Below are 47,777 nucleotides of genomic sequence, written 5' to 3' on the forward strand. Positions count from 1 at the left end.
GGACCTGGCGCGGGGGTCGGCGAGTTTGTCCTGGGCCGGGAAGTACGCCGCGAAGCTCGCGGTGTTCGCGGTGCTGGGGGTGCGGACCATCGGTCCGCGAACCCGCCCGATCCGGCTCGGTCGGCGGTCGGGGGTCGGCAATCCGCGCCGGCCTCCTACCGCCTACCGCCTTCCGTCGTCCCCGGAGCTACCGCTGCCGGGCTTCGCGCCTACGGAACAGCACCAGTCCCCCGCCACCGAGAGCGATCAACGCCGCGGAAACGGCGAAGGTCAACGGCAGGTTCCCCGCCAGGCCGGTGCGTGCCAGTGGCGACGACGAACCGCCGTGGTTGCCACCCGAGGTACCCGGTGTGGCGGACGCCGTCGGCGTGCTCGTCGTGGTCGGCGGCGGTGTGGTCGGCAGCCGTCGGTTGACCGCCGTGACGGAGACCCCGGCGTCGAGGTTCTCCGCGTTCAGCACCAACGGGCCGAGCACCGGTTTCTCCGGAGGGGCGTAGCCCTCGGGAGGGCTGACCTCCCGCCAGTAGTACGTCCCCGGCAGCACGTCGCGTTTGCAACCGCCGTCGGTACCGGTCGTGCAGGGTTCGCCGACCTTGGTGTCGGGGGTCGCCCCCTCGACCTGCAAGCCTTCGGTCCCGTTCGAATCCCTCCACAATTCGAACTTCGCTCCGGCCAGCGGTTTTTCGTCCTGATCGTGCTTGACCAGGCGTACCGCACCTTCCTGTTGACGGAATCCGAAGTCGAACGTGTGATCGTTCTCGCCCGGTCCGCCGGTCGTCAACGCCCGTTCCGGATAACGTCCACCGGTCGGGACCTTGCCCTTGGAGTCCACGAAGCGGTTGTCGCCGACACCCTCGTCGGTCGGCACCCACTGGTACAGCGGCCCGTTCGGGGCGTAGTCGGCCGGGTTGTCGATCCGGATCGTGTACTTGGTCTTCGGCTTCAGACCACCGGTGACGTTCGAGTCGTCGAAGTAGTACTCACCGCGCGGTGACGTCTTCGTCGTCCCGACCACCTTGCCCGACTCGTCGTAGAGGTTGACGGTGGCGCCCGGAACCGGACGCTGACCCGGGCGCTGAATGCCCTTGCGCTCGGGGTCGTACCAGACCCGGTTGCCGATCTGGAGCGGCGCCTGGTCGCAGAGCACCTCCAGGTCGCCCATCGAGGCGCCCTTGCCGAAGGAGGCGTTCCCCTCGGTGTTCAAACGCAGACCCGCGGCGGGCTGCCGCGTTCCGTCCCGCTTGGTGAACATGGTGCCGGCGCCCCACGCCGTGTCGATGGGGTCGACACCGGCGGTCGCGACGAACTCCTCCACCTTCGACAGCGCGAGGCCGGCGTAGGCCGCGTTCGGGTGGCCGTTGTTCATGGTGTTGACGTTGAAGAACCTGGTTCCGCGCACCGTCTTCCCACAGCCGGTGTTCGTGTCCATGACGTACACGCCGTCGGCCGGGCACGCCTTGTTCAGGTCGCCGCCGGCCACCATCGCGATGGCGGTCGTCGGGTCCCCGGCCCGCGCGTAGGCCGTCGTCCGGTCGGTGAACCGGTCGCGGAACGCCAGCAACATCGAGCCGTCGGTCTCGAAGGCGAGGTCGGCCAACTCCGGTTCGGGGTTGGCCATGGCGCCTGCGCACGTCTGCCCGTTCTGCTGGGTCGGGAACGTGTCCGTCCACGGGAACCAACTCGCCCCGCCGCAGGGCCCGCCGAGCGTGGCCTGACGCGGGTAGTCCAAGGGCTGGTTCAGCACGGCCTTGGTGAAGGCACCCGTCGCCGGGTCGAACGGCAGGACCACGGCACGCAGGTCCGAGACCTTCCCGGTCGATTCGCCCGAGCAGACGCCGCCGACGTATCCGACGCCGTCCTGCAGACCCAGGCCGAACGGACGCCAGTCGCCCGGCGCGGGGCAGCCCGGGTCCGGGATCGCGTACGAGGCCACCGGCGCCGTCGCGGTCGCCGAAGTGGCGTCGTAGCGGTACAGCTTGCGGTTCTGGAGGTTGACGACGAACAGGTCGCGGCCGTCGTCGGAGACCTCCAGGTCGCCCAGACTCTCCTTGCCGGGAGCGGCAAGGAAGGCGTTGTCACTGGCACCCGCGCCGTGCGCCGAGGTGCCGGCGTCCGGGACGGTGGTGAACAGTGACGTCTTCTTCGTGGTGACGTCGGTGACGTAGATCCCGCCGGCGCCGCCGGGGCCGTACGTCGTGTCGCGCTTGGCCAGTGCCGAGCTGAACAGTCGCTTTCCGGGCTTGTTCCAGCCGATGCCGTAGAGGTTGCCGGTCTCGGCGTTCGTGGACAGGTCCGTCACGTTCGTGTTGACGCCGCGTGCATTGTACGGGAATGTCACCAAAGTCCGCTTGGACGTCGGTTCGTTCGTCGCGGGCTGGCATGCGGTCGCCAGCGGCGCGTTCTTCTGGCAGTAGTCGCCTGGGCTCCACAGGCCCGTCGTGTACGCGACCTTCTTGCCACCGGTGAGGTCGACGAACTCCTCGTTGCTGCTGAGCTGGTTCGGCGCACCGTCCAGGCCCTGTCGCGACGCGAACGCCGGGAAGAGCACACCCGGCTTCGGGTTCACGACCTGGACCCGGTACTTGCCGGCGGTCGACCCGGCCGTGCCGGGCGCCAGCGTGACGGTGCCGTCGGCGGCCGTCACGCCGGTGACCTTGACGCCGTCGTCATTGGTGAGTGTCACCGTGACGCCGCCCATGCCCGGCTCCAGGGCAGGACTCCACACACCGGTGGTGTCGACGGCCCGTACCACCCGGACCGTTACGGAGCCGTCGTCGGTCTGCGAATACGCCGGCGACGCCGCCAGCGCGAAACCGCCGAACCCCACGGCGAGCGCCGCGAGACTGCCCATGGTACGACGCGCGCGTAAGGCCGACCGCAGTCGGCCCGGCAAGTACGCCGCGCCGTCCGTCTGTTCACTTGAAGGTGTCATACCCACTCTCATCATCTGAAAGGGCCCGATGCGCGACCCTGCGGGGAACGCCACGGATCCGCCGTGACCCGCCTCGTTGGCCGAAGCCTAGAGGGGATTTTGGCAAGTGCGGTACGACAAAGCCAAGTTGACGTTGGAGCGATTTCCCCCTCGACCTCCGTGGGCACGTCACGCTCGTTGCGAAGCCGATAAGACGATGATTACGAACGCGCATTCGCATGGCGGTCCGCGCGAGCGACGCCCAGACGCCGACCGCGCGCCGCCGCACCGAGGGAACGAGGCCACGGCACGAACCGCCCGGGGTGCCCTCGGCCCGTTCGGCGAAGGCACCCCGGCGGTCGTCCCTGGCGAAGCCGAGCGCACCACGGCCCGTTTCGGCGACCCGGGTTCAGGACCGCGCCCGGGTCCAGGGCGGTGCGGCTTCGCCCGGTCGATCGGGTCACGCCGCGTCGAGAAGGATTTTCAGCAGGTCGTCCGGGGCGTCCCGCATGACGTTGTGGCCGGACGAGACGGGGTGCACGTGCCAGGTGGGGTCTTCCGCCAGTCGCCGCCGAACCTCGTCGAACGGCGACGCTCCGTCCCAGCCCGTCGCGTACACGAAGTCCCGGCGCTCGAACCGATCGAGGCCGCCTTCGAGTCGTACCACCTGCATCAGCGAGGCCAGCGGGTGCGGCGTGGCCCGCGCGTCGAAGAAGGGCAGGGGCTCGCAGGAGTAGCCGTCGCGGCCGACACCACGCAGGTACCACTCGCGCTCCCGGTCGTTGACCAGGGACCAGCAGGATTCCCCGTCGCCCGGCACCAGGGCGTCGACGTAGACGAGCCCGCGCACCCGGTCCGGGGCCCGGTCGGCGGCACCGGTGATCACCATGCCGCCGTAGCTGTGGCCGACGAGCACGGCATCTGTGATCTGCTCGTCCGCCAGGAGGTTCAGCACGTCGCGGATGTGCGTGTCGAGGTTGACCGAGGCGGCAAGCAGATGCTTTCGGTCGCCGACACCGGTCAGGGTCAACGGATAGGCGTCGTGGCCGTGCTCGCGGAGCCGCCGGGCCAGGGGTTGGAACGTCCAGGCGCCGTGCCAGGCGCCGGGAACGAGGACGAAGGTGGTCATCGGTTGCCTCCTCGTGCGGAATGGATGCGGTGATCGCACATGGTGCGGGTGGTGCTTTCGGTGGTCGGGCCGCCCGAAGACGGGTCAGCCGGGACGGTAATGCAGGTGGAGCACGCCGAGGGGCGATCGCGTCGAGCCCACCAGGGTGAGCGGGATCCGGTTGTCCTCGGCGGCGAACAGCCGCTGTCCCGAACCCAGGACGACGGGGAGAACCAACAGATGGAGATCGTCGACGAGTCCGGCCCGCAACAGCGAACGGGTGAGCGTGACGCTGCCGGAGACGTCGATGTCCTTGCCCGGCCGACGCTTGAACTCGCCGAGCGCGACCGCAAGATCCTCGTCCAGGACGACGGAGCCGTCCCAGCCGGTCGTGCCCCGGGGGACCGCGTACGAACGACCGTCGACGGACGGAGGCGGCGCCGGATCCGGCGCCTGCACGACGACGCCGTCCAAGGACACGTGATGTGTCGCCAGGATTCGGCGAGCCGACGACCGGGTCTCCTCGGGATTTCCGGTGGACCCCGTGGACATGCGTTCACTCCGAGCGGTCACAGCGGTGCGAGCGCGCAGGGAACCGGTCCGGTCGGGACCATCCTCGCGCTTCGATGACGTGATCGACCCAACCGCGCCGCACCGTCCGCCATCAAGGCACAATGGGCGCACGGTTGTTTAGCGGAATTCAAAAACGGGGCCGACGTGTTGGAGCGGGTGGAGGTCGAGTCGTTTCTGGTGTTGGCCGAGGAGTTGCATTTCGGACGTGCGGCGCAGCGCCTGGGACTGACCACCGGACGCGTCAGCCAGACCATCAAGAAGCTCGAACGCCGCGTCGGTGCACCGCTGTTCGAACGCACCACCCGTCAGGTGGCACTGACCCCGTTGGGGCGGACGCTCGCCGACGAGCTCACGCCCCTCGTGGCCGGCATGGACGCCGCGCTGCACCGCGCCGTCGACGCCGCCCGAGGCGTCACGGGTGTACTCCGGGCCGGTTTTCTCGGGGCGGCGGCCGGGCAACTCCTGTTGAAGGCCATCACGGTGTTCGGCGCTCGCCATCCCGACTGCGAGGTACGCATCCACGAGACCCAGGTCCACGACGCCATGCCCAGGCTGCACGGCGGCGAGATCGACGTGCTCATCACGGCCCTGCCGGTATCCGGGGTGGCCGCGGGGCCCGTCCTCCTGGAGGAGACCCGGGTATTGGCGACACCCGCCGATCCCACCTGGACGGCCCGCACGTCCGTGTCCGTGGAGATCCTTGCCGAGCAACCCGTGATCCAGATGTCCGCCACGATGCCCCGGGAACTGCGCAGCGACCGCTCCCCTCTGCACACCCCCGCGGGTCGGCCCATCCCGAAGGGCCCGACGGCCGACACCTTCCCCGAAGCCCTGGCCCTGGTGGCCTCGGGCCGCGGAGTCTTCCCCGTCGGTGCACACGCCGCACGTTTCTACCCGCGCCCCGACATCGCCTACGTACCCTTCCACGACGCCCCGCCCGTCCGCTGGGGGCCGGTCCGGCTGCATACCAACGACACGGCCCGCGTCCGGGCCTTCATCCGGGCCGCCGAAGACGCATCCTGACGCCCGCCCGACCACACACCACGCACACCTCGTCGAACCGGCCGGCCCCACCGTCGGGAACACCGCCGGCTCACCCGACGTCCCCGTCGACGGCGTCCGCAGCCTCGGCGGCTCGCGCACACCACCGCCGACCCCGACGTGCGTTCGTCGACCCGCCGACGGTTTCACCGTCGCCACCTCACCCGAGGTCGGATCCCCGAAACGGCCCACCCATCGTCAACGGATGGATCGAGGCATCGCGCTCACATCAGGACGCCGATCAGCACGGCCGTCAGCGTGGTGATCGCCAGGACGAACAGGCCGCCGCAGCCGCTCCCGGAGTTCTTCTTCGACCGCCTCGATCCTCCGGGTCGTCTGCCGCCGCCGTGTTTGGCGCAGTAGCGCTCCCCCGGCCGGGCGTTGTTGCCGCAGGTCTTCCCGCCCCTGCTGCCCTTCGTCGACCTCTGGCAGCTACCCATGAATCGTCCCCCTTCGACCGTCGGTCACCCCATGTTGTCGAACCATCGCGCGGCGTGTGGGGTTTCCCGGGAATGGACGATCGCAATGGGCCGAGGGAGCGCGGGACCGCGTGGCGGGGCGGTGGGAGCACCTCGCCGATGGACCCGGGCCCCGTCCGCACCACCCGGGCCCTCGACACCTCCGACCACCACGGTCCGGAGCCCGTTGCGGCCGCGCCGAATCCGCAGAGCGCGGCCGGACCATCCGTGGCACCCGACGGGATCACCGACGGCATCCGAAATCCGCGGCGCGGCCGATCTCGCTAGGACGCCGGGCGAAGGTGGGCGACGATGCCGTCGAGGTCCTCGGCGAGCAGGTGCCAGCGGAGGGTGTGGCCGCCCGGGACCTCGTGGGCCGTGTACGCAATGCCCGCCTGGTCGAGGAGGCCGCGGAACTCGCGCTGCCCGTCGAGTACGTGGGACTCCTGGAAGGCGCTGAACCACGGGATGTTCTCCGCGCCCGTGCCGGCCACCATGAAGATCCGCTTGTTCTGGTAGCTGGGGATGCGCTCGACGGCGTTGTCGGCGCTGACGCGCGCCTCGTTCCACAGCGGGACGCCGTAGATGGTGCCGCCGCCCAGCTCGATGGCGGCCGAGGAGGCGTTGGCCCAGTGGCCGACGGCACCGCCGTTGAGGCGGAGGCTGGGCGGACCCGAGTGGGCGCTGACCGAGGCGAAGTGGCCGTAGTACTTGGCCGCGTACTTGAGCGCGCCGAAGCCGCCCATCGAGTAGCCGGCCACCGCCCGCCCGGCGTACTCCGCGTGGGTCCGGAAGTTCGCCTCGATCCACGGCAGGAGCTGCGTCATGTGGAAGGTCTCCCAGTTGCGGGGACCGACGAACGAGGTGACCGGGTTGGAGTACCAGCCCGCGCCGCCGCCGTCCGGCATCACGACGATGATCGGTTTGCCGGCGGTGAGATCCCGGATGCCGCCGGGAACGTCGAAGTTGCGGAAGTCCGCGCCGGTGCCGCCGCCGTGGAACAGGTACACGACGGGGTAGCTCAGACCACTGGTGGCATAGCCGTCCGGCAGCAGCACGTTGACGCCGGGGCCGGTGGTCCAGCCGATCTGGCTCGTCTTGAAGCGGTAGTACTTCAGGCGGGGGTCGCTTTCGTTGCTGTCGATGATGTGCAGCCCGAAACCGTCGCCGGCCGCGTGGGCCGCCGAGGCGCCCGCGAGGATGCCCGCGCCGCCGAGTGCTGCTGCTGCGGACAGGCCGCCGGCGGCCTTCAGAATGCTGCGCCGGGTGGGCTGAGACTCGGTCATGGCGTCCCCCGTGTTCGATGTGGGTTGCGAATGCGGCCTGTGGGCGTGCGACTCTCGCCGTACCGCGCGGGTCGGCGTGGGTGAGCGAGAGGGCGGCGCGGGACGACCGACCACCCCTTGCGTGGCGGTTGGTTACATCCTGTGCGCGTCGATCACACACCAGTCATCTTCAATCGTCAATGCCGAATCGAGTTAAGTTTTAGAGGCGTTCGCCGCCCGAACTCCCGTACGCACAAGGGCTACACGTGTCACCGCCGACCGACCTCGACCACGACGCGCCGGGCCCGCCACACCGGCCGAAACATCCGGAATCAGCCGTGATATGGCGAATTGGTCGGCGAACAGGGTCGGTGGCCGAAAGCCGCAACCACGCGGCCCAAGCTCCCCCCTCGCCTGTATCCGTCCTCCCGCGACCCACCCCGGTGCGCCGGAACGCGCCCGATCCCACCGCCCCCGCAGGTCGGGTGAGCCGGTGGATACGGGTGGCGGGAACTCGGGACGGTCGGCCCGGCGTTGCGACTGTGAACCGGGTCGTGCCCCACATCGGCGTGGGAACGACGCAGACCGAGGAGGGCGCGATGATCCGGCGACACGCCGTCGCTCGTCGTCCCCTCGCCGGCTCCCCCGCCTCGCGCCGCCGCAGCGCCAATCCCCCCGCTCGCCGGGGCTACCGGCGCGGCAGTTGGCTCGGGGCGTTGCTCGCGATCGCCCTCGCGCTGCTCGGCGCGGTGGCTTCGCCCGCGTCCGCGCGCGCGATCACCGCACCCGATCCGGACCGCGTCTCGGTCGCCGCGCACACCACCGCCGATCCGGGGCATCTGCGCGACGTCGCCGACGAGGCGACCCGCGATGTGCGACGTGGCCCGCCGGCACCGCTCGCCGCCCGCGAGTTGCCGCACGAGCGGCACCACCTCCACCACCACTCGCACGACGCGGGGCTCGCGGGACACGCCTTCGCCCTCGTGCCACCCGCAGGGCACCGAACCTGCGCCCCCACCGCCCACGCCAACCCCGCGCTGCCCCGGTTCGTGCTCCCGCCGGGTCGCGCTCCACCGTCTCCCCGGGCTCCAGACCGTCCCTGAGTCCGATCGCCGCGCGCCGACTTTCGGCCGCGGCGCATCCGTGGAGACCACCCTTGTCACGTGCCACCAAGGTGCGGGCGTTGTTCGCCCTCGCCATCCTCGTCATGTCCACCTACATCGCCGCCACCGTGCCGCCACGCCTGGGCCTCGACCTGCGCGGCGGCACCCAGATCGTCCTGGAGACCCGGGACTCGCCCACCGCGAAAGCCGACCGCGACGCCACCGATCGAGCCCTGGAGGTGCTGCGTCGCCGAGTCGACGCGCTCGGCGTCTCCGAACCCGGCCTGGTCCGCTCCGGTGACCGACGGATCATCGTCGAACTGCCCGGCGTGCAGGATCCGCGCCGCGCCGCCGAGGTGCTCGGCCGTACCGCACAACTCACCTTCCATCCCGTTCTCGGACTCGCCGACGCGAGCGATGCCACCACCACACCCGACGCCGAGGGACGGCAGGTACTGCCGGACGAGTCCGGCCAAATGCTGAGGCTGGACACGACGCGGATGACCGGAGCCGACGTCGACCGGGCCGAGGCCCTCCTGGATCCGGCCGGCGGCGGCTGGCACGTCACCCTCGACCTGCGCGGCCGGGGCGAACGGGCCTGGGCCGAACTCACCGGGGACGCCGCGTGCGCGCCCGCCGGAACGCCCGCGCGGCGCGTGGCGATCGCCCTGGACGGCAAGGTCGTCTCGTCGCCCCAGGTCGACGCCTCGGTGGGCTGCGGCACCGGAATCCTCGGCGGATCCACCCGCATCACCGGCGACTTCGACAAGCGCGAGGCCCGCGAATTGGCGCTGCTGATCAACGGCGGCGCGCTGCCGGTGCCGGTCGAGACGGTGGAACACCGCACCGTGGGGCCCACGCTGGGCAAGCAGGCCGTCGAGGCGGGCACCTGGGCCGCGATCATCGGCGCCGCGGCGACCGCGTTGTTCATCGCGGGCGTGTACCGCCTGCTCGGCGTGCTGGCAGCCGTGGCCCTGGCCGGCTACGGGCTGATCGCGTACGCCGCCCTGGTCGGCGTGGGCGCCACCCTCACACTGCCCGGAATCGCCGGATTCGTACTGGCCGTCGGCATGGCGGTCGACGCCAACGTGCTGGTGTTCGAACGAGCCCGCGAGGAATACCTCGCCCGTACCAAACCGGCCCTGCGCCCGTCGCTGACCCGAGGCTTCCGCAACGCGTTCGGGGCCGTCGCCGACTCCAACATCACCACGCTGATCGCCGCCGGCCTGCTGTTCTTCCTGGCCACCGGCCCGGTACGCGGATTCGGGGTGACGCTGGGCATCGGCGTGCTCGCGTCGATGGTCAGCGCGCTGGTGGTCACCCGGGTCCTGGCCGAGTTCGCCGTGGGCCGGGCGGCGGTCCGACGCCGGCCCCGGATCAGCGGCATCGCGCACGCGGGCCCGGTGCGCGAGTGGCTGGCCCGACGCGATCCGCACCCGATGCGGCATCGCGGGCGCCTGCTCGCCGTCTCCGGCGTGCTGGCGCTGGGCCTGGCGGTGTCCGGTGTGGCGGTGCGCGGCGTCGACTTCGGCGTGGAGTTCACCGGCGGTCGGCTCGTGGAGTACTCGACCACGCAGTCGGTCGATCCGGACCGGGCCCGGTCGGCACTGGCCGACGCCGGGTTCCCCAAGGCCGTCGTACAGACCTCGGGCGATCACGAACTGACCGTACGCACGGCAAAGCCGACCGAGGCCGAGGAGGCGCGGATCACCGCCACGATCGGCGAACTCGGCCGCGGCGCGGAGAAGGTGCGCGACGAGTTCATCGGACCGAGCCTGGGGGCGGAAGTGCGGCTCAAGGCCATGATCGCCCTCGGGATCGCGCTCGCCGCCCAGATGGCCTACCTCGCGGTGCGGTTCCGCTGGACCTTCGGGGTGGCCGCGGTCGTTTCGCTGGCGCACGACGTACTGATCCTGGTGGGCGTCTTCGCGTGGCTGGGGCGCACCGTCGACGCGGTGTTCCTGGCCGCGCTGCTCACCGTGATCGGCTACTCGGTCAACGACTCCGTCGTCGTCTTCGACCGCATCCGCGAACTGCGCCGCACACCCGCGCCCGGCAAGCGCTCGCTCGCCCGGATCACGGACACGGCGGTGGTGCAGACCCTGCCGCGTACGGTCAACACCGGTTCCGGCGCGTTGTTCGTCCTGATCGCACTGGCGGTGTTGGGCGGCGACTCGCTGGCCGACTTCGCGCTGGCGTTGCTGATCGGCGTCGTGGCAGGCACCGTCTCCACGGTGAGCGTCGCCGCCCCGCTGGCCGTCGCGTTGGAGTCCCGCTCGACATCCGTGCCGCCCCGCGCGTCCCGACCACGAAGCTCCACCGCCCGCGCCGGTCGCCGTCCCGACCACACATCCCACGACAACGGCGCACGCGTCTGATCCCACCCACCCGGCCACCGTGCCCACCCACCGACTCGCCGACGCAGCCCGTCCGGAGGCGCCGATGTGCCCGCCGGGCCGTCTCGCCTCCTACGGGCACGTCAAGCGCTTCGTCATGGTTGCCCCTTTCGCCCGCGCCTGCCGGCACCAGGCCCCGCGCCACCGCCCACCCTGATCCGGCAAGCCACGCCCGACCATCCGTGAACGATGTCGGGTCCGGCTGGAGCACGGGCCCGAGGGCCCGGTCGCAAGGCGAGCCCGCTGTCACCCGCACTCGGGCGCCGGCGGCAACGCCGATTGCGACCGGGCCCGCCGGCCCCTACCCGGCGCCCCACCCGGTCGCCCTCGAACCACAACAGATCTTCGACAAGCACGCGACGCCCGACCCCTCCCGACTCCGCCGCGCCGGAGCCCGACCCCGGCCGCCCCTATCAGGATCGGGCCCCGCCCCGGTGGAATCGGTAAGGTGAATCGCCTCGCCCCTCGCACGCCGCGCCGACCCGACAACTCCGCGTTCCGGACCGCCTACACCATCGGCATGTTGCGCCGACTCCCACAGGCGACGGGCGTCGCACTCCGCGATCAGGGTCGGAACGTACACGATCACAGCCGGACGTTCCGCCGTCGCGTCACGCTGCCGGGCGGCCGGCTGGAACCGTGGTTCCTCGGCAGTGTCCGTCCCGACGTCGTCCCGCTCCTGGTCAGGGCGAACGCACGCGTCATCGGATGGCGTGCACGGCCATGGGTGAGCTGATAGTGGTCCGACACGGCCAGACCGAGTGGAGCTTGTCGGGCCGACACGCAGGCCGAACCGACGTCCCACTGCCCGAAGCGGGTGAGGCTGCGGCCAAGGCGCTCGCTCCCAGGCCGGCCCGGCGGTCCCTGGTCGCCGTGTTCAGCAGTCCGCTGGGTCGGCGATGCGGACCGCCGAGCCGGCGGAACTGGCCGGCGCCGAGCCCGAACCCGACCTGGTGGAGTGGGACCACGGCGGCTACGAGGGCCTGACCTCGGAGCAGATCCAGGCGACGAGGCCGGGTTGGGACCTGTGGCGGGACGGTGTCCCGCCCGGCGACGCCGACCATCCCGGTGAGCAGCTCCGGCAGGTGGCCCTGCGCGTGGACGCGGTGCTGAACCGGATCCGCCCGCTGTTGGCCGACGGTGACGTCGCCGTCGTCGCCCACGGTCATCTGGCCCGCGTGCTCACCGTACGCCGGCTCGGCCTCGACGCCTCCGCCGGCCGGATGCTCGGCCATCCACATCCGGGCACACTCGGCTTCTTGACCACCGAGCACGGCCGTCCCGTCATCGCCGCATGGAACGTCCCTTAGCGGCAAGCCGGTTGCCACACCCCACCACCGGCGGGCCGCGCCACGAACAGGCCGGCCCGTCCGCGCCCGGCCCTTCGGGATGCGCGCCCGCCGGGTTCAAGGACGTGTGTCGGGGCGCTTGTCGGTGGTGGGCAGCGTGTTCGCGGGATCGTCCAGCCATGGGGTCTGGGTGCCGGGGGTGGCGGTGACGCCGAAGCGGGTGCGTTCGGGGCGGCCGTGCTCGATCCACCAGGCGAGGGCGGCCTCGATCTCGTCGAGGATCGGGCGGGGCCCGTGGGTCGCCGTTTCGAACACGTCGGCGCCCGGAGTGTGGTCCACACAGGCCCAGGAATGGGTGTCCGCGTCGACCAGCCACAGGGTGAACTCGCCGTCGTCGCCTCGCGCCGCACCTGCGGGGCGGCCGATCGAGCGCCGAACGCCGGGGACGAGGAGGCCCGTACAGAACGCGGCGTCGCGGTCGTCGACCAGGGGCCGGGGATCGAGGGTGGTGGTGCCGGCCGTGCCGAGGTCGTGTTCGCGGACGGTGTCCATCACGCCGCCACGCACGCCCTGGCCGCGTTCCCACATGAACGCGGCGTCGCCCACCACCGGCCCCGATGCCCGTGGGCTACCGTCGGGATCCGTCGCGACATCCAGGGCGATCAGGACTCCGTTGTACAGGGCGCTCCCCCACGGGGTGACGATCCGGCCGCCGGGGCGCGTCTGGGCGATCCACGCGGGCGGGATCGTATGGACCGAGAACGTCGACAACACCCGGTCGTAGGGCGCGTGTTCGGCACTGCCCCGGGTGCCGTCCCCGACGATCAGCCGGGGGCGGAGTCCCGCGCGATGCAGCGCGGCGCGGGCGTCGGCGGCGACGGCGGGGTCGAGTTCGACGGACACGACCGCCGCGTCGCCGAGTCGGGTGGCCAGCAGCGCGGCGGTGATGCCGACGCCGGTGCCGATCTCCAGGACGCGGTGTTCCTCGCGCACGTCCAGGTGGGCGAGCATGGAGGCGACCATCCGCGGCATGCTCGCGCTGCTGGTGGGGTGCAGCGAGAACTGCGGTGCGGCGGTGCCGTTCTCGACCTGGGTGATCAACGCGGTGTCGGTGTGCACAAGGCCGCGCCAGCGCATCGGGTCGTCGTGGCGATCCAGGCGGTGGTAGCCATCGGGAGCCGGCACCCAGACCCGGTCGGGCACGAATGCGGCGCGGTCCACACGCTTCCACGCATCGGCCCAGTCCGGAGTAAGCCACCCACCGGCCGTGAGCCCGGTTGCCGGCGCAACGGCATCGGGCACCATCGCCGCGTCGCCCGGCGCCGGGATGTCGGGGGCGTCAACGCCGGGAGGTGTACTCATTTCCCCGGCGGAGCGGGCGGATTCGGCTCCGCCGGCGGGATCGGCCGCCCAGGCTGCTGACCGTCACCCTCGATCGGATCATCCCCACCACGATGACGCCCGGGCATCGCCGCCTCCTACTCCTACCGACCAACAAGACCACCCATAGTAGCCGAACGCATACGCCGAAGCGGGAGGACACCACCGGCCCGGCGCCGATGGCCCCCACCAGGGCCACCCCCGGTGACGGATCTCGTCCAGGTCGATGCCTGGTACCGGACACGGTGCGACCTCCCTCAGGACGGGGTCGCCGACGCGTTGTGGATCTGCGTAAGGGTGCTCTTGAAGGCGACCCGGTCGGCGAGCGCGCGCAGTTCGGTGCGGGCCGCGTGGTCCCCGATGCGAGACAGGGCCGTCACGCCCGCGTTGGCCACCTTGGGGTTGCGCGGGCCGGTCCCCTGGACGTGGACCAGCGAGACGTCGACCAGCGCGGCGAGCGCGGCTGCGGTGTCGGCACGCGCGGGCAGGAACGACAACAGCCAGGCCAGGCCGCGCAACGCGTTGGCGTTGTGTGGGTCGAAGCGTTCGTTGACGTCGCGCCATCGATAATGGCCCTGCGCGAACGGCGTCGGCCGGGGCCTGCCGAGCAGTTCCCACAGGCGTGGACGTGTCGGCGTACCGACCCTCCAGTCGTCCGTGGGGGCCAGGCGAATGGTCTCGATGTCGGTGTGCCCGTCCCTCGCCAGGGTCTGCGGCAGGTGGTGCGTCACGTCGCTCGACTGCCCGAATACCCTGGCCCGCCCGGCAGTTGTGCAGCCCTGCCAGGATGTGCATACCCGACAACCCGAAGAAAGGCCCCGAAACCCATGGTTCGCGCCGTCACCCTCATCCGCTCCGCCTCCCTGTCCGACGTTGCCGAGTACGCCTACGCAGCCACCGCCCCCGCCGACGCTCGCCTGATCTTCCTCGCCGGGGCGTGTCCCCTGAACGAGGACGGTTCGACGGCAGCGATCGGCGACTACGCAGGTCAGGCGCTCAAAGCCGTCGAGAACATGCGGGTTGCTCTCGCAACCGCCGGCGCGTCGCTCCAGGACGTCATCAATACAAGAGTTCTCGTCGCATCGGCCCGGCAAGAGGATCTGGTGGCTGCCTGGAAGGTGGTCCGAGACGCGTTCGCCGACCACGACGTCCCCAGCACCTTGATGGGTGTCACCGTGCTCGGTTACGCCGATCAACTCGTCGAGATCGAGGCCGTCGCCGCCGTACTCGACTCCTGACCACGTGACGCGTGTCGGGTGTCAGAGGCAGATGTCTGGCTCCGACCAGGTCTGCGTCGCCCCTCCGCCATGGTCCTTGAAGTGAATCACCGTGCACTGGAAGTTCCGGCGGGTCTCATTGCCCACCGTGTACTGATAAGCCGGTGGGGTAGCGCGCCCATCCCGCCTCGCACCCAAGGGTGTTGCACCAGTAGTCGCCGATTGCTCCCCACACCGGCCAGGCGCCAGTAGATCGTTCCGTGCTCGAACCGCGTTCGTCGGCCGATCCCGTCGGGACCGACCAACTCGTCCGAGCGGGGGCACCCAAGTGCCCCGCCGATACCGCCCATCCGGATGTATCGCTGGTCGATCCCCACGACTTGCCGGTTGCGGGGGGAAATCGTGGTCGGTTGGGGGAGTTTCCGGCGCTTGGTCGCGGTGTGCGCCTAGCCTGGGAGAGCGGTCGGGGTGCGGGGAGTGTGCCTCGGCGACGGCGTTTCGGCGTGGGCTCGGGGGCGGGCCACGCGGGGGGCGGGGTCATGATCGTACTCGTCATGCGGACGATGGTCCGCTCGCAAATCCAGCATTGGCTCGTCTCCGCGACGCTGCTGGCCTGTGCGTGGGCTGCCCGGGAGGCGGCCGACGGTTCGGGACAGCCGCGCGGATACGAGCTGTTCGTGCTCGCCGCCGTCGCCGTCTACGCGGCGCTCGCCATCGCGCTCGGTGCGTGGAGCAAGAAGGCGAAACCGAGCGGCACACCCGGCGATCACGTCAAGCGCACGGCGGCCGAGGACGGGGCGAAGATCGCCAAGGGCGTCGCGCGGAAACTGGCGTGGACGGTCCTGGAGTCCAAGCTCCAGGCCGTCGCGCAAATCGCTTACGCGCTCGCGATGTTCCAGTTGCTCGTGCTCACGCTGCGCACCGAGGCACATGACAACGCGTCCGCCCTGGTCGGCGGGTTGTCGGCCGCGCTCGCGCTCCTGGCCGCCGCCGGCGCGTCGGTTCTGGCCCGGGGACTGCGCGAGGACGACGCGGACATGGTCGGCGCGGGGCTGATCGCCGTGGCCCTGGCCATGCTCGCGCTGATCGCGGCGGGTGCGGCCGTGCTGGTCCGGGTCGGCAACGTTTCCTTCGACGTCGCGCTGCCGGGCGGCCCGTCCGCGCAGGCGTACGGCATTGCCGCAGGCGTCCTGCTCGCGGGCGTCGTAGTCGCCGTCCTCATACGACTCGACGCGCCGGTTCGACGTGCGGCGGCCCTCGCCGGGCTGCTCGTCGCGGTGCCGGTGCTCGTCGTCGTGCTGGGCATCGAAGTCGTCGTACCGGCCTACACCGCAGCGACCGCCACGGTCTGGACCACATGGACCACCATCGGGGGACTCTTGCTGGTCGCGGCCGCCGGCTGCGCGTTCGCCGACGAGGAGGCGGCTCGATACCTCGGCGTGGCGGGCGGTGCCGTCATCGCGGCCGAGGTCGTCACCTGGGTTGCCGTCCGCCTCTACGCCGTCGCGATCACGAACGGCTGGACGATCGCCATCGCCGTCGCGGCCCTGCTCGCGGTCGGCGGCGTCGCCTGTGCGGCGCGTGAAGTCGGGCAGGCCGCCAGGGTGCTCTTCACCGTGGCCGGCGCGATCATGGCGGCCCTGCTCGTGGCGTGGGTCGCGATGGCCGTGTTCGCGTTCGTCGGCGGGCTGGTCGAGAGCATCACCGGCCATCTGGGCCTGGTCGGCACGATACTCACGTCCCTGCTGCTGATCGGCGGGCTCGGCGTGCTGATCGCGCAGTACGCCACGCACCGCTCCCTGGTCAGGTACGTCGAGGGCAACTACCTGATGCCCCCCACGATCACGTTCCACGAGCAGTGGCACTGGGGCCTCTACGCCGTGATCGCCGGCAGCGGCGCAGGGCTCGTCGTTGCGATCGTGGTCGCGTGGTGAGAGACGGGTGCCGACCGGCCGTTGCGCGGTAAGTCCGTTGCCTGGGAAGGGGTTTCGGCGTCGACCGGACATCGGGACCACACCGATGGTGGCGAACGTCGGGACGATGACGAGGAGCGCCCGGCCCGTCGATCCGGTGATCAGGTCGAGTACTCGCCGTTCCAGGGGTCGCAGAAGCCGAGGCCGTCGGGGTGGAGCTCGGCCCAGTCGTCTTCGTCCTCGTGCCCGCCGTGTTGCGAGATGACCAACCCGAACAGCACGTCGTCGACGATCAGTTGAAAGGGCCGGATGCCGATGCTCCGGAACTCTCGACGAGGCAGGGTGTCCAACAGCTCCGCCATCCGGGCTTCGGCGCGGGCCAGGACCGAGTCCGGATCGCCGTGCTGTCGCTGCTGTTCGCGCCAGGTTCCCGCGCACCGGATATCGGAGTCGACGTGGTGACCCTCGACGTCGAACCGGTGCAGGACGACGTAAAGGCGTTTGGCGTCCTCCCAGCCTTCGCCGTGGCGATATCCCTCGGGGAAGGCGTAGGTGATCGAGGCGAGGAATTGGCCGTCCGCGAATCGGCCGATCGTGTCGGTCCGGTAGTCCGGCTCATATGCGATGGGGATGATCTCGGGAACGGCCATGGCGGGACCATAGCCGGAGTTCGGCGAACCGGCCGCCCCGGGTCGACGACACCCGGCCGAGCCGACGCGGGCCGGCCGGACGACCCTCGCCCCCGGCGTGGCCGAATCGCTCCACCGCGAAGCGCACCGAACGGCCCGGCCGGCCCCTCACCCACGGACGGCCGGACCGTTCGGGAGTTCACCTCGAACGAACCGAACGAACCGAACGCATCGGACGAACCGAACGCATCGAACGAACCGTCAATCCCGGTGCTCGTGCACCGTGTTGGTCTCCTGGATCTTCTTCCAGGACTTCGGCTCCGGCAGCACGTCCGCCGCGGCGCTCCTCGCCGGGCTCGGCGCCACCACACCGGCCGACCCCGCTGCCGGCTTCGCCGCCGTGAACAGCCAGGTGTTCAGCAGCTCGCCCAGCGGCTTGCCGGAGATCCGTTCCGCGTACGCCTGGAAGTCCTGGATGGTGGCGTTGCCGTACTTGCGCTCGGTCGGCCACCCCTTCAGGATCCGGAAGAACGTCTCGTCCCCGACGGCGTTGCGCAGCGCCTGCACCGCCACCGCGCCCCGGTCGTAGACCGCGCCGGCGAACTGGTGGTCCGCGCCCGGGTCGCCCGGCTTGACGGTCCAGAACGCGTCCTCGGCCGGGTAGAGGTTGTAGACGTAGTCGGCCAACTCCTGGGCCGTGCCCTCGTTCTCGTGCTCGGACCACAACCACTGCGAGTACCGGGCGAAGCCCTCGTTAAGCCAGATGTCGCTCCAGCGCTGCACGGACACGCTGTCCCCGTACCACTGGTGCGCCAACTCGTGTACCACGACGGAGGTGTTGGCGCCCCGGGCGAACTGCGCGGGGCTGTAGAAGATCTGCCCCTGGGTCTCCAACGCGTACCCGGTGGGCACGTTGGGCACATAGCCCCCGACCGTGCCGAACGGGTACGCGCCGAAGTAGCCGCTCAGCCAGTCGACCAGTTCGCCGGTCCGCTCGACACTGGCCTGCGCCGCACCGGCGTTGGCACCGAGGTCCTTGCTGTACGCGGTGAGGATGGGCAGGCCGCCCGGGGTGGTGTCGGTGCGGATGTCGAACCGGCCGATCGCCAGCGTGGCCAGGTAGGTGGCCTGCGGCTTGGCCTGCCGGTAGTTGTAGCGCGTCCAGCCGGCGCGCGAACTCTGGGTCGAGGTGCCGTTGCTGATCACCTGCGTGCCGTCGGGCACCAGGACCGAGACGTCGAAGGTGGCCTTGTCGGTCGGGTGGTCGTTGCTCGGATACCACCAGGCCGCGCCCTCCGGCTCGTTGGCGGCGACACCGCCGTCGGGGGTACGCAGCCAGGCCGACTGGCCGCCGCGCTCGACCTCCCCGGGCTTGTCGGCGTAGCGCACGACGACGGTGATCGGGCTGCCCTTGGCGATCACCCGGGCGGGGGTGATCTCCAGCTCGTGCTCACCGGTGCCGGCGAACTTGGCGGTACGGCCGTTGACCAGCACCTCCTTCACCTTGAGCACGAAGTCGAGGTTGAAGCGGGTGAGGTCCTGGGTCGCGGTGGCCAGGATGGTGGTGGTGCCCTCTAACTCGTCGGTGGCAGGCTGGTACTTGAGCCGGATGTCGTAGTGCGAGACGTCATAGCCGCCGTTGCCGGCGGTCGGGTAGTAGGGGTCGCCGATACCCGCCGCTCCCGGGCCCACCTGGGCGGCGGAGGCGGAGGCGGGGACGGACACGAGCAGGGCGAGCGCGCCGGCGGCGGCAGAGACGATCAGCCTCTTGCGCACAGTGGTCCTCCACAGGGTCACTGGGAAAACGGGTCGGATCGATCCTTGTCCCGACGGGCCCCGTCCTACGCTCGGACGATCGGATGTTCACCGGAAGAAAGCAAGCCGAAATAACGGCGCAGCGACCCGGACCACCCTGCGGCCCCATCGCAGCAACATGGTGGGCCGAGAAGGCGCGGCGGGAAGCGCTCGGGAAACCGAGCGCACGACGCCGCCGCAGGCGTGATCGGGCTGATCGCCGCGACACTCGCGGTCGAGCACGGCGCCGTCCCGCCGACGCTGCACTTCACCGAGCTCAACCGGGAGGCACCGGCGGCGACCGAGGCTTTCGCCGTCAACTCATCCCGCTCGGCGCACTCCTGGGCGGCACGCTCGGCAGCCTGATCGGCGTCCGCCCCACCTTGTGGATCGTCGGCGTCGCCGGCCTGTTCTCCTGCGTCCCGCTCCTCTTCGCACCCGTGCGCACCCTACGACTCATGCCCACCGCCCCAACCCCGGCCCCGGCCCCCGAAACCCCGACCGCCCCCCTGCCCGCACAGTAGTCACGCACCACCCCGCCCCCGGCAGCGGACCGCAGCCGTCCGCTGCCACCGGGCCGGACGTGCCAGGGTGGCGGGTCAGGAGATGGCGCGGAGGCGGTTGTCGGGGCGGTGGCGGAGCTGGTCGACGGCCTGGGCCGTGCTTTCGTCCGCCGGGAGGAAGACGACCAACTGTTGGGCGTCCGAGGGGAGTTCGAGTGTCTCGCGGATCAGCCGGAGTTCGCTTCCCGAGGGGTGGTTGAGCCTGAGGGCGCCGCGTCGTGGCACGACTTGGCGGTTCATCCGCCGGGTGAACTCGGGGCCGGCCGCAGGCGCGAGTTCCGCGCTGAGCCACTGGAAGTTCTCGGCGGACGGGCCGAGCCACAGGTCGAACGCCTGCTCGTCGGCGACGTCTTCCCAATCGGCGAAGAACGTCCGGGCGCGGGAATCGGTGAAAACGTAGCTCGTGAGGTTCGCGGCGTCGCCGTCGAGCAGTCCCGTTTCGGCCATGATCGATGCGTAGGCACCGGTGTAGGCCAGGAGGTCGCCCACTCGGTTGGTCACCAGGGCGATGCCGGGTTCGAGGAGGCGGAGGGTCGCCAGGACCGTAGGACGCACATCGCGGGGCGGTGGCGCCGGACGGGTGTGGGTGGGGCACTCCCCCGAGACGATCTTCGCGAGGTAGCGCAGGTGGTTGCGTTCCGCCGGGTCGAGGCTCAGGGCGTCGGCCACCGCGTTCAGCACCGCGGCCGAGGGGTTGCGGTCGCGGCCCTGCTCGATGCGGGTCAGGTATTCGACGCTGATACCCGCGCGCGCGGCGACGTCCGAGCGGCGCAGCCCGGGCGCGCGGCGGCGGCCGTGATCCGTGATCCCCAGCGAGGCCCGCTGCACGCTGTCGCGCTTGGCGCGGATGAAGTCCCCCAACGGCGTACCCATGCCTCCGAGCATAGGGCGATTGCCGCGCGCGGTCGGCAGGGTGGCCCTGTCGGGGCCGGCCCGAGCACGGTCTGGTTGTGCTCCCGGCGCGGCCCGACGATGGTGGGCATGGAGAACAAGCACAAGCTCGCGATCATCATCGGAAGCGTCCGGGAAGGACGGTTCGGCCCGGTCGTCGCCTCGTGGGTCGCCGCCCAGGCCGACGCGCACGGCGGTTTCGACGTCGACATCGTCGACCTGGCCGACATCGACATCCCGCTGTCCCTGCCCGCCGCGTCGCCGAAGCTCACCGGCGACGACTACCCCCGCCCGGCCGGAATGGCGGCCCTGACCTCGGCGTTGGCGGACGCCGACGCGTTCGTCCTGGTCACCCCGGAGTACAACCACAGTTACCCGGCATCGTTGAAGGCGGCCATCGACTGGCACTTCACCCAGTGGACGGCCAAGCCCGTCGCGTTCGTCAGCTACGGCGGCGCGGCCGGTGGCCGGCACGCCGTACTGCACCTGGAGAACGTGCTCTCCGAGCTGCACGCGGTGACGATTCGCGACGGCCTCGCGTTCCCCAACTACTTCACCGCATGGCAGGACGGCAGCCCCACCGACCCCGAGGCGGCCGGGTACGCCAAAGCCCTCTTCGAGCAGTTGGCGTGGTGGGCCGGGGCCCTGCGCTCGGCTCGCCGGGCCGCTCCGTATCCGGCGTGAGGACGGCGACGCTCGTGAGTGGGTCGACGAGCGTTGGTGCGTCAGTGGGTCGGCGAGCGTGAGTGCGTCGACGACGGCGTGAACACAGCGCCGGGGAAGGCCGATTCCGCAGGTCGGTTCGGATCGCGTTCGGGTGCATGGCATGCGCCGATCCGACCTGCGGGCGGACGCCCCTGTCGGTTCCGGCATCGGTGCACCCGGAGGGGCGGCCTTCGGTGCACCGGATCCGGTGGTGGACGTCGGACGGTACTGGGACCATGTCGCGCATGGACAAGCCGCTTCCGCCGCCCGCAGACCTGGCCCGGATCATCCGGGCCGCCACCTCCGACGCCACGTCCCTGGCCGACGACGCCGCGCTGCTCGTCGAGCCCGGCCGCACCGCCCGCGAGCAGGCCCTCGAACGGCTCCGCGCCGCCCGCGGGAACGGCGAGTTCGCGGCGACCACCGACGAGGCCGGATCCGGGGCGGCCACCGAGCCGGATCGCCCGTGACGCCGCCTTCGGGGTGACCCGCGTGCCCGCTCCTCGCTCGGACCGCGGCCCGCCCACCCCCGCGGAGCCGGGCGGGCCGGTTCACCTCACCCGCGCGCCCGGGAGCCCGTGACGAGGGTGTGGAGGACGGCTTGGCTGGTGGGGAGTCGGTTCGCGGCTTGGCGCCAGGCGAGGCATCGGGGGCCGTCGAGAACGTCGGAGGTGATCTCCTCGCCGCGTACCGCCGGCAGGCAGTGCAGGACGGTGGCCTCGGCGTCGGCGTGGGCAAGGAGTTCGCGGTCGACCCGGTAGGACGCGAACACCCGGGCGCGTAGCGCGCTTTCGTTCTTCCTGTCCATCGGGACCCACACCTCGGCGTAGACCGCGCGGGCGCCGCGGACCGCCTCCGCGGGCTCGATGACCACGTTGACGGAGCCGCCGGTCGTCCGCATCGTCGCGCGGGCCCGGGCCAGGACGTCCGGGTCGGGGTCGTACCCGGGCGGGTGGGCGATGTTCAGGTGCATTCCGGTGGCGGCGCACGCCTCCGTGAACGAGTTGCAGGTGTTGCCTCGGGCGTCGCCGACGAATGCCGCGGTCAGTCCGCGGAGGCTGCCGAAGTGCTCGGTGAGGGCCAGGAGATCGGCGAGCGACTGGCACGGGTGGTGCGTGTTCGACAGGGCGTTGACGACCGGGATCGAGGCGTGGTCGGCGAGTTCCTCGACCACGTCGTGCCCGTGGGTGCGCACGGTGACGGCGTCGAGGTAGGAGGAGAGCACCCGGGCGGTGTCCGCGACGGACTCACCGTGTCCGAGTTGCATCTCTTCTCGGCTCAGCAGCACGGCGGTCATGCCCAGCCGGTGGGCGGCGACGGCGAGCGAGACACGGGTACGGGTCGAGGGCTTCTCGAAGACGCAGCCCACGGCGCCGCCGCGCAGGGTGTCCTGCCAGCCGAGGGGGTCCTGTTTCATTCTCCGTGCCAGTTCCAGGATGTCGACCAGCGCGGTCGGCTCCAGGTCCGCGACCCGCAGCAGGTCCTTCGGCGTGGCGTCGCGGCCGGCGGGCTCGGACGGGCTCGTCGACGTGTGCACGTTCGTCATCGCACGCCTTCGGGTCGGGAAAGGGGTCGTCGCTCCGACCAGCATGCGATGCGGCCGTCGTCGGGGCATGCCGGCGGACGCGGTCGGGTGAACATGGGCCGGATCGGTGGTCTTCGTGTCGACCACGACGCCAGGGGGCACCGTCTCGCCGAACACGGGTCCGCGGCGCATGGCGCAGCGCGGGCGTCCGGGCGAAGGGACGGCACACGAGATGGCGGCAACCACGGACGGTCCCACTATGGGTGTCGAGGAGGAGTACTTCCTCGTCGACCCCGCCGACGGCACCGTCGCGACCGGCGGCTCGCGCGTCCTGGCCCGGGCCCGGGGCACGCTCGGCGACCTGGTCTCGGGCGAATTGACCGAGTACCAGATCGAGGCCAAGACCCCACCGTGCGCCGGTCTGGGCGAACTGGCGTTCCATCTGGCCCGGATGCGCGCCGCCGTGGTGCACGCGGCGGGCGCCGAGGGCTTGGCGGTGGCCGCGTCGGGCACCCCGATCCTGGGGGCGCGCGAGCCGGTACCCATTCGCCCCGATCCGCGCTACCGCGACGGTCTGGAGGAGTTTCGCGCGCTGAACGACACCTACGCGCTGTGCGCCCTGCACGTCCACGTCCACGTGCCCGACCGCGAGCACGCGGTGCTGGTCTCCAACCACCTGCGACCCTGGCTGCCGACCCTGGTGGCGATGGCGGCGAACTCGCCGTTCTGGGCGGGCCGGGACAGCGGATACGCGAGTTGGCGCACGATCGCGGGAGCGCGGTGGCCGGTGTCCGGGCCGCCGCCGTACTTCTTCTCGCTCGAACACCACGATCAGCTCGCCGACACACTGCGCGAGAGCGGGGCGGCCCTGGGCGAGCGCACGCTGTTCTGGGACGTGCGTCCGTGTGCGCACCTGCCGACCGTCGAGATCCGCGCGATGGACGTCACCGCCGATGTCGACGAGACCGCCGCACTGGCCGTGCTGGTCCGGGCCCTGGTCCTTCGCGCCCTGGAACGTGTACGGCGCGGGGACCCGGGCCCGCCGTTGGCGGAGCCGGTGCTGCGGGCCGCTTACTGGCGTTCCGCCCGGGACGGATGGTCCGGCCACGGCCTGGACCCGTGCAGCGGGCGACTGCTGCCCGCCGCGACCCTGGTCCGGCGACTGCGCGACCACGCCCTGCCGGTGATCGAGGCGCTCGGCGAACTCCCGACGGTGACTGCGGTCCTCGACCGTCAGGCGAGCGCGGGCGGCGGTGCCGAACGCCAACGCGCGGCCTTCGCCCACCGCCGCGACCTGCGCCACGTGGCGGACCACCTCGTCGCCCACACCGCACGCCCCGGCGAGGCCCCCACGGCCCTGCCGCATCCCGACCTCGTGCCACGATCGGGGTGAGCGTCACCACGGACGCCGGGGGCGCGGTGCCGGTCGAGGCCCCGGGCATCCGGGCCGGGCGCTCAGTCGAGACAGAACTCGTTGCCCTCGATGTCCTGCATCACGAGGCACGACTCGTTGTGCTCATCGGCAACCAGTAGCTGCACCCGGACCGCGCCGAGCGGGACCAGTCGTGCGCACTCGGCCTCGAGTGCGGCCAGGCGCTCCGCACCCACGAGTCCGGTGCCGACCCGCACGTCGAGATGCACCCGATTCTTGACGACCTTGCCTTCGGGAACGCGCTGGAAGTACAACCGCGCACCCACACCCGAGGGATCGGCACAGGAGAATGACGAATCCCGCTGCTCGGGGGGCAGCGAGCGATTGAAATCGTCCCAAGTGGCAAACCCCTGCGGCGGCGACGGTACGACGTACCCCAACACCTCGCACCAGAAACGAGCGAGGCGCTCGGGTTCCGCGCAGTCGAAGGTGACCTGAAACTGCCTGATCGACGTCATCCGCCCACCGTATGGGCGCGGGCCGTGCACCGAACCCCCGGGGGGTGCCGTCGGGGTGTGGTCCCGTTCCATTCGGCCTGGTGCTGGTGGCCGCCGGTTTGTCCGAGGCGTCCGACCGACCCCGACAACGCATACTCCCAGGCGATCGACGGCCGCGAGGAGGACCACCCCGAACGCGCGCTGTGCCGCGCCGCGTTCACCTCCTCCGATGCAACATGGGTCCGACGACTCCGCGACGACGAAGCCCTCTTGATCGAAACCGGGCTATACCCCGAAGTGTCGAGCCGCGTACCGCCCGGGGCCGCGTCGCGGCTTCCGGGCGGTACGCGTGCAGGGGGTTGTGTCACTTTCGCCAGAACAGGTGGTGGGAGACGCCGCTCGGGCTGGGCACGACCTCCAGATGGAACCGGTCGAGCAACTCGTCGGGGGATCCCCACAGGCGTAGTCCGGAGCCGAGTTTCACCGGCGAGACCACCACGTGCATGGTGTCGACGAGGTCGGCGTCGAGGAACTCCCGGATGACGGTGACCCCGCCGCCGAGTCGCACGTCCTTGCCCTGCGCCGCCTCCCGCGCCTGTTCGAGGACGGTGGCCGGGTCGGCGTCGACGAAGTGGAACGTGGTGTCGGAGAGCGAGAAGGACGGACGCGTGTGGTGGGTCATGACGAACACCGGGGTGCGGAAAGGGGGTTCGTCGCCCCACCAGCCACGCCACTCGTAGTCCTGCCAGGGCCCGCGCTGCGGCCCGAACTTGTTGCGGCCCATGATCTCGGCACCGATGTTGTGGTTGTAGTCCCGCGTGAGGTAGTCGTCCAGACCTCGACTGCCTCCCGGGTCGGTACGCATGGGCCAGCTCGCCGTGGCACCGGCCCAGGCGAACAGCCGTGCGGGATCGACGTGACCGAACGGATGCTCGAGGCTCTGATCCTCACCGGCACCGATGCCGTCCTGCGAGATGTTGAAATTCTGGACTTTCAGTAGCTGAGTCACGTGTTCCTCCTGTGCTGACGACAACGGTGGCGGGTCCCCGTCCGGAAGCGGTCGGCGCCCCGACGGATGCCCTTCCCGCTGCGGATCCGCGCGGCTCGGCTCGGCCGATGTCGTTCGAACAGGCTCGACCGGGCTCGCGCGCGTTGCTTTCACGGGTGGGTCGGAGTCGACTTCCCGTTCTCGACATCGGGTCACGCGTTTTCCCGAAGAATCTTTCGGGCCCGCTCTTCACCACGGCCCGCCCGGCGCGGATCGGCCCGGCGAGTCGGGTCCCGGGCAACGGGCGGCGCAGCGCAACGGCCCGACCCCGGCAACGCGTGGTCGGGCCGTTGCCCCGGTCAGCGGATGTTCGCCTGGGCCTCCTCGATCTGGAGCACGATGTTGTGTGCCCCGTGCGCCCGCGCCAGCGTGTGGGCCTCGGCCAGGATCGCCGCCGCGTCGTCGTGGCGCCCCTCGGCGGCGGCGATGTAGCCCAGGCCCACCATGTTCGACGCGACGCCGTCGAGCAGTCCGATCTCCCGGCGAATCTCGGACGACGCGGTCAGGTGTTCCCGAGCCGACACCAGGCGACCGGCGGCGTGGTCGGCGATGCCCAGGTGCCGAAGTGCCTCGGCCCGGGTCTCTTGGTCCCCGACCCTCGCCGCGAGTTCGCGGGCGCGTTCGAGCAGGGGTACGGCCGTGTCGTGGTCGCGTCGTACGACCTGATGCACGATACCGATCCAGAACAACGACTCGCCTTCACCACGCACATCGCCCAATCCCCGGAACAACTCCAACGCGCGCTCGAAGGCCGCCAGTTCGGCCGGATCCTCGGTCTCGTCCCCGGCCCGCCGCGCCAGGAACCGGCCGTGTCGGATACGTCCGCGCGCAAGGGCCAACTCGGCCTCCACCGCGTCCAGTTCACCATCGGCCTGGTCGAGCGCCGGGTGCTCTCCCCCCATCACACTGCGCCGATAGAGGTCCTGGGACCGTTCGATCCGAGCGTCCACAACCATGCTTCGCCCCCGCGTCATCCGACCGTCGACGCGGGAAGCGCCCACAGTTCGTATCGAATGGATCCACGGCCACCACCGTACCCACGGACCGGACCGACGTCCCGACCTCGCACACACCGAGTGTGGCCTTGTCGAGGGACGAACGCCCGCGTGGTGTCCAGCGGTTGGCGAGGTGGCCTCGCACCGTCCGGCTGCACGCCGCCGTCGTGGCGCGGCGTGCACCCGGGTGTTCCCGCGCACTCGCCCGGCCGGGCGAGAGTGTCGCGGACCGTCACGGCCTCGGTGGGCCCGGTCGAGTCAGGTGCACTTGTCGAACGTGGACTTCTCGTACCAGACGGTCTTCCAGTCCCCGCTGATCGACATGTTCCACTTGCCGTTCGAGGACCGCGAGAAGCTGATGTACTTGCCGTCGACCCCGACGTAACGGAAGCCGCCCTGGACGCCGCGGAGGAAGGTGGCGGCCTTGGTGAAGGTCTCACGGCCGACCTTGCCGTCGTCGTCCACATTCCAGTGCCGCTGCCACTTCACCGTGGCGTCCCTGGTCTTGCTCCCGAAGTGGCAGTCGATGTCCCCCCAGTTGAGGAAACCGTCCGCCCACAGGATCTGCTGCCACATCGCGGCCACGTTGCTGTTCGCGTAGGAGTTGGTCGCGATGACGCCCTCGTTGTTCCAGTCGTCCTGCCAGGCGCCGCTGCCGCTGATGGCGTCCTCCGACCCCGCAAGCGCGACGGAGCCGTCCGCCGGCGCGGCCGACGCATCGGCGTGGGCCGCCGTCGTACCGGACAGCGCCAGCACCGTCGCGGTGAAGGCGGTCACCGCCGCCACCGACAACCTGGTCCTTGTGTTCCTCACGGATGTACCCCCGGTCGATCGTGAATTCCGCGCCGCGCGATTGCGGCGCCGACGTCAGGATCCCCCGGGCCGTCGGCCCCGAGCGTCAACCCCGGGTTCGAGAGTCGCCCCCGACTTCGGCGGTATCCGGGCGCGTCCCTACCGTTCGGGTACCGCGATCGGGCGGGCCGGTCCGGTTCACCGTCGCCGGCGGCTTACGACCCGTCGGGGAGTCGGGATGCAACCGCGGTTCGTGCGATGAGCGGGCAATTGCTCCGGGCGGGTGGTGTGCACGCGGCATCCCGGCGAATCGATACACGTGGTTGGCGGCAGTGGTTGAGTGGACTCCTTCGCTCGGCCCGACGGCCGGCCGCCGCAGCCCCATCCGGAGCCGGGGCCCGCGTGACGGTCCGGTCACCGTCCCGTCCGACCGATTCGTCAGGAACATCGCATGACCACGTCCCGTGCCCACCGCCCGTCACGGCGACCGCGCCGGGTGCGGGCCGCACTGCTCGCCGCCGCCACCGCATTGGGCGTGGGCGCCGCCCTGTCCGGTGCGGTGGTTCTCGCGGACGGGACGCCGCCGATCGAGGAACGGGCGCACCACGACGTGCTGTTCGTCGGCGCCCATCCGGACGACGAGTACCAGTCCCTGGCCGCGTTCGGGCAGTGGAACGAGGACGACCACGTCAGCGTCGGCGTCGCCACCATCACCCGCGGCGAAGGCGGCGGCAACGCCGCCGGCCCGGAGGAGGGTGCCGCCCTCGGCCTCGTCCGCGAGACGGAAGAACGCCGAGCCGTCGAGATCGCCGACGTCCGCAACGTCTTCCATCTCGACAAACCCGATTTCTGGTACACCCTGTCCGCGCCGCTGACCGCCCGCGTCTGGGACGGCCCGCCCCGCCTCCCCGACACCCTCGAACGGCTCGTCCGGCTGATCCGCGCCACCACCCCCACCACCGTGGTGACGATGGACCCGCGCCCGTTCGACCAGCACGGCGGCCACCAGCTCGCCGGCCGCCTGACCATCGAGGCGTTCCGCCTGGCCGGCGACCCCGCCGCGTTCCCCACCCAGGTCACCCACGAGGGATACCGGCCCTGGCAGCCGACCCGATTGCTCACCCAGAACTGGGGCTTCCGCGGACCCACGGGGCCCGGCTGCGCCGCCGCCGACGTGCGCGACCCGGCCACCGGCCTGCACCAACTCGGCGTGTGGGAGGGCACGTTGTCCCGCCGACACGGCACCACGTGGGCCCAACAGGAACGCAACGCCCAACGCGTCTACCGCACCCAGGGCTTCGCGTCGATCCCCGCCGAGGTCGACACGCCCCGCCACCGGCTGGGCTGCGACTGGTTCTCCGTCCTCGCCGAGAACGGTGAACCCGTCCCCGCCCCGGTCGAACAACAGGGCGAACTGCTGCCCCTGTACGACGATTTCCGCGCCTGGGCCACCCGGGTCGGCCTGCCCTGGCTCGCCAACCGCGCCCAACCCGCCTATCCGCTCCCGCCGACCACCACGGTCCCGACCACGGCGCGGCCACCCGCCGTCGACGGTGTCGCCACACCGGCGGAATACCCCGGCGAACCGCTCACCCTGACGCACTGGCAGGGCGAGGTGTGCGCGTCGCCCGCCGACTGCTCCACCGTCGCGCGGTTTTCCCGCCACGCCGACGACCTCCATGTCGCGGTCGAGGTCACCGACGACGCACAGGGGGCCGCGCTCCCGACCGCGGACTGCAAGCGGCACTGGCGCACCGACTCCGTCGAAATCGCCGTCGACCCGCGCGGCGACGCCGACGACACCTCCACCACCTTCAAGGCCGCGATCCTTCCCTTCACCGCCGAAGGCCCGGCCTGCGCCGCCCGGGACGCCGACCAACACCAGGGCCCCGCCGCCGACACCGCCCCCGGCCTGCACTGGGCCGCCGGCACGCACCCGCGCGGCTATACCGTCGAGGTGAGGATTCCACTGTCCGCCCTGCCCGGCACCGTGAACCCCGCCGCGCTGCGCGCGAACGTCCTGGTCTACGACTCCGACACCCCGGACCGGACCGGCCGGGCCCGGCTCGCCTGGTCCACCTTCGGCAGCGCCCAGGCCGACCCGCACACCTGGGGACACACCCCGCTCGACGGGCCGGTCCTCGGACCGTCCGGCCCCAGCGAAGCGGTGATCCCCCTCGAAGCCACCGACAGCGCCGACTCGCCGGCAGCCGTCGAACAAAGCCACCGCACCGGAATCCCACTCGCGGTCGGCCCGTCGGGTCGTCGGTGAAGCGGACGGACGCTGGGGACCGGTCTGCGATACCGCGAAATTGGTGACCCTGTGTCCGCCGGAAACAGTGCCGCACACGGTCTCGACGGCCCCTCGGCCGCCCTCCGAAGCCGATCGCGGCCGTGGGGGTCGACCGCCTCCCGGCAGGCGCCGACGAGCCTCTGCACACCTCCGGCAAACCGGCTCCGACCTGGTCCTTTCCTGGGATTCGCCTACGCTGGGGACTTCCGCCGCACACCCTGGGAGGGAACATCGTGAGTGGGGAAGCCATCAGGTACAACGCCGCCGGTATTCAGGTGCTGGAGGGGTGGGAAGCCGTTCGGAAACGGCCCGGGATGTACATCGGCTCGACGGATGAACGCGGCCTGCACCACTTGGTGTTCGAGGTGGCCGATCGGGCGGTGAACGAGATCCTGGCCGCTCGTTCCGGCTCCATCGACATCACTCTCACGCCCGACGGGGGCGTGTGTGTCGCCGACGACGGGCCGGGCGTTCCCCTCGACCGAGCGGAGGGCTCCGGCAGTCCCGGGCTCGAAGCCCTGCTCACCGGCATGCATGTCGGGGCGAGACCCGGCGACCGCCGCGACGTGGCGCTCGGCTTCTGCGGCGTGGGGCCCGCCGTCGTCAATGCCCTGTCGCGCCGAATGACGGCCGAGGTACGGCGCGAGGGAGTGCGCTGGGTCCAGGAGTACGCGCGCGGCGTGGCCGTCACCCCGCTCACCGAGGCGGGGGCAACAACCGGTAGCGGGACTGCCATTGCCTTCCGGCCCGACACCGATATCTTCGGGACCGCAGCGTACTCGTTCGATCGGCTGGCCGAGCGCTTCAGGGAACTGGCCTTCCTGAACCGGAGTTTGGACATCTCGCTGAACGATCGGCGCGACCCGGCCGCGTCCCGGTCGGAGCGGTTCCGATTCCCGGGCGGGGCACGGGACTTCGTTGTCTTCCTCGACGGCCACCCGACCGAGCCCGCGCCCACGGACGTCATCGCCTTCGAGCACGAGGACCCGCGGATGGCGGGGGTGCTGGAGGTGGCCTTCCGTTGGCACGGCTCCCGCGAGGGACAGGTCCGGAGCTTCGTCAACAGTCGGCCCACCATCGACGGCACGCACGCGGGGGGCTTCCGCCACGGGGTGGTGGCCGCAGTCGACGCGTACGCACGGAAGCGACGGCTGCTCAAGGCAACGGACCCCGGCCTCGACACCGACCGGATCTGCGCCGGCCTGACGGCCGTCGTATCGGTGAAACTGGACCGTGTCGAGTTCGAGGGCGCCACGCTCGGCATGCTCGGCAATCCGGAAGTACACGGCTGCGTCGAACAGGCCGTCCGGGAACACCTCGGCAGGTGGCTGGAGGAACACCCGGAACGGGCCGCAGCCGTGCTCGACCGGATCATCCGGACGGACCACGGCGCCGACGACGATTGACCGACCACGGACCGCCCCGCCGGTGTCCACCTTTGGGCGGGACCGACGGGGCGACCGACGACGCCGGTGCCCCGGCCGGGTCGTCGGGGAATGGCCGGGGTCAGTCGGTGTCGGGGTGGCCGGTGTGTCGACCGGCCAGGCCGAGGTACCAGGCCAGGAGTGTGGGCTCGTCCACGCCGGCGGGGTCCACGGCCTCGTCGATGGGTGTGCCCTGGAGGATGCGCTTGATCGGGATTTCGAGCTTCTTTCCGGTGCGGGTGTGCGGGATGCCGGGGACGGCGTGGATGTCGTCGGGCAGGTGACGGGAGGAGACCTCGTCGCGGATCACCGCGTGGATGCGGGCCCGCAGGGCGGAGTCGAGCCGGGCGCCCGCGGCGAGGGTGACGAAGAGCGGCATCCAGTAGGCGCCGTCCGGACCGTCCACGCCGACCACGAGCGCCTCGACGATCTCGGGGAGTGCTTCGACGGCCTGGTAGATGTCGGCGCTGCCCATGCGCACGCCGTTGCGATTCAAGGTGGCGTCGGAGCGGCCGTGGACGAGGATGCCGCCGTGGGCGGTGACGGTGATCCGGTCCCCGTGCGTCCACACGCCCGGGTGGGTCGCGAAGTAGGCGCGGTGGTACCGGGATCCGTCGGGGTCGGCCCAGAAGGACACCGGCATCGAGGGCATCGGTTTGGTGATCACGAGTTCGCCGGGTCGATCCAGCACGGCCTGCCCGGACCCGTCCCACGCCGCCAGGGCCACGCCCAGACACGGCGCCGAGATCTCGCCGGCGCGGACGGGTACGGTCGGCACGCCGCCCGCGAAGCCGGTCACCACGTCGGTGCCGCCCGTGGTGGAGACCACCCGCACACGCGGCGAGACGTGTTCGGCCACCCAGTGGTGCGCCGAGGCGGGCAGGATCGCCCCGGTGGACCCGAGCAGCCGCAGCCGGGACAGGTCGTGGTCGATACCGGGACGGGTGTCGGCCCGGGCGCAGGCGAGCAGGTACGCCGGGCTGGTGCCCAGGACCGTGACGCCCAGGTCGGCCGCCACCGCCCAGAGCCCGTCGGCACTCGGCCGGGTCGGACTGCCGTCGTGGCACACCGTCGTCGCACCCGTGAGCAACGCGGAGACCTTGAGGTTCCACATCATCCAACTCGGCGTGGTGTACCAGAGGAAGCGGTCGCCCGGACGCAGGTCGAAGTGCAGCGAAAGGGTTTTGAGGTGCTCCAGCAGGACTCCTCCGTGGCCGTGCACGATGCCTTTGGGCAGACCCGTGGTGCCGGAGGAGAACAGGATCCACAGGGGGTGCTCGAACGGAACGGCCACGGGCCGCAGGACGTGCTCGCCGGCACTCGCCTCGGCCCAGGTCAGGGTCTGCTCGGAGACCGGGCGATCCGCAGGATCCGCGGCTTCCCCCGAGTCCGCGAGTCGCTCGACCACGATGGTGGCACGCAGGTTCGGCAGGCCCGCGCGCAGCCGGGCCACCGCCGAGCGGCGATCCTGCGTCCTGCCCCCGTGGCGGTATCCGTCCGCGGTGACCAGGACGACCGGGTCGAGCTGCGCGAAGCGGTCGCGGGCGGCGGTCGGAGCGTAGTCCTGGCCGCACACCGACCAGGTCGCGCCCAGGCTCGCGGTGGCCAGGAACGCGATCACCGTCTCGGCGATGTCGGGCAGGTAGCCGACCACGCGGTCGCCGCGGCCGACGCCGAGCCCGTGCAGGGTCGCCGCGACGGCCGCCACCTGGCGACGCAGCTCCGCCCAGGAGAGTTCGCGGCGCACGGCGGTGCCGCCGTGGTCGGGCCCCGGCTCGCCCGCCTCGACGACGGCGGGCGTGTCGGGCGTGGCGTACCGGAAGACGTGGTCCACGTAATTGAGCGTGGCGCCGGGGAACCAACGCGCGTACGGCATCGGGTCGTCGGTGAGCACCTCGGCACCGACGCTCGCCGCCCGGATGTCGAACCAGGCCCAGACCGCGGCCCAGAATTCCGGCAGATGCTCCGTCGACCAGGTCTGTAGCGACCTGTAGTCGGACATCGGTTCGGCGTATCCCTCGGCCGTGAGCCACCGGGCGAACGCGGTGATGTTCGCGGCCTCGACGCTTTCCCGGTCCGGCGACGGGCGGGCGGTGGTCGGCTCGGGGTATCGGTCGAGGGTCATCGGGCCGGCTGCCGGGCGATCAGTGGATTGCGTAGCTCGCCGATGCCCTCGATGCGGCTGACCAGGGTCTCCCCCGGGCGCAGGAACCTGGGTGGGGTCCGGGCCGCGCCCACCCCGGCGGGGGTGCCGGTGAAGATCAGGTCGCCGGGGAGCAGCGGGCAGAACATCGAGAGCCTGGAGACGAGTTCGGCGACCGGGAAGATCATCCGGGCCGTCCGGTCGGCCTGGAGCACCTCGTCGCCGATCGAGCAAGCGATGCCGAGGTCGTCGGGATCGTCGAATTCGTCGGGAGTCACCAGCACGGGGCCGATCGGGCCGAATCCCGGATACGACTTGGCCAGGGCGAGTTGCAGCACCGGCAGGCTGAACTGCACGGCCCGCTCGGACAGATCCTGCCCGACCGTCAGGCCCGCGACATGGGCCCAGCCGTCCGCGACCGCGACGTGGTCGGCGCGTCGGCCGATCACCACGACCAGTTCCACCTCCCAGTCCACCGCCTCGCTCGGCAGCGTCACCGGGTCGTGCGGGCCGGTCAGGCAGCCGACGAACTTGCCGAACACCAGCGGGTCGGCCGGTGCCTCGATGCCCGCCTCGTCGGCGTGTTCGTGGTAGTTGGCCCCGATCGCGAACACCTGCCGAGGACGCGCCACCGGCGGCCCGACCCGGCGGTCGCCCAGGGGCACCGCGCTCGCGGGGTCGACCGTGTCCGCCCAGGCGCGAAACGTGTCCCACTGCTCGAAGAGCGAATCCGGTTCGGCCGGAAACCGGCCCGCGCTTGCCGTGTGCACGTCGATCGTCGCGTCGCCGGCGCCTTCGTGGGCCGGGACGAGGAGGCTTGCTCGTCCGTCGAGTGTGATCATCCGCATGATGCCCTCCTCAACCCACGGGTTCGGCGCCGGCGAGCGGAAACTGGATCCGGTGGACCGAGGCCACCAGCGGAGCCAGCCGCGCGGACACCCGGACGTGGGCCGGGTGTTCGACGAAGCGGTCCAGCGCATCGACGTCGGCGAAGACCGCGGTCATCGCGAAGTCGGCGTTGTCCTCGCGCAGTCCCAGGTCGGCGCCCGCCCGAACATCGCGGATCCCGGGAATCTCCTCGGCGAACCGCTCGAGGGCGGTCCGGATCCCGGCGATGTCCGACGCGCTCACGTCGGGCTTCCAGGTGGCGAGCACCACGTGCATCAACATGGTCTTCCTCGTCTCGTTCTCGCGATGGTCGATCTCGAACAGGGCGGTTCCGTGGCCATCGATGCCGCTCACGCGTCACCTGCGGACAGTTGCTCGCGCAGCGCGCGAGCGCGGTCCCGGAAGCGTTCGACGCCCGCGAGCTTGATCTGCTCGTAACCACGCACCACGTCGGGCAGATCGCAGAGTTCGGCGACCAGTTCGCGCGACCGCGGGGTGAGCACCCGCAGCCCTTCCTCGACGTGGTCGAGGTATTCGCCGATCAGCGCCCGCTCGGTGCGCCGGACCGGGCCGAGGCCCATCGGATCGAACCTGCTGCCGCGCAACCGCCGTGCGCCGTACAGGACTCGAAACAGGGGTGTGCTCCACGGGCCGAGCTTGATCTTGCGTTGCATGCCCATCGCGCGCAACACCGGCGGGTGCAGGTGGACGGCGAAGCGCGAGCCCGCGGGCAGCGTCTCGATCATCCGCAGATGCAGCCGGGCGACCTCGTACTCGTCCTTGTAGGCCATCAGCTTGAACAGGCCCCGCGCCACGGCTTCGCCGACGGCGGTGGAACCGGGCACGCGCCGCGACTCGATCTCGTGGGCGTGCGCGACGAATTCGAGGTATCGACGGGCGTATCCGGCGTCCTGATAGGCGATCAGTTCCGGAACTCGAATCTCCAGAAGCCGGCGCAGCTCGCCACCCTCGGCGGCGACTCGGTCGATCATGGCCGCGACGACCGGATCCGGGACCATGCCCGGATCGGCCGGATCCAGGGCCCGCCGCACGACCTCCGGCATGGCCACCACCGCGCGACCCCACGCGAACGCGGCCAGGTTCTGCTCGACGGCGGTGCCGTTGACCCGGAACGCCTCCCGCATCGAGTCCAGCGAGATCGGCAACATGCCGTGCTGCCAGGCGACGCCCAGCATGATCACGTTGGTCGGCATGTGGTCGCCGAACACCCGCTCGGCGAGCGCCCGGGCGTCGCAGTAGAGGTTGTCCGCGCGGCGCGTGCACGCGTCGACCACGGCCCTGGCAGCCGCCGGATCGGGGGCCGGCGCGCTCACGTCCACGGCCATCCGGCCGGTGGGCACGATGCTGTCGCAGACCACGGCGATCGTGTGTTCGGCGCTCGCGTTGGCCAGGTTCGCGGCGGACGCGGTGCCGAGCAGGTCGAGCCCGAGCAGCAGGTCGACCGCGCCGATCGACACGGTCGCCGACTCGGTCACCGGGCCGGCGGCGATCCGCAGGTCCGACACCACCGGTCCGGCCTTTTGGCTGAGCCCGGTCTGGTCGAGGCCGCCGGTGTGCAGGCCGTCGAGGATCGCGGCGGCGCCGAGCACCTGGGCGACGGTGACCACGCCGGTGCCGCCGATGCCGACCATCCGGACCCGGACGTCGGCGGCGGGCAGTCGAAACCGCGGCAGCGGCAGGTCCGCGTCGTCGGGTCGCGTCGGCTGCGGCTCGGCCGGTGCCGTGCCCGCGTTTCGGCCCGGCGTCACCGTCAGGAAGGACGGGCAGTCGCCCCGCAGGCAGGAGAAGTCCTTGGTGCACGACGACTGGTGGATCCGGGTCTTGCGGCCGAACTCCGTGTCCACCGGCTCCACCGACAGGCAGCCCGAGACGTCGCCGCAGTCGCCGCAGCCCTCACAGATGCGCTCGTTGACGAGCACCCGCTCGGCCGGGTCCGGGAGTTCGCCGCGCTTGCGCTTGCGGCGCTTCTCGATCGCGCACAGTTGGTCGTGGATGAGCACGGTCACACCGGGGATCTCGGCGAGTTCGCGCTGTACGTCGGCCAGTTGCTCACGCGGACGCACCCGCGCGATCCGGGCCAGGCGTACCCGGCGGTAGCGCCTGGTGTCCTCGGTGGTGATCACGATCCGCCGTACGCCCTCGGCTTCGAGCAGGCGGGTGATCGCGGGTACGGACAACTTGCCCGGCGCGCTCTGCCCGCCGGTCATCGCGACGGCGTCGTTGTACAGGAGCTTGTAGGTGATGTCGACGCCCGCCGCGACGGCGGCCCGGATGGCCAGCGAGCCGGAGTGGGCGAAGGTGCCGTCGCCGAGGTTTTGGATCAGGTGCCGACGGCTGACGAAGGGGGCCATCCCGATCCACTGCGCGCCCTCCCCGCCCATCTGGGTGACACCGGTGATCTCGCCGTGGCCGGCCTGGTTGACCATGACCATGCCGTGGCAGCCGATGCCCGCGCCCACCAGTGCGTCGTCGGGGGTCTTGGTCGAGGTGTTGTGCGGGCAGCCGGAGCAGAAGAACGGCGTGCGTTGGTCGATCAGCGGCAGGGTGCGCCGCCGGACCGTCTCCGCCTGTGCCAGGCGCGGATGCGGCAACGGCACGTCGGTGTGCACCGCCAGCCGGGCCGCGACCACCCGGCCGACGGAGGTCGCGTCCAGCACGCCGGCCCCGGGCACCAGCGGCGCCCCGCGCTCGTCGCGCCGGCCGGTCACCCGGGGCGGCGTCGGCGTCGCGTACAGCGCCTCCTTGACCGACCGTTCCAGGAACGGCCCCTTCTCCTCCAGGACGAGCACCTCGGCCAGGCCGGCGGCGAAGTCGCGGACCGCGTCCTCGTCGAACGGGTGGATCAGCTCGACCTTGAGGATCCGCACCAGCCCCTCGTCGATGCCCAGATGCCCGATCGCCTGCATCAGGTCGTAGTAGGCGGTGCCGGCCGTGACGATGCCCAGCTTGGCGTCCGGCGCCGGGTGGGTGAGGCGGCTCAGGCCGTGGCGTCGGCCGTAGGCGCGGGCACGTTCGAGGCGGGTCTCGACCAGGTCGCGTTCCAGTTCCACGAGCCTGGGCCCGATCATCAGCGCGTCGGGTCGATGCGGCTTGCCCGCCGGCGGCTCCGGGTGGAAACGGTCGGTGCCCACGGCCACCGTCGCGGTGGCGTCGGCGACGCGGGTGACCACCTTCAACGCGGTCCACAGGCCCGAGTCGCGCGAGCACGCGATGGCGTGCCGGCCGAGGTCGATCAGCTCCTGCACGTTGCCCGGGTGCAGGACCGGCACGCCCAGCGCGGCCAACATCGCCTCGGAGGCCCCGGGGACGGTGGAGGACTTGGCGGCCGGGTCGTCGCCGACCAGCATGAGTACGCCGCCGGCCCCGGCGCCGACCAGATTGCCGTGCCGGATCGCGTCGGACGCTCGATCCAGCCCCGGCGACTTGCCGTACCAGACCCCCAACACACCCTCGACCGTGTGCGAGGGAAGCGTCGCCGCCAACTGGCTGCCGGCCACCGCGGTCGCGGCGAGCTCCTCGTTGACCGCGGGGCGGAAGACCACGCCCAGGTCCGCGACCAGCGCGCGTTGTCGGTCGAATTCCAGGTCGACGGTGCCCAGCGGGGAGCCCTGGTATCCGGACACGAACGCGCCCAGCCCGGCTCCCGGCACGGCGTCGGCGCGGCCCAGGTCCGCTCGGCGTTGGTCCAGGATCAGCCGGACGAGCGCCTGAACGCCGGAGAGGAACACCTGCCCCTCGGGCTCGGTGTAACGGCCCGTCAGGCCGGCGCGGCGGACGACCGTCGCCGTCCGTCCCGTCGCCGTCGGCTCCGCGGCCGTCACGTCCGCGGCCGTGGCTTCCGTGGCCGTCGCATCTGTGGCCGTCACTTCGATCCTTCCCGAATCTCGCGGACGAATCGCCGCCCGCACCCGTGGTTCCGGCGCATCAGTCGGCCGACACCGGGTGGGCGGGGCGGTCGGAGCCCAGCGCCGCCAGCGGGTGGCTCATCTCGGGGCCGGCCAACGCCCAGGTGCGGCCGGTGAGCACCGTGGTGGGGGTCCCGCCGGCGTAGTCCGTCAGGAGTCGCTCGGGGTCGAACGCCGGTCCGATCGGATCGGCGGTGAACTCCGGCCCGGCCAGGTACTCGTTCACCTGCGCCGTGGTCGCGAAGACGTCGATCTGCAACTCGACCAGGTTGCCGTCCGGGTCGCGGTAGTACAGCGAGGTCGTGGGGCCGTGCGCGACGCACACGTGCGGACGGATGCCCGCCTCGCGCAACTCCACGTAGCGGTCCAGCAGATCGGTGAGCGAACCGAACGTGTAGGCGGCGTGTTGCATGCCCACGGTCAGCGGGGTGCGCTCGGTGAGCTCGATCGGCGCGCCGATCAGCGCGAGCCGGTGGTGCTCCTCGTCGAAGGTCAGGAACGTCACCTGGTCGGTGCGGTGCACGACATGGGCGCCGAGAACCCGGCAGTACCACGCGCACATCTCGTCCTTGCGATTGGTTTGCAGCACCACGTGCGCGAGGCGTTGGTTGGCGGCCACGATCGAACTCCCTGCTGTGCGAATGAAGAACGGACGAAATCGAACGAAAAGCTGGGCGGACCCGCCGTGTTCGCGGCGGGATCCAACGGCCGGCGGAGCATCAACCCCGGCTCGGCCGGGGGCTCTTCGCGAGTACTCGGGAGAGCACCGAGACGAGGTCGGCCCGCGTCCCGGGGTCGGCGTGCGCGCTCCGGAAGGCCACGTGGCCGTCGGGGCGCACCAGGACGCAGCCGGTGGGGCCGACCCCGTACAACTCCTGCCAACCACCGCCCTCGTCCGCCAGTTCGGCGCCGGGGCCCACCCGGTAGGCGGCGATCTCCACGCCCAGGCACGACTCCGCCTGCCGGGCGGCGGCCAACCAGTCCTGCCCCAACGGGCCCGCCAGCAACAGGAATCCGCCCCGCACCAGGTCGACCGAGGCCAACCGCGTGCCGTCGGGGGTGCGGAACCACGTGTGCGGCGCGAGCGCGCCGGGGCGGGCGTTCGCGACGTAGTCGGTGATCGTGGAGCGCCGCGCGAGCGTGCCGTCGGCGACCACGCCCGCCGACGAGTAGGTGTAGCCGAACACCTGCCCGCGGAAGAAGAAGTGCTCCCGTTGCGCGGGGATCCCGGCGGCCAGCCGAGCCCGCAACGCGTCGCCGTCCGGCTGCCCTTCGGGCTCCTCGATGGCGGACAGCGCCGCCGCGTCGGTGAACATCGCGCCGGTGGCCGCCATCCGCTCGGCGTTGCGCATGCTCTGCGCGGCATTGAACTCGGCGACCTCCATCCGCTCCGCCTCGTAGGTGTCCAACAGGCCGTCGCCGGCGTGTCCGCGCAGCACCGCGGCGAGTTTCCAGGCGAGGTTGTGCGCGTCCTGTACACCGGTGTTCATCCCGAAGCCGCCGGTGGGCGGGAACCGGTGCGCCGCGTCGCCCGCGAGGAACACCCGCCCCGCGCGGAACCGTTCGGCGATCGCGATCTCCAGCGTCCACGGCAGCGTGCTGCGCACGTCGACCTTCAGGTCGGGCACGCCGACCGCGCGACGCACGATCTCCGCGCAGCGCTCGGGGGTGTACGTGTCGCGGTGTTCCCGCTCGGGGTCGAAGGCGAAGTTGTAGGTCCAGCGGCCGATGCCGTCCAGGGTGATGAAGGCGCCCTGGGTGTCCCCGTTGAGGATCCACCAGACCAGGTAAGGCCGTTCGCGGGCGAACTCGGTCAGGTCGGCATGGAAGTAGACGTTGATCAGGTGGCCGGCCGGCGCGAGCGCGGCGGCGCGGATGCCCAGATGCTCGCGGACGGGGCTGCGGGCGCCGTCGGCGGCGACCACGTAGCGGGCCCGGAGCGTTTCCACCGACTCGCGGGCGGCTTCCCCGCGGGCCTGCCGGAGTGTGGGCTCGGGCGCCGGCTCGGCGGTGCCCGGTCGACGGCGCACCGTCACGTCCACGCCGGTCTCGTCCTGTTCGACGCCGATCGCCTCGACGCCGAAGTCCACCCGGATCCCCAGTTCGCGCACGGCAGCGAGCAGGATCGGTTCGAGGTCGTCCTGCGGACACGAGAGCGCCGGCTCGCTGGAGTCGGCGGAGCCCCCCGCGGGTTCGCCGGGCTGCTCGTCCGCCATGATCCGGCCCAGTTCGAGGCCGGCCATCCGCGTCATCCAGCCGATGCCCACGGCCCGCTCCACCGGCAGCGCGGCGGCGCGCACACGCTCCGATACGCCCCAGTCGCGAAAGAGCTCCATCGTCCGCGCGTTGACCACGTGTGCCTTCGGGTGCGTCGAGGTCGACCCGCGGCGCTCGACGACCCGGGTCGTGACCCCGAGCCGCCCCAGTTGCAGGGCGGTGGCGAGACCGACCGGTCCGGCACCGATCACGAGTACTTCCACCTCTGGACTGTCCATCGTTGCGCTCCCCGGAGTTCGCCGTGTGAGGACTTCACGGTCACATGACTTTGACTTCGAGTCAATGATTCTTTGACTTGGAATCAAAGTCGCGGAAACATACCTCGGGTAGTGCTGCGGCGGACCCGCCCCGGAGCGGGCACAGGCCGCTCACCTGCGACGGAGCAGGTGGGCCCGGTCGCGATGGGGCATGCCTTGACTTGGAGTCGAGGGGGCGCAGATTCGAATCCTGACCCCGACAGTGCTCAAGAGGCGCCGACAAGAGCAAAAGCCCAGGTCAGCGCCTCTTGTAGGTTTGAACACTCACCGGTTGGACGCATCACCCGAGACCTCTTGGGGACCATGTGGGGACCAGCCCGGGTCCAGATGCACCTGAAGCGCCTCCGAAGCGTCGGCAACCTGCCGGAGTTCGGGGTGCCGATACCGCTGCGTCGTCGACAACGATCCATGCCCGGCGATCTTTTGCAGCACGTGCACGGGGATGCCCGCGTCGGCCATCCAGGTCAGCCCGGTGTGCCACAGTCCGTGCCGTACCAGGAACTCGCAGCCCCGGGCGGCGACAACCTCGTCCCAGTGCGTGGCGTCCCGCAGGATTGCCGTGGTGATCCGCCCTCCCCTCGGCGCGGTGAACAACCGCATCATCGGGTCGGCATCCACGAACACCCCGGCGGGCGGGGGCCGCTGGGGGAGATCACCGCGGACGACCACCGAGGCGACGACCGGGTCCAGACCTTCGAGGACACCACTCCGGTCGAGTTGGTCCACGCGTTCGTAGCCGCCCGTGCGGGAACCCCGGCTGCGCGGGCAGGACTCGAGCCGTACACGCGAACAGCGTGTGCGGCTCTCGCCGTTCCGGTCAACGCTACGACGAGAAGGGCCCGCCTCCCGACGCCCTACCAACGAACCATCGCGAGAAGTCCTCGAAGCGCTCGCATCCCGCGAACGAACGCGGTCTGCAATACGCTCCGCCGTTCGCCTCACGTCGCCCCGGTCCGGGGCCGCCGACGCCGGCCCCGACTGTTCGGGGTGGGCAGGGAGCAGTCGGCGGGGTCGGGTGTGTCCGGGGTCGAGCGGGCGAACCGGGAGGTATTCGTGGGCCCGGATCGCCGAACCGACCCGTTGCCGTGCCGGTTGGGCGCCGTTCGCCCGGTTCAGTCGATGACGTGGCCGAGGGGGCCCTCCAGAACGTAGCGACTCGGATCCTCGCAGCCTGGATCGGTGGTGACCAGGTGTTGGCGGGTGCCGGGGCTGAAGCACCGGTAGAGGGGAACCATGCCCGTGACCCGGTCGCGGTAGACGTGGCCGAGGAGGCCCTCGAAGGAGTAGTGGCTGGGGTCCTCGCAATCGGATTCGGTGGTCACCAGGTGATCGTTGGTGCCGGGGCTGAAGCAGCGGTAGAGGGGAACCGTGCCTGCGGCCTGGTTGCGGTGGACGTAGCCGAGGGGGCCTTCCAGGGAGTAGCGGCTGGGGTCCTCGCAGCCGGATTCGGTGGTCACCAGGTGGTCTTGGGTGGCGGGGTTGAAGCAGCGATAGAGGGCGACGGGTCCGGAGCGGTCGGCGACGGTGAGTTCGATCGCGGTGTCGTTGGCATCCCAGGTTCCCGGAATCGTCAGGGTCACCCGGTTGATGTCCCGGTCGAGCGCCACCGGTGTGCCGTCCTTGACGAGGGAGGCCGCGGAAAAGACCTTGCCGTCGCGGGGCAGCGGGAGGACGAGGGTGCGTCCGGCGGGCGGGTTGAGGACGTGGAGGTATTCGGTGCGGTCGTCGGGTGATCTGGTGGCCACACCCCAGGGCAGGTCGGTGATGCGGGTTCCGGGTTTGGTGGGGTAGGAGGTGCTGGGTCGGGTGCCGAGGACGGACTTCTTGATCGGGTCGATCCAGGCACCGACTTGCCGGAGTGCGGGCATGACGCCGGGTTCCCAGCCGCCGCCGGCGTAGGGGCCGGCCGCCCAGGCCGTGCTGCCGCCGTCGGTGTTGGTGGCAGCCTCCAGGACGGTGTAGCGGAACAGGCTCCGCGGCCCGTACTTCACGGAGCCGCCGGTCTCCGACGCCCACCACGAGGTCCCGGTTCCACGCAAGGTCGCCGCCACCGGCTCGGCGCGGCCGGGCCACAGGTCACCGTCGGACTGCGCGAACTCGTCCTGGCCGAAGTACTCCTTCATGCCCTTGTCCAGGCCGTACAGGTTGCCGTAGTCATTCTGGATGAGGACGGCGCGCGGATTGACCGCCTTGATCGTGGCGCGCAGTCGGGGGTAGTCGATGACGGTCTGGCTGTCGCCCTGGGGGCTTCCCTCGTCCATGTACAGGCCGTCGATGCGCGCGCCGTAGCGTTGCATCAGCTCCTGGTAGACATCGTTGACGAACGCGTTCCAGGTGGGGCGGTCGAAGTCCGCTCCCGGGTTCCAGGGCTGGTCGGGCGGGTGGGGTTGGGTGCCCCAGCCGGTCCTCTGCCTGTCCGCGGCGGTGAACTCCATGCCGTCGCGCGGATGGGTGTAGAGGTAGACGTGGATGCCCTTGGCCTTGACCGCGGTGATCATGTCCGCGATGAGGTCGCGGTCGACGCGGTGGTCGGGCAGGCCCCAGTCCAGCATCTTCCGGCTCGGATACAGGGCGACCATTCGGGAGTGCCAGGCGGTGAAGACGATGTACTGCACCTTCGCGGCGGCCAGATCGTCGGCGAACCCGGTCGCGTCGAAGCCGTTCGCCAGGGCGTCGGGGTCGGCGACGACCGCGCCGCCGGGATTCACCGTGAGGCCGGGCACGTAGTGAACGAAGAGACCGTACTTGTGATCGAGAATGTTGGTCGTTCCGTCGTCCGCATAAGCCCGTTGCGTCGGGAAGGGCCCCACGAGGAGGGCCGTCAGCAGGGCCAGGGCGATGAACAGGCCCGTCGTCCTCCGCCTGCCGGATAAGTACACGAGCAAATCCCTTCGTGTGGTTGCAGGGCTTGCGGGAGCAGCAGGAGGCGGTTACCCACGCGACGGCAAACGGTGCACGGCGAGGGTGACATGGATCCGCCGGCGTCCCGCCCCGGTCGCCGATCCGTGGGCGCCACGGGTCCGCGTCCGTGCGGTACGCAACGCCGGGAATCGACGGCCGGCCGGGGACGCACGCAACGACTCGGAGCGTGGCGACGGACTCGGGCAGCGTTCACGGTCCGTCGTCGGGTGCGGTGCGCGACCGCCGGTCGGGGCCCGGGCCGGGGCTGCTCGCGATCAGGTGAGGGTCAGGGGCGCGTCGAGCAGGTACGCCGCCAACGGGCCGGTCATCCGGGATCGGGTCGGCGCGCACAGGGCGAGCGCGTCGGCGACACCGGCGAGGTGGGCGACCTCGTCGGCGTCGGCGGTGTCGAGGCGGCCGAGAAGTTCGACCGCGCGCGGGACGATCCGGGCCAGGGCGTCCTGGACGCCGTAGCGCACGTACAGCGCGTGGGCGAGTGTCGCGTCGTCCGGGTCGCCGCCGTCGATCCGCAGGGCGACACCCTCCACCGCGGACATCGCGCCTTCCGTTTCCACCAGCAGGGCGATGCGTTCGGACTCGGGCACCCCGCCGTCGCGCAGCACCCGTTCGACCAGCGCGTCGACGGCCCCGACGTGGGCGACCGTGGCCAGCAGCTGGTACAGGGCGAAGCCGGCCGTCAACACGGAGTCCAGGGGTTTGTCCAGGGCCGAGGCCCGCACCAGGAACTCCGGGGCCACCACGACGTCGTCGAGGGTGACCCGCTCCCCGTCCGTCCCGTCGACGTTCACGCCCTCGCTCTCCGCGGGCACCAGCACCACCGCCGACTCCCGGCCCCCACCGTCGGTGCGCTCGATCGTGACACCGGCAACGAGCATGTCCATCGACCGGGCCAGGGCGCCCACGCACGTGGCACCGGTCACTCGTACCCCGTCCGGTGTCACCTCGGCGGTCATCGACGGCGCCAGGACTGCGCCGTCGGGACCCTCGTAGGGGAAGTCGCACGCCACGAGGCTGTTGCCACCGGCCAGACCCTGGACGAGATACGACTCCACGCCCCCGTCGTCGACGGCGGCCAGGCCGAGCAGGACCGCCACCGAGAAGTGATGCACGGCGCAGGTCGCCGCCAGCGACGGCGACCTGCCGGCCAGCGCGCGCTGCACCCGCACCGCCTCCACCGCGCTCGCCCCGCGCCCCCCGTAGGAGGCCGGAACCACCAGCCCGGGGCCACCGCCGTCGCGAAAGAGTCCGATACCCGGTCCCGCCGGATCCTCCAACTCCCCCGCCGGCACCGCCTGCAGACTCTCGTCCAGCCCCGGCAACAACTTCGCCGCGGCGGCCCGCTCCCGCTCCAGAAAACGCATGTCCCCCACTCTCCCCCGCGGCGGCCGGTCGGCCGGCGGCTCGAACCGTCCACGACGCCCGTGCGGCGCGCGGCAGTTGCCACACCTACCGGGGCCGCACCGACCCCCGGAGGGCAATGTACCCAGGCGGCGTCCACGGACACCGCCCGTTCCGAGCCGGCCACCCCGGAAGCCGTGGTCCACGCCCCTGCCGCCTGGCACGGATGCGATCGGGTGGCACTCGACGGCCTGGCTCGCGGAGCCGGGGCGGCGGCGCCCACCCCGCCGATCCCGCAAGCGCGGTCGCGGTCGCGGTCGCCGAAGTCGTCCGCCGCGGCGCGGTGTACGCGACGGTGTGACCGGGGTCGATGCCGAAGCGCTCACGTCTACCGCGACCGGGTCACGGGCACCGATCCCCGTTGCCTCGGCCCCGGCACCCGCCAACACCTGGCGACCACCGATCCCGGCTGGAAGACCCGGCCGCTACACCCTCGAGGGCCCCTCGGCACGTCATCGACTGAACCGGGTCTTTGACCTCCGACGCGTCGCACGACGCCTTCGGCCCCTGGCCCGTCGTCCACGCCCGCGCGTGCAGCCGCGCCGTCGATTCGTCGGCGACCGCCCCGAAGTCCCGCCGTTCGTCGTTCCGCCGGCTCTCCCCGGTGTGGGTGCGTGTCGTTGCGTCCCGCCCGCCGTACCCGGCGATGCGGACAGGACCGCGGTGCCCGACTCCGCCCTGCGGTCCATCGTGGGCCGGGTTCGTTCACGGGGCCGCGCGGCGTCGCATGGCCTGGATGTCCGACCTTGTGTCAGCCAACCTTTTGGCGCGGCTGTGGCGTCGAAAACGCCTTCCGATACTGGCACTTGGCCACCGCGAAGCACTCACCGATCGCATGTCCGTGACGCTCCCGGAGGAGACGCCATGCCGCTTCCCGATCAAGAAGGGCCATGGCCCGTTGTTCGAGTTGTCATGTGCGGCCAGGGCGATCGGTCGCGCGGTGCCTTCGCCGTACGACCGTTCCGCGTCTCGTTGCCCTTGCAGCGATCAGGATGCGACTGTCAGGGCAGCTTCCACATTCGGTTCACGAGGGGGTTGACGGCGCGTACGCGTGGCGGTGGCGTCGAGTCCTTGGGTGCCGGTGTCGTGTAGGGCGAGCGTCGCGCGCAGGAGCCGGGCTGCGGTCGCCGCGTCCGGGCGTGCGGAAGGAAGCTTGGCCAACAGGGCGGCCAGGAGTTCGCCCAACGGTCCCGCGTGCGGTGCCGACGGCGGCGGACTCGTACGGAGGGCCTCGTTGATCTCGATCCATGTCCGGCCGGGGTAGGGCGGATGTCCCTCCACGGCGGCGTACAGCGTCGCACCGAGGGCCCACAGGTCGGCCGGCGCCTCCACCGGGTCGCCGGCCAATTGTTCCGGGGCCATGTACTGCAGGGTTCCCATGATGACGCCGACACTGGTCAACGGACCCGAGGCATCGAGGATCCGGGCTATGCCGAAGTCCGTGATGACGGCGCGGTCCCCGTCCATCAGGACGTTGTCGGGCTTGAGATCTCGGTGGACGATCCCGGCGGCGTGCGCGTGCGCAAGCGCGTCTGCGACATCCGCGCCGAACGCGGCGACCCGCCCCCGATCGAGCCGGCCCTCGTGGGCGATGAGTGCGGCGAGGGATGGCCCGGGCAGTAACTCCATGACGATCCACGGCACCCCCTCGTGCAGCGTCACGTCGTGGACGGTGACGATGCCGGGGTGACGCAGTCGGGCCGCAGCCTGTGCCTCGCGCATGGTCCGGGCGATCTGCCGCTCGCGCGCCGTGCTCGGCAGGTCGTCCGACAACAGGACTTCCTTTACCGCGACTTCGCGGTCGAGGCGCTCGTCGCGACCGCGCCAGACCCGGCCCATCGCGCCCGCTCCGACTGCTTCGAGCAGTCGGTAGCGTCCATCCACCAGCAACCCCGTGACTCCCGTCATGGCGATCACCGTACGACAACGCACCCCAACCGACGGTCGACAATGACCTGCAGCCTGGGGCCGGCCGTCTGTCGACTGGCACGTGCCCAGAGGTCCAAGTCGGCCCACCACTCTGGCAGGGAGTCGGTCCGTGACGGGACCGACTCCCGTGGCCGGTCGTTATACCGGTGGAGATCACGTATTGCTCGGTGTCGTATTCCTGGGCGCGACCGGCCCTGAAATCGCTGTCATTCCCCGCTGAGACAAAGGAATATCGCGCAGTCACCTCGGAGGAGTGGGGCGGGGGTCTCGGACCGTCGGGTGCGACCCGAATCCTTGGCGTTTGCCGCTGAGATCGACGGTGAGGTCGAGGCGTTCGCAGGGTTGGCCCCGGTCGGGCTCGCAGTCGTCGGGGCAGAGGTAGAGGCCCGGTTCTCCCGAAGCTACGGCGAAGTGACAAGTAGCAGGCGGGGTCGGGGACTTCGCCGGCTTGGAGGGCGGCGAAGTCGGCGGGGCCTTCTCGGCAGCTTCGGGGGACGCCTCGCGTTTGGCGTACTCGGCCAGTGCCCGGTGGATGCCGGCCACCGAGGGGTTGTGCCCCTTGCGCTTGCCGGTGGGGATGATCAGGTCGGGCCGGATCTGCTCGACGGACTCGCCGTTCGCGCGGCGCCGCAGCACGGTGTGCGGCATGTCGTCGGTGACGACCGGCGGTCGGCCGCCGTGCCCGCCCTTGCGAGAGGCGGTGTCGAGCCCTTCCGGTGTGGACTCGCGGATGTTCTCCCGCTCGGCACCCTGCGGGACCTGGCAGCTCAGCCGGCGCGCGCGGTCCACCGCGGCGGCGTCCACAACCGGGCACCGGCGCCGCCGACCTGGATCAGCGTTCCGGTATGTCGATCC

Annotated in this window: 36 protein-coding genes and 3 pseudogenes; 12 read left to right on the plus strand and 27 right to left on the minus strand. The window is 71.2% G+C overall.

Translation table 11 applies throughout. From position 1 onward, the window contains the following. Nucleotides 1-187 precede the first annotated feature (187 nt). The 3 genes from ABZ374_RS40560 to ABZ374_RS40570 all read right to left on the minus strand — a co-directional run bounded on the left by ABZ374_RS40560 (nt 188) and on the right by ABZ374_RS40570 (nt 4,571). Entirely contained in the window at nt 188-2,851 is a 2,664-nt protein-coding gene (locus ABZ374_RS40560) for an SdrD B-like domain-containing protein (RefSeq protein WP_360321923.1), read from the minus strand. Nucleotides 2,852-3,371: 520 nt separating this feature from the next. Then, nucleotides 3,372-4,040 carry an alpha/beta hydrolase family protein gene (locus tag ABZ374_RS40565; RefSeq protein ID WP_360321926.1) on the minus strand — a complete coding sequence of 223 codons (669 nt, stop codon included), beginning with the start codon at nt 4,038-4,040 and terminating at the stop codon, nt 3,372-3,374. A gap of 84 nt (nt 4,041-4,124) precedes the next feature. After that, the gene (locus ABZ374_RS40570; protein ID WP_360321929.1) at nt 4,125-4,571 is read right to left on the minus strand and encodes a dihydrofolate reductase family protein; all 447 of its coding nucleotides are present in this window, start codon (nt 4,569-4,571) and stop codon (nt 4,125-4,127) included. Between the two features lie 165 nt (nt 4,572-4,736). Between ABZ374_RS40570 and ABZ374_RS40575 the strand changes: the two genes are divergently transcribed. After that, nucleotides 4,737-5,615 (plus strand): LysR family transcriptional regulator, encoded by an 879-nt coding sequence (locus ABZ374_RS40575; protein ID WP_360321932.1) that lies wholly within the window; start codon nt 4,737-4,739, stop codon nt 5,613-5,615. A gap of 242 nt (nt 5,616-5,857) precedes the next feature. Here ABZ374_RS40575 and ABZ374_RS40580 read toward each other — a convergent pair whose 3' ends face one another. Continuing rightward, entirely contained in the window at nt 5,858-6,073 is a 216-nt protein-coding gene (locus ABZ374_RS40580) for a hypothetical protein (RefSeq protein ID WP_360321935.1), read from the minus strand. 302 nt (nt 6,074-6,375) lie between these two features. Continuing rightward, nucleotides 6,376-7,377: an alpha/beta hydrolase-fold protein gene (locus ABZ374_RS40585; RefSeq protein WP_360321938.1), complete on the minus strand. Its 1,002-nt coding sequence runs from the start codon at nt 7,375-7,377 to the stop codon at nt 6,376-6,378. 578 nt (nt 7,378-7,955) lie between these two features. On the opposite strand from ABZ374_RS40585, the gene ABZ374_RS40590 reads away from it, so the two are divergent. The 3 genes and pseudogenes from ABZ374_RS40590 to ABZ374_RS40600 all read left to right on the plus strand — a co-directional run bounded on the left by ABZ374_RS40590 (nt 7,956) and on the right by ABZ374_RS40600 (nt 12,165). Continuing rightward, nucleotides 7,956-8,459 (plus strand): hypothetical protein, encoded by a 504-nt coding sequence (locus ABZ374_RS40590; protein WP_360321941.1) that lies wholly within the window; start codon nt 7,956-7,958, stop codon nt 8,457-8,459. A gap of 53 nt (nt 8,460-8,512) precedes the next feature. Next, nucleotides 8,513-10,837 (plus strand): protein translocase subunit SecD, encoded by a 2,325-nt coding sequence (secD, locus tag ABZ374_RS40595; RefSeq protein ID WP_360321944.1) that lies wholly within the window; start codon nt 8,513-8,515, stop codon nt 10,835-10,837. 741 nt (nt 10,838-11,578) lie between these two features. Continuing rightward, nucleotides 11,579-12,165 (plus strand): annotated as a pseudogene (locus ABZ374_RS40600) (histidine phosphatase family protein). Nucleotides 12,166-12,261: 96 nt separating this feature from the next. Here ABZ374_RS40600 and ABZ374_RS40605 read toward each other — a convergent pair. Together ABZ374_RS40605 and ABZ374_RS40610 are read right to left on the minus strand one after the other, a co-directional pair. After that, on the minus strand, nt 12,262-13,365 hold the full coding sequence (locus tag ABZ374_RS40605) for a methyltransferase domain-containing protein (protein ID WP_360321947.1): 1,104 nt from the start codon (nt 13,363-13,365) through the stop codon (nt 12,262-12,264). A 416-nt stretch (nt 13,366-13,781) separates the two neighbouring features. Continuing rightward, nucleotides 13,782-14,255 carry a hypothetical protein gene (locus ABZ374_RS40610; RefSeq protein WP_360321950.1) on the minus strand — a complete coding sequence of 158 codons (474 nt, stop codon included), beginning with the start codon at nt 14,253-14,255 and terminating at the stop codon, nt 13,782-13,784. Between the two features lie 96 nt (nt 14,256-14,351). Between ABZ374_RS40610 and ABZ374_RS40615 the strand changes: the two genes are divergently transcribed. Beyond that, nucleotides 14,352-14,762, plus strand: coding sequence for a Rid family hydrolase (locus ABZ374_RS40615; protein ID WP_360321953.1), 411 nt, complete (start codon nt 14,352-14,354; stop codon nt 14,760-14,762). A gap of 86 nt (nt 14,763-14,848) precedes the next feature. Here the strand turns inward: ABZ374_RS40615 and ABZ374_RS40620 are convergent, their stop codons facing one another. Further along, a complete protein-coding gene (locus ABZ374_RS40620; protein WP_360322026.1) occupies nt 14,849-15,091 on the minus strand; it encodes a hypothetical protein in 243 nt (80 codons plus the stop codon). A gap of 189 nt (nt 15,092-15,280) precedes the next feature. Between ABZ374_RS40620 and ABZ374_RS40625 the strand changes: the two genes are divergently transcribed. Further along, the gene (locus tag ABZ374_RS40625; protein ID WP_360321956.1) at nt 15,281-16,675 is read left to right on the plus strand and encodes a hypothetical protein; all 1,395 of its coding nucleotides are present in this window, start codon (nt 15,281-15,283) and stop codon (nt 16,673-16,675) included. A 140-nt stretch (nt 16,676-16,815) separates the two neighbouring features. Here the strand turns inward: ABZ374_RS40625 and ABZ374_RS40630 are convergent, their stop codons facing one another. Both ABZ374_RS40630 and ABZ374_RS40635 read right to left on the minus strand, forming a co-directional pair. Further along, on the minus strand, nt 16,816-17,304 hold the full coding sequence (locus tag ABZ374_RS40630; protein ID WP_360321959.1) for a hypothetical protein: 489 nt from the start codon (nt 17,302-17,304) through the stop codon (nt 16,816-16,818). Nucleotides 17,305-17,544: 240 nt separating this feature from the next. After that, complete coding sequence (locus tag ABZ374_RS40635) at nt 17,545-19,059, minus strand: M1 family metallopeptidase (RefSeq protein ID WP_360321962.1); 1,515 nt, start codon at nt 19,057-19,059, stop codon at nt 17,545-17,547. Nucleotides 19,060-19,278: 219 nt separating this feature from the next. Between ABZ374_RS40635 and ABZ374_RS40640 the strand changes: the two are divergent. Beyond that, nucleotides 19,279-19,443: pseudogene (locus ABZ374_RS40640) on the plus strand (hypothetical protein); the annotation flags it as partial. Between the two features lie 233 nt (nt 19,444-19,676). Here the strand turns inward: ABZ374_RS40640 and ABZ374_RS40645 are convergent. Further along, nucleotides 19,677-20,513: a helix-turn-helix transcriptional regulator gene (locus ABZ374_RS40645; RefSeq protein WP_360321965.1), complete on the minus strand. Its 837-nt coding sequence runs from the start codon at nt 20,511-20,513 to the stop codon at nt 19,677-19,679. A 108-nt stretch (nt 20,514-20,621) separates the two neighbouring features. On the opposite strand from ABZ374_RS40645, the gene ABZ374_RS40650 reads away from it, so the two are divergent. Both ABZ374_RS40650 and ABZ374_RS40655 read left to right on the plus strand, forming a co-directional pair. After that, on the plus strand, nt 20,622-21,215 hold the full coding sequence (locus tag ABZ374_RS40650; protein WP_360321968.1) for an NAD(P)H-dependent oxidoreductase: 594 nt from the start codon (nt 20,622-20,624) through the stop codon (nt 21,213-21,215). Between the two features lie 266 nt (nt 21,216-21,481). Next, nucleotides 21,482-21,706 (plus strand): hypothetical protein, encoded by a 225-nt coding sequence (locus tag ABZ374_RS40655; protein ID WP_360321971.1) that lies wholly within the window; start codon nt 21,482-21,484, stop codon nt 21,704-21,706. An 86-nt stretch (nt 21,707-21,792) separates the two neighbouring features. On the opposite strand, the gene argF is transcribed toward ABZ374_RS40655, so the two are convergent. Continuing rightward, nucleotides 21,793-22,782, minus strand: coding sequence for an ornithine carbamoyltransferase (argF, locus tag ABZ374_RS40660; RefSeq protein WP_360321974.1), 990 nt, complete (start codon nt 22,780-22,782; stop codon nt 21,793-21,795). Nucleotides 22,783-23,020: 238 nt separating this feature from the next. Between argF and ABZ374_RS40665 the strand changes: the two genes are divergently transcribed. Beyond that, nucleotides 23,021-24,154, plus strand: a complete 1,134-nt coding sequence (locus tag ABZ374_RS40665) for a glutamate--cysteine ligase (protein WP_360321977.1) — start codon at nt 23,021-23,023, stop codon at nt 24,152-24,154. 62 nt (nt 24,155-24,216) lie between these two features. On the opposite strand, the gene ABZ374_RS40670 is transcribed toward ABZ374_RS40665, so the two are convergent. The 4 genes from ABZ374_RS40670 to ABZ374_RS40685 all read right to left on the minus strand — a co-directional run bounded on the left by ABZ374_RS40670 (nt 24,217) and on the right by ABZ374_RS40685 (nt 27,486). Next, complete coding sequence (locus ABZ374_RS40670; protein WP_360321980.1) at nt 24,217-24,651, minus strand: VOC family protein; 435 nt, start codon at nt 24,649-24,651, stop codon at nt 24,217-24,219. 343 nt (nt 24,652-24,994) lie between these two features. Beyond that, the gene (locus ABZ374_RS40675) at nt 24,995-25,639 is read right to left on the minus strand and encodes a dihydrofolate reductase family protein (protein WP_360321983.1); all 645 of its coding nucleotides are present in this window, start codon (nt 25,637-25,639) and stop codon (nt 24,995-24,997) included. A 338-nt stretch (nt 25,640-25,977) separates the two neighbouring features. Then, nucleotides 25,978-26,634 carry a tetratricopeptide repeat protein gene (locus ABZ374_RS40680; protein ID WP_360321986.1) on the minus strand — a complete coding sequence of 219 codons (657 nt, stop codon included), beginning with the start codon at nt 26,632-26,634 and terminating at the stop codon, nt 25,978-25,980. Between the two features lie 297 nt (nt 26,635-26,931). Next, nucleotides 26,932-27,486, minus strand: a complete 555-nt coding sequence (locus ABZ374_RS40685; protein WP_360321989.1) for a peptidoglycan-binding domain-containing protein — start codon at nt 27,484-27,486, stop codon at nt 26,932-26,934. A 430-nt stretch (nt 27,487-27,916) separates the two neighbouring features. Between ABZ374_RS40685 and ABZ374_RS40690 the strand changes: the two genes are divergently transcribed. Further along, entirely contained in the window at nt 27,917-29,737 is a 1,821-nt protein-coding gene (locus ABZ374_RS40690) for a sugar-binding protein (RefSeq protein ID WP_360321992.1), read from the plus strand. A 254-nt stretch (nt 29,738-29,991) separates the two neighbouring features. Beyond that, complete coding sequence (locus tag ABZ374_RS40695; protein ID WP_360321995.1) at nt 29,992-31,164, plus strand: ATP-binding protein; 1,173 nt, start codon at nt 29,992-29,994, stop codon at nt 31,162-31,164. Between the two features lie 100 nt (nt 31,165-31,264). Here the strand turns inward: ABZ374_RS40695 and ABZ374_RS40700 are convergent, their stop codons facing one another. The 11 genes and pseudogenes from ABZ374_RS40700 to ABZ374_RS40750 form a co-directional block, all read right to left on the minus strand. Beyond that, nucleotides 31,265-33,307 carry an acetoacetate--CoA ligase gene (locus ABZ374_RS40700; protein ID WP_360321997.1) on the minus strand — a complete coding sequence of 681 codons (2,043 nt, stop codon included), beginning with the start codon at nt 33,305-33,307 and terminating at the stop codon, nt 31,265-31,267. After that, nucleotides 33,304-34,173 carry a fumarylacetoacetate hydrolase family protein gene (locus ABZ374_RS40705; protein WP_360322000.1) on the minus strand — a complete coding sequence of 290 codons (870 nt, stop codon included), beginning with the start codon at nt 34,171-34,173 and terminating at the stop codon, nt 33,304-33,306. The genes ABZ374_RS40700 and ABZ374_RS40705 overlap by 4 nt, the downstream gene beginning before the upstream one ends. Before the next feature lie 10 nt (nt 34,174-34,183). Continuing rightward, complete coding sequence (locus tag ABZ374_RS40710; RefSeq protein WP_360322003.1) at nt 34,184-34,567, minus strand: Dabb family protein; 384 nt, start codon at nt 34,565-34,567, stop codon at nt 34,184-34,186. Next, nucleotides 34,564-38,100 (minus strand): indolepyruvate ferredoxin oxidoreductase family protein, encoded by a 3,537-nt coding sequence (locus tag ABZ374_RS40715; protein WP_360322006.1) that lies wholly within the window; start codon nt 38,098-38,100, stop codon nt 34,564-34,566. Before ABZ374_RS40715 ends, ABZ374_RS40710 begins: the two co-directional genes overlap by 4 nt. Nucleotides 38,101-38,158: 58 nt before the next feature. Then, the gene (locus ABZ374_RS40720; protein WP_360322009.1) at nt 38,159-38,758 is read right to left on the minus strand and encodes a VOC family protein; all 600 of its coding nucleotides are present in this window, start codon (nt 38,756-38,758) and stop codon (nt 38,159-38,161) included. Nucleotides 38,759-38,858: 100 nt separating this feature from the next. After that, nucleotides 38,859-40,634, minus strand: a complete 1,776-nt coding sequence (locus ABZ374_RS40725; RefSeq protein WP_360322012.1) for an FAD-dependent monooxygenase — start codon at nt 40,632-40,634, stop codon at nt 38,859-38,861. 303 nt (nt 40,635-40,937) lie between these two features. Then, the gene (locus ABZ374_RS40730) at nt 40,938-41,399 is read right to left on the minus strand and encodes a tyrosine-type recombinase/integrase (RefSeq protein ID WP_360322015.1); all 462 of its coding nucleotides are present in this window, start codon (nt 41,397-41,399) and stop codon (nt 40,938-40,940) included. 386 nt (nt 41,400-41,785) lie between these two features. Beyond that, complete coding sequence (locus ABZ374_RS40735) at nt 41,786-43,552, minus strand: alpha-L-fucosidase (protein WP_360322018.1); 1,767 nt, start codon at nt 43,550-43,552, stop codon at nt 41,786-41,788. 297 nt (nt 43,553-43,849) lie between these two features. Further along, entirely contained in the window at nt 43,850-44,956 is a 1,107-nt protein-coding gene (locus ABZ374_RS40740) for an acyl-CoA dehydrogenase (RefSeq protein ID WP_360322021.1), read from the minus strand. A gap of 1,024 nt (nt 44,957-45,980) precedes the next feature. Continuing rightward, on the minus strand, nt 45,981-46,901 hold the full coding sequence (locus tag ABZ374_RS40745; RefSeq protein ID WP_360322023.1) for a serine/threonine-protein kinase: 921 nt from the start codon (nt 46,899-46,901) through the stop codon (nt 45,981-45,983). Nucleotides 46,902-47,162: 261 nt separating this feature from the next. Then, nucleotides 47,163-47,777, minus strand: a pseudogene (locus tag ABZ374_RS40750) (hypothetical protein); the annotation flags it as partial.

The organism is Embleya sp. NPDC005971 (assembly GCF_040629175.1).
In the GTDB taxonomy this organism is placed as follows: domain Bacteria; phylum Actinomycetota; class Actinomycetes; order Streptomycetales; family Streptomycetaceae; genus Embleya.

Excerpts from the sequence above, each read along its gene's own strand:
- ABZ374_RS40560 (WP_360321923.1), bottom strand. The coding sequence starts at position 2,851 with ATGGGCAGTCTCGCGGCGCTCGCCGTGGGGTTCGGCGGTTTCGCGCTG.
- ABZ374_RS40700 (WP_360321997.1), bottom strand. The coding sequence starts at position 33,307 with ATGACCCTCGACCGATACCCCGAGCCGACCACCGCCCGCCCGTCGCCG.
- ABZ374_RS40655 (WP_360321971.1), top strand. The coding sequence starts at position 21,482 with ATGGACAAGCCGCTTCCGCCGCCCGCAGACCTGGCCCGGATCATCCGG.
- ABZ374_RS40650 (WP_360321968.1), top strand. The coding sequence starts at position 20,622 with ATGGAGAACAAGCACAAGCTCGCGATCATCATCGGAAGCGTCCGGGAA.
- ABZ374_RS40590 (WP_360321941.1), top strand. The coding sequence starts at position 7,956 with ATGATCCGGCGACACGCCGTCGCTCGTCGTCCCCTCGCCGGCTCCCCC.
- ABZ374_RS40745 (WP_360322023.1), bottom strand. The coding sequence starts at position 46,901 with ATGACGGGAGTCACGGGGTTGCTGGTGGATGGACGCTACCGACTGCTC.
- ABZ374_RS40705 (WP_360322000.1), bottom strand. The coding sequence starts at position 34,173 with ATGCGGATGATCACACTCGACGGACGAGCAAGCCTCCTCGTCCCGGCC.
- ABZ374_RS40670 (WP_360321980.1), bottom strand. The coding sequence starts at position 24,651 with ATGACGTCGATCAGGCAGTTTCAGGTCACCTTCGACTGCGCGGAACCC.
- ABZ374_RS40625 (WP_360321956.1), top strand. The coding sequence starts at position 15,281 with ATGATCGTACTCGTCATGCGGACGATGGTCCGCTCGCAAATCCAGCAT.
- ABZ374_RS40570 (WP_360321929.1), bottom strand. The coding sequence starts at position 4,571 with ATGTCCACGGGGTCCACCGGAAATCCCGAGGAGACCCGGTCGTCGGCT.
- ABZ374_RS40565 (WP_360321926.1), bottom strand. The coding sequence starts at position 4,040 with ATGACCACCTTCGTCCTCGTTCCCGGCGCCTGGCACGGCGCCTGGACG.
- ABZ374_RS40680 (WP_360321986.1), bottom strand. The coding sequence starts at position 26,634 with ATGGTTGTGGACGCTCGGATCGAACGGTCCCAGGACCTCTATCGGCGC.
- ABZ374_RS40580 (WP_360321935.1), bottom strand. The coding sequence starts at position 6,073 with ATGGGTAGCTGCCAGAGGTCGACGAAGGGCAGCAGGGGCGGGAAGACC.
- ABZ374_RS40585 (WP_360321938.1), bottom strand. The coding sequence starts at position 7,377 with ATGACCGAGTCTCAGCCCACCCGGCGCAGCATTCTGAAGGCCGCCGGC.
- ABZ374_RS40690 (WP_360321992.1), top strand. The coding sequence starts at position 27,917 with ATGACCACGTCCCGTGCCCACCGCCCGTCACGGCGACCGCGCCGGGTG.
- ABZ374_RS40615 (WP_360321953.1), top strand. The coding sequence starts at position 14,352 with ATGGTTCGCGCCGTCACCCTCATCCGCTCCGCCTCCCTGTCCGACGTT.
- ABZ374_RS40630 (WP_360321959.1), bottom strand. The coding sequence starts at position 17,304 with ATGGCCGTTCCCGAGATCATCCCCATCGCATATGAGCCGGACTACCGG.
- ABZ374_RS40725 (WP_360322012.1), bottom strand. The coding sequence starts at position 40,634 with ATGGACAGTCCAGAGGTGGAAGTACTCGTGATCGGTGCCGGACCGGTC.
- ABZ374_RS40740 (WP_360322021.1), bottom strand. The coding sequence starts at position 44,956 with ATGCGTTTTCTGGAGCGGGAGCGGGCCGCCGCGGCGAAGTTGTTGCCG.
- argF (WP_360321974.1), bottom strand. The coding sequence starts at position 22,782 with ATGACGAACGTGCACACGTCGACGAGCCCGTCCGAGCCCGCCGGCCGC.
- ABZ374_RS40665 (WP_360321977.1), top strand. The coding sequence starts at position 23,021 with ATGGGTGTCGAGGAGGAGTACTTCCTCGTCGACCCCGCCGACGGCACC.
- ABZ374_RS40645 (WP_360321965.1), bottom strand. The coding sequence starts at position 20,513 with ATGGGTACGCCGTTGGGGGACTTCATCCGCGCCAAGCGCGACAGCGTG.
- ABZ374_RS40620 (WP_360322026.1), bottom strand. The coding sequence starts at position 15,091 with ATGGGCGGTATCGGCGGGGCACTTGGGTGCCCCCGCTCGGACGAGTTG.